The 57671-nt window shown below is 66.0% G+C and carries 37 protein-coding genes (1 of these 37 running past the window's edge); 12 read left to right on the top strand and 25 right to left on the bottom strand.

The genetic code is table 11. The features are described from left to right. Positions 1-166: the 3' portion of a hypothetical protein gene (locus ACODTW_RS22165; RefSeq protein ID WP_488948267.1), read on the top strand. 53 nt of this gene lie to the left of the window's left edge; only the last 166 of its 219 coding nucleotides appear in the window; its start codon lies beyond the left edge, outside the window; it ends in the stop codon at positions 164-166. Positions 167-481: 315 nt separating this feature from the next. Here the strand turns inward: ACODTW_RS22165 and ACODTW_RS22160 are convergent, their stop codons facing one another. Next, on the bottom strand, positions 482-1207 hold the full coding sequence (locus ACODTW_RS22160; RefSeq protein ID WP_488948266.1) for a tetratricopeptide repeat protein: 726 nt from the start codon (positions 1205-1207) through the stop codon (positions 482-484). After that, positions 1207-3516 carry a TonB-dependent receptor gene (locus ACODTW_RS22155; RefSeq protein ID WP_488948265.1) on the bottom strand — a complete coding sequence of 770 codons (2310 nt, stop codon included), beginning with the start codon at positions 3514-3516 and terminating at the stop codon, positions 1207-1209. The genes ACODTW_RS22160 and ACODTW_RS22155 overlap by 1 nt, the downstream gene beginning before the upstream one ends. A gap of 162 nt (positions 3517-3678) precedes the next feature. Between ACODTW_RS22155 and ACODTW_RS22150 the strand changes: the two genes are divergently transcribed. Continuing rightward, positions 3679-4149 (top strand): low molecular weight protein-tyrosine-phosphatase, encoded by a 471-nt coding sequence (locus ACODTW_RS22150; RefSeq protein WP_488948264.1) that lies wholly within the window; start codon positions 3679-3681, stop codon positions 4147-4149. A 5-nt stretch (positions 4150-4154) separates the two neighbouring features. Here ACODTW_RS22150 and ACODTW_RS22145 read toward each other — a convergent pair whose 3' ends face one another. Further along, on the bottom strand, positions 4155-5099 hold the full coding sequence (locus tag ACODTW_RS22145) for a LytTR family DNA-binding domain-containing protein (protein ID WP_488948263.1): 945 nt from the start codon (positions 5097-5099) through the stop codon (positions 4155-4157). A gap of 89 nt (positions 5100-5188) precedes the next feature. Here ACODTW_RS22145 and ACODTW_RS22140 point away from each other — a divergent pair, with 89 nt between their 5' ends. The 3 genes from ACODTW_RS22140 to mutS all read left to right on the top strand — a co-directional run bounded on the left by ACODTW_RS22140 (position 5189) and on the right by mutS (position 9781). Further along, positions 5189-6352: an acyltransferase family protein gene (locus ACODTW_RS22140; RefSeq protein WP_488948262.1), complete on the top strand. Its 1164-nt coding sequence runs from the start codon at positions 5189-5191 to the stop codon at positions 6350-6352. A 67-nt stretch (positions 6353-6419) separates the two neighbouring features. After that, complete coding sequence (locus ACODTW_RS22135) at positions 6420-6986, top strand: PAS domain-containing protein (RefSeq protein ID WP_488948261.1); 567 nt, start codon at positions 6420-6422, stop codon at positions 6984-6986. 137 nt (positions 6987-7123) lie between these two features. Beyond that, positions 7124-9781: a DNA mismatch repair protein MutS gene (mutS, locus tag ACODTW_RS22130; protein ID WP_488948286.1), complete on the top strand. Its 2658-nt coding sequence runs from the start codon at positions 7124-7126 to the stop codon at positions 9779-9781. A 25-nt stretch (positions 9782-9806) separates the two neighbouring features. Here mutS and ACODTW_RS22125 read toward each other — a convergent pair whose 3' ends face one another. Continuing rightward, entirely contained in the window at positions 9807-10130 is a 324-nt protein-coding gene (locus tag ACODTW_RS22125) for a hypothetical protein (RefSeq protein ID WP_488948260.1), read from the bottom strand. A gap of 178 nt (positions 10131-10308) precedes the next feature. On the opposite strand from ACODTW_RS22125, the gene ACODTW_RS22120 reads away from it, so the two are divergent. After that, complete coding sequence (locus ACODTW_RS22120; protein ID WP_488948259.1) at positions 10309-11250, top strand: 3-keto-disaccharide hydrolase; 942 nt, start codon at positions 10309-10311, stop codon at positions 11248-11250. A 92-nt stretch (positions 11251-11342) separates the two neighbouring features. Beyond that, entirely contained in the window at positions 11343-12359 is a 1017-nt protein-coding gene (locus tag ACODTW_RS22115; protein WP_488948258.1) for a hypothetical protein, read from the top strand. A 193-nt stretch (positions 12360-12552) separates the two neighbouring features. Here ACODTW_RS22115 and ACODTW_RS22110 read toward each other — a convergent pair whose 3' ends face one another. The 14 genes from ACODTW_RS22110 to ACODTW_RS22045 all read right to left on the bottom strand — a co-directional run bounded on the left by ACODTW_RS22110 (position 12553) and on the right by ACODTW_RS22045 (position 39116). Further along, a complete protein-coding gene (locus tag ACODTW_RS22110) occupies positions 12553-12999 on the bottom strand; it encodes a hypothetical protein (protein ID WP_488948257.1) in 447 nt (148 codons plus the stop codon). A 42-nt stretch (positions 13000-13041) separates the two neighbouring features. Next, positions 13042-14397: an HlyD family type I secretion periplasmic adaptor subunit gene (locus tag ACODTW_RS22105; RefSeq protein ID WP_488948256.1), complete on the bottom strand. Its 1356-nt coding sequence runs from the start codon at positions 14395-14397 to the stop codon at positions 13042-13044. Positions 14398-14436: 39 nt separating this feature from the next. After that, on the bottom strand, positions 14437-16209 hold the full coding sequence (locus tag ACODTW_RS22100; protein ID WP_488948255.1) for a type I secretion system permease/ATPase: 1773 nt from the start codon (positions 16207-16209) through the stop codon (positions 14437-14439). A 184-nt stretch (positions 16210-16393) separates the two neighbouring features. Beyond that, positions 16394-16957, bottom strand: coding sequence for a hypothetical protein (locus ACODTW_RS22095; RefSeq protein WP_488948254.1), 564 nt, complete (start codon positions 16955-16957; stop codon positions 16394-16396). A gap of 114 nt (positions 16958-17071) precedes the next feature. Further along, positions 17072-18289, bottom strand: coding sequence for a glycosyltransferase family 4 protein (locus tag ACODTW_RS22090; protein WP_488948253.1), 1218 nt, complete (start codon positions 18287-18289; stop codon positions 17072-17074). Positions 18290-18293: 4 nt separating this feature from the next. Beyond that, a complete protein-coding gene (locus ACODTW_RS22085; protein WP_488948252.1) occupies positions 18294-19985 on the bottom strand; it encodes a glycosyltransferase family 4 protein in 1692 nt (563 codons plus the stop codon). Between the two features lie 38 nt (positions 19986-20023). Further along, complete coding sequence (locus tag ACODTW_RS22080; protein WP_488948251.1) at positions 20024-20428, bottom strand: hypothetical protein; 405 nt, start codon at positions 20426-20428, stop codon at positions 20024-20026. 35 nt (positions 20429-20463) lie between these two features. Further along, positions 20464-22563: a glycosyltransferase family 9 protein gene (locus ACODTW_RS22075; protein WP_488948250.1), complete on the bottom strand. Its 2100-nt coding sequence runs from the start codon at positions 22561-22563 to the stop codon at positions 20464-20466. A gap of 130 nt (positions 22564-22693) precedes the next feature. Next, on the bottom strand, positions 22694-29509 hold the full coding sequence (locus ACODTW_RS22070; RefSeq protein WP_488948249.1) for a hypothetical protein: 6816 nt from the start codon (positions 29507-29509) through the stop codon (positions 22694-22696). Positions 29510-30071: 562 nt separating this feature from the next. Then, positions 30072-31025 carry a glycosyltransferase family 2 protein gene (locus ACODTW_RS22065; protein ID WP_488948248.1) on the bottom strand — a complete coding sequence of 318 codons (954 nt, stop codon included), beginning with the start codon at positions 31023-31025 and terminating at the stop codon, positions 30072-30074. Between the two features lie 12 nt (positions 31026-31037). Beyond that, positions 31038-32492 (bottom strand): flippase, encoded by a 1455-nt coding sequence (locus ACODTW_RS22060; protein WP_488948247.1) that lies wholly within the window; start codon positions 32490-32492, stop codon positions 31038-31040. Between the two features lie 33 nt (positions 32493-32525). Further along, the gene (locus ACODTW_RS22055) at positions 32526-33488 is read right to left on the bottom strand and encodes a class I SAM-dependent methyltransferase (RefSeq protein WP_488948246.1); all 963 of its coding nucleotides are present in this window, start codon (positions 33486-33488) and stop codon (positions 32526-32528) included. Between the two features lie 142 nt (positions 33489-33630). Next, positions 33631-36135, bottom strand: coding sequence for a YjbH domain-containing protein (locus tag ACODTW_RS22050; RefSeq protein ID WP_488948245.1), 2505 nt, complete (start codon positions 36133-36135; stop codon positions 33631-33633). A 17-nt stretch (positions 36136-36152) separates the two neighbouring features. Further along, positions 36153-39116, bottom strand: a complete 2964-nt coding sequence (locus tag ACODTW_RS22045) for an SLBB domain-containing protein (protein WP_488948244.1) — start codon at positions 39114-39116, stop codon at positions 36153-36155. 10 nt (positions 39117-39126) lie between these two features. Here ACODTW_RS22045 and ACODTW_RS22040 point away from each other — a divergent pair, with 10 nt between their 5' ends. Further along, complete coding sequence (locus tag ACODTW_RS22040; protein WP_488948243.1) at positions 39127-39831, top strand: YjbF family lipoprotein; 705 nt, start codon at positions 39127-39129, stop codon at positions 39829-39831. 189 nt (positions 39832-40020) lie between these two features. On the opposite strand, the gene ACODTW_RS22035 is transcribed toward ACODTW_RS22040, so the two are convergent. Next, positions 40021-40326 carry a hypothetical protein gene (locus ACODTW_RS22035; RefSeq protein ID WP_488948242.1) on the bottom strand — a complete coding sequence of 102 codons (306 nt, stop codon included), beginning with the start codon at positions 40324-40326 and terminating at the stop codon, positions 40021-40023. Positions 40327-40746: 420 nt separating this feature from the next. Between ACODTW_RS22035 and ACODTW_RS22030 the strand changes: the two genes are divergently transcribed. The 4 genes from ACODTW_RS22030 (at position 40747) to ACODTW_RS22015 (ending at position 45687) form a co-directional block, all read left to right on the top strand. Beyond that, positions 40747-41244 carry a hypothetical protein gene (locus ACODTW_RS22030; protein WP_488948241.1) on the top strand — a complete coding sequence of 166 codons (498 nt, stop codon included), beginning with the start codon at positions 40747-40749 and terminating at the stop codon, positions 41242-41244. A gap of 92 nt (positions 41245-41336) precedes the next feature. After that, the gene (locus ACODTW_RS22025; protein ID WP_488948240.1) at positions 41337-41528 is read left to right on the top strand and encodes a hypothetical protein; all 192 of its coding nucleotides are present in this window, start codon (positions 41337-41339) and stop codon (positions 41526-41528) included. Positions 41529-41776: 248 nt separating this feature from the next. Continuing rightward, on the top strand, positions 41777-45298 hold the full coding sequence (locus ACODTW_RS22020; RefSeq protein WP_488948239.1) for a PAS domain S-box protein: 3522 nt from the start codon (positions 41777-41779) through the stop codon (positions 45296-45298). Next, the gene (locus ACODTW_RS22015; RefSeq protein WP_488948238.1) at positions 45295-45687 is read left to right on the top strand and encodes a response regulator; all 393 of its coding nucleotides are present in this window, start codon (positions 45295-45297) and stop codon (positions 45685-45687) included. The genes ACODTW_RS22020 and ACODTW_RS22015 overlap by 4 nt, the downstream gene beginning before the upstream one ends. A 46-nt stretch (positions 45688-45733) precedes the next feature. Here the strand turns inward: ACODTW_RS22015 and ACODTW_RS22010 are convergent, their stop codons facing one another. The 6 genes from ACODTW_RS22010 to ACODTW_RS21985 form a co-directional block, all read right to left on the bottom strand. Next, positions 45734-47122, bottom strand: coding sequence for an FAD/NAD(P)-binding protein (locus tag ACODTW_RS22010; protein WP_488948237.1), 1389 nt, complete (start codon positions 47120-47122; stop codon positions 45734-45736). Positions 47123-47457: 335 nt separating this feature from the next. Further along, entirely contained in the window at positions 47458-47910 is a 453-nt protein-coding gene (locus ACODTW_RS22005; RefSeq protein ID WP_488948236.1) for an RrF2 family transcriptional regulator, read from the bottom strand. 149 nt (positions 47911-48059) lie between these two features. Further along, positions 48060-51020: an ATP-binding protein gene (locus ACODTW_RS22000; RefSeq protein ID WP_488948235.1), complete on the bottom strand. Its 2961-nt coding sequence runs from the start codon at positions 51018-51020 to the stop codon at positions 48060-48062. Positions 51021-51186: 166 nt separating this feature from the next. Continuing rightward, positions 51187-51765 (bottom strand): transcription elongation factor GreB, encoded by a 579-nt coding sequence (greB, locus tag ACODTW_RS21995; RefSeq protein ID WP_488948234.1) that lies wholly within the window; start codon positions 51763-51765, stop codon positions 51187-51189. A gap of 77 nt (positions 51766-51842) precedes the next feature. Further along, a complete protein-coding gene (locus ACODTW_RS21990) occupies positions 51843-53669 on the bottom strand; it encodes a tetratricopeptide repeat protein (RefSeq protein ID WP_488948233.1) in 1827 nt (608 codons plus the stop codon). Then, positions 53656-57671 (bottom strand): beta strand repeat-containing protein (locus ACODTW_RS21985; RefSeq protein ID WP_488948232.1); only part of this gene is annotated, 4016 nt, incomplete at its 5' end. The genes ACODTW_RS21990 and ACODTW_RS21985, both read right to left, overlap by 14 nt.

The following is a 57671-nucleotide window of genomic DNA, read 5'->3' as shown; positions in this document are numbered from 1 at the left end:
AGCCGAAGCAACGGAGCTTTTGCTGTTTAACGGCGATCAAATTGGCAATCTGTTTTCAGTTCTACGCAGCGGGGGTGTAATTAGCGCTGACATCCACACCATCAGGAAAGATGGAAAAATTACCCATGCTGGAATTGTAAAAGCAGTTTTACCTGATCCGAAATAATCTAAAAGTATTGAATTGCGTCGGAACTAATATCCTCCGATTGCACGCTCTGATAGCCAAGCAAGCAGAGAACACGATCAACCGCAGCCATGGAGGCTCGCCGCTCAATTAGGCGTGTCTGAGGATCAGCCCAGATATGAGGAAGGTGTCAGGCATGTTGTCCGATTAGTCCAGCATGGCAGCGTGCACCTTAAGACGATAGTGGCGTTTGCGTCGTAATCCCGCGAACCTGCCATGGCAGCGGCGGGTCCGGCAAGGGGTGCAGCAGTAAAATCGTTCCTTCCCTATTGTCAGGCGAATAGACGGCAAACTTGTTCACCCCCCCAGCCCAGCCGCAAACGCCTGCAGTTCCGCGAACGGCGACCGCGCCAGGAACGCCGCCATCTTGGCCCGGAAGGCCGGCGTGGACGCTGCCGCGGAACGGGTCAGCAGGGCCAGGGCCCCCTGCATCTCCCCTTCTTCGGCCAGGAACCGGGCCAGATTGAACTGCCCGCGGAAATCCCCACCCTCGGCCGATGCCTGGTACCAATGCCGGGCCTGTGCCCGGTCGGCGGACACGACCCAGCCATCTTCATAAAAGCTGCCGATGAAATTCATCGACTTCGCATGGCCCAGCGCCGCGGCCTTGCGCAGCCAGTCCAGGGCGGCCGCCCGGTCCATACCCACTCCCCGCCCCAGGATCAGGGAGGAGGCATAGTTATACATGCCCCAGTCCAGCCCGGCGCGCGCGGCCTGGGCGAACCATTGCGTGGCCAGCGCCTGATCGGGTGCCGTACCCCAGCCATTCTCATAACAGCGGCCGACCATGTTCATGGCCATCACATGGCCCTGATGGGCGGCCTGGGTAAACCAGGCCAGCCCCAGCGCCGGATCGGCCGCGACCCCGCGGCCATCCAGCAGCATCTGCCCATAGACGACCTGCGCCTCCGCCAGCCCGGCTTGGGCCGCGACCGCCACCAAGGATGCGGCCTGTTCGGGCGGGCCGGAGAGCGCCGCCGCCATCTCGGCGGCACTCATGGCATTCAGGCGTTGGGCGTCCATCAGAACTTCGCGTTCAGGGTCACCGTGCCCGACCGGCCCGGCGCGATGGCGGCGAAATGCGTCGGATAGGCCTGGTTGTAATAGACCTTGTCCGTCAGGTTCTGGACATTGACCTGCAGGCTCATGTCGGGCGTGAAGGCATAGGATGCCGTGGCATCGAACCGCCAGTAGGAGGGAACCCACTTGGGCGGGGTGGTGGTGCGGCTGGTGGTGGTGCTGCCCCAGACCTTGTCAACATAGAAGGCGCCGCCGCCGACCGTCAGTTCCGGCAGCACGTCATAGGTGGTCCACAGTGACACGGCATTTTCCGGCGTGTTCGGGTACTTGGCCCCGTCGGCCAGACCAAAGGCGGCGGCACTGCCGCCGGCCTTGATCAGCTTGCCATCCAGATAGGTATAGCCGCCGAACACCTGCCATTCCGGGGTGATCTTGCCGGCCAGGCCCAGCTCCACGCCCTGCACCCGCTTTTCACCGACCATGGCGGCCGTGCCGTCGGCCTGGGTGATGCGGCTGTTGGTGGTTTCGGTGCGGAAGATGGCGGCGGTAGCCATCAGCGCCTCACCGAACAGGTTCCACTTGGTCCCGACCTCGAACGTCTTGTTCTTTTCCGGCCGCAGGCTGGCATTCAGCACGCTGTTCAGGGCCGAAATGTCGCTGCCCTGCACCAAGGCATTGCCGACGGGGGTGGAGGAGGTGGCGTAGGAGGCATAGACGCTGCCATCGCGCGTCGGCTTATAGTTCAGGCCGACCTGATAATTGAACAGGTCATCCTGGCGCTTGAAGGTGCTGCGCACGCCCGCCGTGCTGGCCGTGCTGGTGAATTTGGCGTCATAAAGGTCCAGACGCAGGCCCAGATTCACTTGCAGATCGGTGGTCAGGTCGGTCGTGTCATTCAGATAAGCCGACTTGGTGATGTTGCGCGAATTGCTGGGATTGTTGTTGCGCGTCATCACGCCGGCCCACGGATCATAGGGATTGGGATTGTAGAGATCCGTGCAGTAATAGGCGGCAATGGCCGCGGCGGAGCAGGAGGTGGCACCCGTCGGCAGGGTCAGGGTATAGCCGTCATTCTCCCCCTTCTCGCGGCTGAATTCCAGGCCGGTGGAGAAATTGTGGGTCAGGCCGGCAAAGCTGAAGCTGCCATACAGGTCGGTCTGGTTGGCAATAGTGTCCACTTCCGTCGCGCGGCTGTTCTGCCGGCGATAGACCAAGCCGTAATAGATATTGCCCTGGCTGTCGTCAGGTTGCGTCAGGATATAATCCTGGCCCGTCTGGGCATAGCGGGTGACATTGCGCAGGCTGAGCCCGCCCTTGAAATCATGTTCCAGCTTCACCGTGCCGATATCGGCCGTGTCGCGGCGGAAATCGCGGTTGGCCAGACCGTAGAAGGTGGAACGGTCGACATCCACGGGCGACCCGTCACCCGTTTGCAGCACGCGGGCGCGGCCGTCGCTGCGGGCCCGGAACACCGGATTGTTATAGGGGATGCCCGGATCGGGCACGTCGTCGGTTTCCAGGTGGTAATAGCTGATGGTGGCGCGGGTATCGCTGTTCAGGCCAAAGGCGATGGAGGGCGCCACGCCCCAGCGCTTGTTTTCCACCAGATCACGGCCCGCCACATCGGCATCATGCCACACACCATTGATGCGGACGGCCGTGCCGTCATCGATCTGCTTGTTCACATCGGCCGTGACGCGCTTGTAGCTCGCCGTGCCGACGCCGACCGTCGCGGCGGAGAAATCCTCGGCCCTGGGCGCCTTGTTGGTCAGGTTCAGGCTGCCGCCGGCGCCGCCGCGCCCGACATAGGCGCCGCTGGGGCCCTTGGTGACCTCAATGGTCTCCAGATTGAACACTTCGCGCGACTGGGCGCCGATATCGCGCATGCCGTCGATGAAGGTGCTGCTCTGCGAATCATAGCCGCGCAGGAAGGGCCGGTCGCCCACGGGATTGCCGCCTTCACCGGCGCCGAAGGTGATGCCGGGCACGGTGCGCAGCGCATCGGTCAGCGTCGTCGCCACCATGCTCTGCAACAGTTCCTGCGGCACGATGGTGATGGAACGCGGCGTATCCAGCAGCGGGGCGGTGAATTTCGGGCTGTCCAGCAGATCGCGCTTGAACCCCTGTTCCCCCGCAGGCCCGGCCTGCTGCCCCTGCACCGCCAGGGTCGGCAACTGGACCGCGTCATCCTGTTTCTTGGCCGGGGCTGGGGTTTCCTGGGCAATAGCGGGCGCGCCATAGGCCAGGGCGGCCAGGGAAGTGCCGGCGAAAATGGCCTCGGCCAGGCTGGCGGAACGGGGGGTGGGGGTCATGGCGTGGAAAATCCGGTGCGATTAATAATGCGAGCGATTCCTATCTTCACTCGCATTCGCATGCAAGACCTTTACACCACCATGGACGCGGATGGGATATGTGGACGGCGGCACGGGCAAGAGGGATAAAAGCACCAGCACAACCCAGCCAAGGCCAGCCCCATGCGCTCCGTCCTGTTCGTCTGCACCGGCAATATCTGTCGTTCGCCCACGGCGGACGGGGTGATGCGACACAGGGTTGCAGCGGCCGGGCTGGAAGGCCGGGTGTTGGTCGACAGTGTCGGTACCCATGGCTACCATATCGGGGAACCGCCCGACCCGCGCACCATCCAGGCCGCCCGCGCCCGTGGCTATGACCTGTCACCCTTGCGCGCCCGCAAACTGGTGGTAGCGGATTTCGACCGGTTCGACCTGATCCTGGCCATGGATCGCGGGCATCTGGAGATCATGCGCCGGTTGGCCCCGGCCGACAGCAGTGCCGAACTGGCCCTGTTCACCCGCTTCGCCCCGCCCCCGCACACCGACCGCGATGTGCCCGACCCCTATTATGGCGGTGCCCAGGGCTTCGCAGAGGTGCTGGACATGGTGGAAGCCGGGGTGGCGGCGCTGATGGGGCGTGTAAGGGGCCGCTGACTCCCCTACCCCCGCAAACTGACCAGCGCGGCGGGGAAGCGGCGGGACAGGGGGGCCGTGGTGCCGTCGCTGAGCGTCAGCTCATGGTCGCCCGACCCTTCCGGGGCCACGGCCTTCACATGCAGGGCATTGACCAGCCAGGACCGGTGGGTGCGCAGGATGCCGTGGGGGGCCAGGTCACCGGCCAGTTGCGTCAGGGTGGCGCGCATCAGCGGGCGGCGGCCGTCGGTCAGCAGGAATTCCACATAGTTGGCGGCGGCGCGCACGGCGATGATCTCGGCCACGGGCACGCGATGCACAATGGCCCCGTCGCGGATGTCGAACCGGGCCGGGGTCGGCGTGATCCCGGCGACCGACGGTGGGGCTGGGGGCTCGGCTGGCAAGGGCGTTGTGGCAAGCGCGCCCGCTGTCCCGACTGCGGGGGATGGCAGCGGCGACGGGGCCGCAGCCGCCATCCCCCGCCCGTGCCCCAGGGCCAGGAAGATCATCAATGTGACAAAATAGGACACGGCATCCTTGCGGAACTCGTATGCCAGGACATCAACCGTGACCGGGAACGTATAATCCAGCCCCAGAAGCCCCGCTGCGATCTGGCGGGTGATCGACATGCCCACGACATGCAGGCAGGAATAGATCAGCAGCGCCACCCCATGCGTCAGGATCTGCCGAGCCCATGGGGCCTGGATGGGGGCGCGGGCCAGGGCGAGGGCCGGAATGAAGATGACCATCATCATGGCAATGCCCGATGTGCCCTCCGTCATGATCGGCCAGATCGGATCAACGGGTCGGCCATCGCGCGCCGCATCCTGCAGGATGGTCATGACATTGACGGAGTTGCCGACCAGAATCAGCAGGAAGGCGAGCAGAAACGGACCACGCCGGGACGAAATGCCGTTCGTCCCAGACCCTTTTCCGCCCGTCCCAGCCGCCCGTACCGACGTCACATCCATGAACCGCCCCGTCCCCTGCCTGTTGCCCGGTCCACCATCGCACGCCATCACCGGGACATGACACCATCCATCAGGGAGCCATCGTCCCCATGTCCGCATCGTCCCTATCCGCCCATCCGCCGCAGCGCCTGCCCTTTCTGGACTGGGTGCGGGTCGGCGCCTTTGCCCTGCTGATCCTTTACCATGTCGGCATGTTCTATGTGACCTGGGACTGGCATGTGAAGAGCCAGCATGTGGGGCACGCGATAGAGCCGCTGATGCTGCTCAGCAATCCCTGGCGACTGTCGCTGCTGTTCCTCATCTCCGGGGTCGCCACCCGCTTCATGGCCGACCGGATGGGGCCGGGAGAACTGGTCCGGTCGCGTCTGCCGCGCCTGGGCATCCCACTGCTGTTCGTCATGGCGGTCCTGGTCGTGCCCCAGCCTTATTACGAGGTGGTGGAGAAGATCAATTACGCCGACGGCTATTGGGCCTTCTGGACCCGCTACCTGTCCTTCGACCAGAGCTTCTGCCGCGGCACGGATTGCCTGACCCTGCCCACCTGGAACCATATGTGGTTCGTGGCCTATCTGCTGGTCTATACGGGCCTGCTGGCTGGCCTGCTGGCGCTGGGCGGCGACCGGGCGCTGATCCGGCTGGGCGAGGGGCGGTGGGTACAGGGCCCGGCGCTGCTGGTCCTGCCCATCCTGCTGTTGGCGGGGTTGCGCATCACCATGCTGACCAGCTTTCCCGTCACCCACAACCTGACCTGGGACTGGTACAATCACGCCGTCAGCCTGGGCATGTTCCTTTTTGGATATGCCATCGCCCGCAATGCGGCCCTGTTCGATCTTCTGTCGACGCGGCGCTTCACCACCCTGGCCCTGGGTCTGACCGCCTGGGCCTTCTATGCCTGGTATGGCTGGACCTACTGGCGGGACGGGGCGCCGATGCCCGACGACATGCTGCGCATGGCCAGCCGCACGGCCTATGCGGTGCAACAATGGACCATGATCCTGGCCGTGCTGGGCTTTGCCCGCCGCCATCTCAACCATTCCTCACCCTTGCTGCGTTATCTGTCGGTGGGGGTCTTCCCCTTCTACATCATCCACCAGACCCTGATCGTCATCATCGGCCATCATCTGAAGGCCCTGTCGCTGCCGGTGGCGATCGAGTCCACGCTGATCATCGGTCTGACGGTGGCGGGTTGCTTTGCCACCTACGAACTGGCCCGGCGGGTGCGGGTGCTGGGGCCGCTGCTGGGGGTGAAGTAGCGAATTCTTTACATCTGTCGGCGCATGATCCCGTCCACCGGCGACGACGCCGGCCACGGGTGGGGGAATGAGATTGGGCGGGGCTGCGGAATTCAGCGGCGAACCGACAGGGCTGGATATTCCGGCCCTGGATGGGCGGCTGCGCGACCTTGTCGAATACTGGCGGCGGCAACGCGGGCCCGACCGCGCCGCCCCCTGCCGGCATGACCTGAACCCCGCCGATGTGCAGCCGCTGCTGCCCTGGATCATGCTGCTGGACGTGGCCGACGGGGATTACCGCTATCGCCTGGTCGGCACGGGCCTGGACGGGCTGTTCGGCCGGCCGCTGACGGGCAGCACCCTGCGCCGGGCCTGGCCACAGCGGCTGGGTCAGCTCTGGCAGCACTGGATGGACCGGGCGGCCCGGGAAATCCAGCCCATCGTCACCTCTGCCACGTTGGATACCAAGCGGGGGAACCTGCGGCTGGATCAGGTATTCCTGCCCCTGTCCAACCATCCCGACCGCATCGACATGCTGCTGTGCGGGACCAGCGGCACCTGCCTGCGCCGGCCCAGCACACCGCTGCTGCGCCCGGCTGAAGAGTTGCACGAGGAAGAGCTGGTCGGCTTTGCCGGCGCCACGCTGACGGTCTGAAGCCGGAGGCGGCTAGGTGCTGGCAGCCGGAGGCGGCAGGATGGTAGGGTGGCGGCCCCTTCCGGCAGCCCGATGATTGTCCGCCCGTGACCAGCCCCAGCCGCACCGACAGCCCCGCCAGCGCCGCTATCTCCCCCATGATGGCGCAATATCTGGAGATCAAGCGCCAGCATCCAGGCTCCCTGCTGTTCTACCGGATGGGCGATTTCTACGAGCTGTTCTTTGACGACGCCGTTGCCGCCGCCGCCTCGCTGGATATCACCCTGACCAAGCGCGGCCAGCATCTGGGCGAAGAAATCCCCATGTGCGGCGTGCCCGTCCATTCCCATGAACAATATCTGTCGCGGCTGATTCGCAATGGTTTCCGCGTTGCCATCTGCGAACAGACCGAAGACCCGGCCGAAGCCAAGAAGCGCGGCAGCAAATCCGTGGTCCGGCGGGAGGTCGTGCGCGTGGTCACCCCCGGCACCATCACCGAGGATGGCTTGCTGGATGCCAAATCCAACAATTACCTGGCCGCCCTGGCCGAAGCCGGGGGCGAGGCGGGGCTGGCCTGGCTGGACCTGTCGACGGGCGAACTGACGCTGGCGCCGGCCGACCGCGCCGCCCTGCCCTCGCTGCTGGCCCGGCTGTCGCCGGGGGAATTGCTGCTGCCCGAGCGGCTGGCCGGCGCCGAAGAGCTATCGCCGCTGTGGGATGAATGGCGGGCGCGCCTGACGATACAGCCCAATGCCAGATTCGACAGCGAGAATGGGCGCAAGCGCCTGCTGGCGCTCTACAATGTCGGCACGCTGGACGCGTTCGGCGCCTTTGGCCGGGCGGAGGTGGCGGCCGCCGGGGCCCTGGTCGATTATGTCGAACTGACGCAGAAGGGCCGCCTGCCCCGCTTCGACATTCCCCGCCGCCAGGGGGCGGGTCAGGTGATGGAGATCGACCCGGCCACGCGGCGCAATCTGGAACTGACCCGCACCCTGACGGGGGAACGCCGGGGCAGCCTGCTGGCCGCCATCGACCGCACCGTCACCGGGGCCGGGGCGCGGCTGCTGGCCGGCCGCCTGTCGGCCCCGCTGACCGATCCGGCCCGCATCGACCGGCGGCTGGACATGGTGGCCTATCTGGCCGGGGAAGCGCCCTTGCGCATCGACCTGCGCGAGGAACTGCGCCGCACGCCGGACGTCGAACGCTCTCTGTCGCGCCTGACCCTGGACCGGGGCAGCCCACGCGATCTGGCCGCCGTGCGCGATGCGCTGGAACGCGCCATCACCCTGCGCGGCCGGCTGGCCTATGGCACGGGCGGTATCGATGTCCCCCTGCCGGCGGGCCTGGCCCGCATTGCCGAGGGGCTGACGGGCGGTCCGCGCGCCGATCACGAGGCGCTGGTGGCCCTGCTGTCGCAGGCGCTGGGGCCGGACCTGCCTTTGCTGGCCCGCGACGGCGGCTTTGTCGCCCCGGGTTACTCGGCAGCCTTGGACGAGCTGCGGGCGCTGCGCGATGACAGCCGCCGGCATATTGCCGGGCTGCAGGCGCAATATGTCGATGCCACGGGCATCGCTTCGCTGAAGATCCGGCACAACAACGTGCTGGGCTATTATATCGAGGTGACGGCCACCCACGCCGACAAGCTGCTGTCGGAAAAGCATCGGGCCGATTTCATCCATCGCCAGACCATGGCCGGCGCCGTGCGCTTCACCACGGTCGCCCTGTCCGACCTGGAGCGCAAGGTGGCGGAGGCTGGCGACCGGGCGCTGGCACTGGAGCTGGAGATTTTCGACCTGCTGGTCAAGGCCGTGGTGGGCCAGGCCGACTTCATCGCCAGCACGGCCCGCGCGCTGGCCACGCTGGATGTGACGGCTTCCCTGGCCGATCTGGCCGTCGATGGCGGCTGGTGCCGGCCGGAAATGGCCCGCGACCTGTCCTTTGACATCCGGGGCGGGCGCCATCCGGTGGTGGAGCAGGCCCTGGCCGAAAATGGCGGCGGGCAGTTCGTGGCCAATGATTGCGACCTGTCGCCGGGACAGCGCCTGTGGCTGCTGACCGGTCCCAACATGGCCGGTAAATCGACCTTCCTGCGCCAGAACGCCCTGATCGCGGTGCTGGCGCAGATGGGCAGCTTCGTGCCCGCCCGCACCGCCCGCATCGGCACGGTGGACAAGCTGTTCAGCCGCGTGGGTGCGGCCGACGATCTGGCCCGCGGCCGTTCCACCTTCATGGTGGAGATGGTGGAGACGGCCACCATCCTGAACCAGGCCACGCGCCAATCGCTGGTCATCCTGGACGAGATCGGGCGCGGCACCGCCACCTTTGACGGTCTGTCCATCGCCTGGGCCTGCGTCGAACATCTGCACGAGATGGCGCGCTGCCGCGGCCTGTTCGCCACGCATTATCACGAGCTGACGGCCCTGTCGGCCAAGCTGCCCGACCTGTCCTGCCACACGATGCGTATCAAGGAATGGAAGGGCGACGTCATCTTCCTGCATGAGGTGGCGGCGGGTTCCGCCGACCGCTCCTATGGCATCCATGTGGCGCGGCTGGCGGGATTGCCGCCCGCTGTCATTTCGCGGGCGGAACAAGTGTTGCAGATCCTGGAAAAGGGTGATCAGGCCAGTGCCGCCAGCCGCCTGGCCGACGACCTTCCCCTGTTCGCCGCCATGGCCGCCAAGCCGGCCCCGCGACAGACCGTTGCGGAACCGGAACCATCCGTCGTGGAGGATGAGCTGCGCGCCATCAACCCGGATGAGCTGACCCCGCGTCAGGCGCTCGACGCGCTGTACCGGCTGCGGGGGCTGTTGGGCTAGGGGTGGGTGAAGCTGCTCTCGCCGATCAACCCAAATATATCTTATCCTTGTTCCAGTACAGTTGGAACGAATCGCCACATTCTGGCTGCATCAAAGCCATTCTGGCTGACTCGATAGCATCCAGGGCTATGACGATCTCCTCCATACGGGCAGGTTCCTTGACGTCTATTTCTCCGTACAGAACACCATTTGCTACGTCATACAGACGTTTTACCTTGTACTCGACACCGAAACGCGTCCGTATCATCATTCTGATGTTACGGATCTCTATGACGCCATCATTCGCCCTCCTGACTGCCGCAGTGCGGGGAACAAGTTTCAACAGCATCATAATGGCTTCTGCATTCATTGGACCCTTCCAGACTTCAATGCAAAGCTGTGACATAACCAATGAATTCTTAGCTTATTTTTCGTTCATGGATATAGGCAAATAACATCTTTTCCGTGTTGACAGCCAGCTTCCATCGAACCTGTGTTTGCGTCATAGTGTGTGGCGCTGACAGCGCTATCAAAAATCAGGGAAAATCATGCGCCGCCTTGTCCGTGCCATCCTTGCCCTACTGATATTGGCAACCCTCCCTGCGACAGCCAACGCCGATGCCCCTGATCCGACGCTGGCGGCGATCCTGGCCGGCGACCCCGTCTATCGGCCGCAGACCCTGACCCTGACCGATATCCCCACCCCCACCGGCCCCGCCCTCTCCCTGTTGAACGACCATGACCTCACCGACTGGGACATCTGGCTGGGCTATGCCGATCCTGCCATCACCTATGTGAACAAGACGGAAACCCCCATCGGGACGCGGCCCGGTGGCGATCCGATGTTCAGCATGGTGACGGAGGATGGCGGGCCGGCCTTGCGCGTGGACGGCCGCACCTGGGGCTCCATCGTCCATCGCGGCATTTACGGGAACTATCACCTGCGCCTGGAATTCAAATGGAGCGGCAGGCGCCATGCCCCGCGCCTGGATCTGCCGGAAAATAACGGCCTGCTCTACCATTCCTTCGGCGCGCCCGGTTCCGTCTATGGCACCTGGATGCCGGCCGTGGAGTTCGAGATCATGCGCGGATCAACCGGCATGGTGGTACCCGTCGGCACCTTCGTGAAGCCGGTGACCCAGGCCGGCCGCGACCGTTCCCTGATCGATCCGCAGCGCCGCTTCATGCCGGGCGGACGCCGCGTGACGGTCGAGGCCCCGGCCTGGAACGTGGAAGCCGCCAGCGACGCCGAAAAGCCCGTCGGCCAATGGAATGTGCTGGACCTTTACGTGCTGGGCGAACGGGCCGTGCATGTGGTCAATGGCGTGCCGGTCATGGTGCTGGACCGGATCAGCGTACAGGACCCGAACGGTGACTGGCAGCCCCTGACCCAGGGCCATATCCAGTTCCAGTCGGAAGGGGCGGAAACCTTCTTCCGCCGCATCACCCTGGAGCCGATCGACCGGTTGCCGACCGTCACGCCCCGCTGATCGGGATAAGATGACCGGGCGGTTTTCGCTGTTGCGCGCCCAGCCCGGCAGCGGCACCTTCACGGCCTGACGGATTATCGGGAAGGCGCGTGATGGCGGCTGTCGCAACGACCTGGGCTGGCTTGAAGCAGCGGGGTGTCACCCCGGAACTTCTGATCATCGGCGTCCTGGTCTGGGGGTCGTTCATCTATCTGCACCGGGCCACACCCATGCTGACCATTCCGGCGGCGGACTGGCTGAATGGCACGGTGGCGCTGCCGATCGGCGGGCGGGTGATGGTGGCGGACATTGTCGGCTGGCTGGCCGGGATCGCGGGAATTCCCGCCGATTCCGCCAAGGTCACCATGATGTTCATGGGGATCGAGGCATTGGCCTTCCTGATCGCCAGCATCGCCATTCCGCTGACGGCCGTGACCCTGACGGGCAGCCGTGCTGCGGCCTGGCTGGCCTATGGGCTGTTCATCTGGCAGGCCTTCTACACCTTCATCATCAGCCCACGGCACCGGTTCTGGTTTTCCTACGACATCGTCTCCCTGGCCGTCATGTCGCTGGCGCTTTATTGCATTGTCAGCGATCGCTTCAAATCGCTGCTGGTCGTGACGCTGATCGGGGCCTGGAATCGGGAGACGGCGGCCCTGTCGGCACTGTTCTACGCGCTTTACCATTGGGGTGGCAGCAAGGGTGATGGGTTCTGGCGCCTGTCGGGCCTCACACCCGCCATCATCGGGCGGGCCGCCCTGCTGTTTGTGGGCGCGGTGGCGGTCAAGGCCCTGGTCTGGCACCTGCACGGTTTTCAGGGCGGGGCCGTTTCCTTCTACCATGAGCCGGGGGTGCTGCGTCTCTGGCGGAACCTGCGCATCTGGGAAGGCGGGGTCTATGCCTGCCTGGGGGCGTTCGGCTTCCTCTGGCTGCTGGCGCCGCGTGCCCTGGTGGCCTTGGGACGCCAGCCCTTCGCCTGGATGGGCTGGGCCTTCCTCCCCTATCTGGGCGGCATGCTGCTGGTCGGCAATATCGATGAAATCCGCATCTTCTCGGAATTCATCCCCTGGCTGGCCGTGATGCTGACGCTGGCCTGGCATGGTGGCCGGCCGGCGGTGGAACATCGATAAGGCCAAGGGCCATAATTCATGACCGATGGTATCATACCAGGGCCGGAAAGTTCTGACTTCTGGCCCTGGTATCGGCCGCGACGGCGGCCGCGCGGGCTCGTGCCCGCGAAGCCAAGGCCCGCGGATGCGGGCCGCCCGGCGTTTGAGGGGCCGGAAAGTGCCGACCACAGGTCGGAACTTTCCGGCATTGGCATCAGGCGCGCGGGTTGACGATCGGCCCGGCCGGCCCGTCGAAATCATCCGGCTCGTCCAGCAGCGAGCCATCGGCGATCCGGCCCAGGAATTCCTCCAGCCGTCGCCAGAGCAGCTGCATCTGCTCAGCCGATCGCCGGTCGAAGCGGCGCAGCATCAGCAGCGTGGCATCGTCCAGACGCGGATAGGCCATCAGCAGCCCTTCCGCCTCGCCGATGCCGGCGCGGGCATAGATGCGGAATTTCAGCGCATTGGTGACGAAGAAGGACAGCAGCGCCACGAAGCCCCCCTTGTCTTCCAGAAAGAAGGTCGGGCATTCGACATAGGCGGCGTCGGGCACCAGCTCCGTCCAGGTCGCATCGGGCACGATCAGGCAGTTCGGTGACAGGCCACAGGCGACAAGGCCCCGCGCAAGGTCGCGCGGGGCCGCCTGCAAACGCCAGATCATGCCGGACGGGCTTGCCGTCGTCGGTGTCAGGGGAACCAGGACTTACATCTCCTTGAAGGCGCGGAAGAAGCCATCCGCCAGCGGCATCATCAGATAGGCGATGATGGAATGCTCGCCCGCCTTCATCAACACTTCAGCCGGCATGCCGGGTACCAGCTTCTGCCCGTCCAGCTTCACCAGCTCCTTCTCATCGACCCGCACCCGGGCCACGTAGTAGCGTGCCCCGCGCTGATCGACCGCGGCATCGGCCGATACGCCCAGGACCGTCCCCACCAGGGTCGGGACATGCCGCTGCGACAGGGCGGAGAACCGGATTTCCGACTGCATACCGACCTGCACGACATCGATATCGATGGGCGATACCTGCGCCTCGATGATCAGTTCGTCCTTGTCGGGCACCAGTTCCAGCAGCGGGTCGCCGGCGCGCACGATGCCCCCCACGGTATGCACGCGGGAACCGACGATGAAGCCGTCCGACGGAGACTTCACCTCGCGCCGGGCCAGCTGGTCATTGGCGCTGGTCAGACGGTCCTGCAGGTCGAAGATGCGGGCCTTGGCTTCCTGCAGCCCCTTGGCCACATCCTCTTCAAAATTCTTGCGGATCTGCAGGATCTGCAGCCGGGCTTCGCCCACCGCCTGCTTGGACTTGGAAATCTCCGACATGTAGTTGCCGCGATTACCGTCCAGCTCCGCCCGCTCCCGCTGCAATTGCAGCAGACGGGTCTTGGAGGCATAGCCCTTCTCGAACAGCTGCTGAAGACCTTCCAGCTCATTGTCGATCAGGTCGATCTGCTGGGTATTGGCGTTGACCTGCGCCTCCAGCCCCTTCATCTGCTCGTCCAGCTGCTTGATGCGCTGTTCATAGATGGAAAGCTGGCCGGCCAGGGCGTCCCGCCGGGCCTTGAACACCTCCTCTTCGGACGCGCGGATGGCCGCAAAGCGGCCATTCTCGCTGGTGCCCTGCAATTCCACCGGGAAGCTGATGGTCTTGGCGCCGTCGCGTTCCGCGATGAACCGGGCCTCCATGGCCTTGGCCGTCAGGAACTGGCCGAAAAGCACATCGCGCTGGGCCTGCGACGTCACCTCGTCCAGGCGCAGCAGCACGTCGCCGGCCTTCACATGGTCACCGTCACGCACCAGGATTTCGGCGACGATGCCGCCTTCCAGGTTGGCGATGGTCTTGCGGTTGCTGTCGACCACGATGGTGCCGGGGGCGACGACGCCCTTGGCGATGGGGGCCAGCAAGGACCAGAGCAGGATGCCGCCGAAGGCGACGGCGATCAGCGCCAGGCCGGAACGGACCACGGGCATCTCATCCGTCGGGATGATGATGGCGCCGCCCTCGGCCGGAACCGCCGGAACGCCGCCTGCTTTTTTGCCGGTCAGAAGTTGGAGCATTTTGAAGACTTTCTGCTTGGTACAACCAGCAACCGGGGATCAGGCGCCCTTGCCGCCCGCCGTGGGGGCGATCTGGGCCGGTTGACCTGCCGCGGCAACCTGCTGCGGCTGGGCAACCGGACGGGTCAGGCGGGCCAGCACGTCCTGCTTGGGCCCGAACATCTCCACCAGACCGTCGCGCAGGACCAGGATCTTGTCGACATGGTTCATGATCGACGGGCGGTGGGAAATGAGGATGACCGTGGCCTTGCGCTCCTTCAGCTTGGCCAGCCCCTGGACCAACGCCGCCTCGCCTTCGCTGTCGAGATTGGAATTGGGTTCGTCCAGCACCAGGAAGCGCGGGTTGCCATAGACGGCGCGGGCCAGGCCCAGACGCTGGCGCTGACCACCCGACAGGGCGATGCCGCCCGGCCCGATGACCGTGTCATAGCCCTGCGGCAGGCGCAGGATCATTTCATGCACGCCGGCCAGCTGGGCGGCTTCCACGACCTTGACGGGATCGACATCGCCGAAGCGCGCGATATTGTCCTTGATGGACCCGTCGAAAATTTCCACATCCTGCGGCAGGTAGCCGATATGCGGCCCCAGATCCTCGTGATCCCAGGCGAACACATCGGCGCCGTCCAGACGCACGGACCCGCTGTGCGGCGCCCAGACACCGACCAGCAGCCGGGCCAGGGTCGACTTGCCGGCAGCACTGGGACCGACCAGGGCCAGCGCCTCGCCGGGTTCCAGGGCGAAACTGACCCCCTTCACCGTCGGGTTGGTGCCGCCGGGCGGCACGGCCACCACGCGTTCCACGGCCAGCCGCCCTTCCGGGGCCGGCAGCGACATGGTTTCCTGATGCCCCCCGAAGCTGCGCAGCAGCTCGTTCAGGCGGGCATAGGCGCCACGGGCGCTGACGAACTGGCGCCAGGAACCGATGGCCTGCTCCACCGGGGCCAGACCGCGGCCCATGATGATCGAGCTGGCGATCATCGAGCCGGGCGACAATTCACCCTCCAGCGCCAGATAGGCGCCAAGACCCAGGATGGCCGACTGCAAGGCGACGCGGACGAATTTGGTGGCGGCCTGGATGGCGCCGGCATTGTCCGACGCCAGCGCCTGCAGCATCAGGGCCCGGTCCTGGCTGGCGCGCCAGCGCTTGCGGATGCCGGGCAGCATGCCCATGGCGGCCAGGACTTCACTGTTCTTCAGGCTGGCCTCGGCAAAGGCACTGGCCCGCAGCGCATGACCATTGGCTTCCGACAGGGGCTTCTTCGTGGCCGCTTCCTGGGCAAAGGCCAGTGCGAACAGCACGGCAGCACCGCCCAGGGCCAGAACGCCCAGCAGCGGGTGCAGCACGAAGACGATGCCGATGAAGACCGGCGCCCAGGGCGCATCGAAGAAGGCGAACGGCCCCTGCGAGGTGATGAACTGGCGCAGATTGTCCAGGTCGCGCAGCGCCTGACTGCGGTTGGCGGCAGGGCTGCGCAGGTTCAGGGCGAAGATGCTGTCGAAGACACGACCGCCCAGCTTCTGTTCCAGCTTGCCGCTGACGCGGACCAGCACACGCGACCGGATCACCTCCAGCGCCGCGGACACGACCATCATCCCGCCGATGACCAGGCTGAGATACAGCAGCGTCGCCTCGCTGCGCGCCGTCAGCACCCGGTCATAGACCTGCAGCATGTAGATCGGCGACGCCAATGTCAGCAGATTGACGAAGAAACTGAACACCCCGACGAAGGCAAAGGCGCGCGCACTTTGCTGCAACGCCTGGCGCAGGGGCGACACGGCGCCGGCGGAGCGGTTGGGTACAGGAATTTTCATAGGGATCGCCTGCCTGACAAATCGAGGGCGCCTTCACCAGCGCGGGGCCACTAAAGCCCAACGCGGCCGCATTGTAACGCCGGGACATAGTGTGGATCAACATCAGTGAGTCGCTGAAGTCACAGGGGAGCATCGTGCAGGGTGCATCTTGATATGGTTGCAACCCCTCCCCATCGGAACCCGATCAACTCAACTGTACCCCTTCGGGAATAATAATGTGCGTGCGTTTGTGCAACCAATACAGCTCCTGCAGGTCCCATTGTGCCTCCACCGTCCGCTCCAGAAGGACCGACAGGAACTGATGCACCTTGTCGCGGGGGAAGGTGATTTCGGCCTTCAGCGCATCACCTTCATGGAACAGGAAGCCGATTCCGCCATCGCGGATGTTCATGTCCAGCTTGGTCACCAGCAGCCGATCCGTGGCCTTCGGCCGGGGCGGCGCATCGGCGTCCGGCCGGGCGGGGCCGGCGCCGTCGGCCGTATCGTCGGGCGAGCGCTGACGGTCCCAGGAACTGGCCGCCGCCATATGTTCGAACAGCAGCACGTCATTGCGGAAATCGACAGGGGTGCGCGTCAGGTCGCGATTGCTGCGCATCAGCAGCTCCACGATGCCGGCCAGCATCAGGCGCGTCAGCCGCCGTGTCAGAAACAGATCGATGGCCGCTTCCTCCGACCGCAAGGTCAGCAGCAGCCGATCCTCTTCCGGCACGAAGCGGATATCAATGGCCGTCGCGGTGATATGCTGCATGTGCCACCTGGAACCTGGACGGCCTTTCCACCGGATGAACCCAGTTGAACGACCCGAACCCCAGGGTACGGAGGCGGCGGTCGGTCTGGCAACCTCTATTCCGGCGGGGCCGGGTCACCGCCGCAGCCCTTCGATCAGCTGCATCTGCCGGGGCAGGCAATGGCGGCGCAGATCATAATGGTCGATGATGGTCTGGCGCGCCGCCTGGCGTATCCCCTGATAACGGTCGGGATGCGCCAGCCCCTCCGCCACCATGTCGGCAATGGCATCATAATCGAAGAAATCGACCAGCAGGCCGTTGCGCCCATGCTCGATCACCTCTTCCACGGGGGGCGTGCGGCTGCCCACCACCAGGGCGCCGCAGCTCATGGCCTCCAGCATCGACCAGCTCAGCACGAACGGGTAGGTCAGATAGACATGCACCGCGCTGAGTCGCAGCAGATTGACAAAGTTCGGATAGCTGACATTGCCCAGGAAGGTCACGCGCGACCGGTCGATGCGGTCGCCCTGTTCGGTCAGGTAGATATCCTTCCAGGACTTGCCTTCCGGCGCCGGCGCACCATAGGAAACGCCATCGCCCCCGACGATCAGGAAATGGGCGTCGGGGCGCAGCGCCTGCAGCCGCGGCAGGGCCCGCATGAAGCTGTGATAGCCGCGATAGGGTTCCAGGTTGCGGTTGACGAAGGTGACGATCTCCATCCCCGGCTTCAGCACCGTGTCGGTGCCGGCCAGACGCGCCTCCACCTGGCTGCCCGGCGTCAGGGCATCGGTGTCGATCCCGTCATGGATGACATCGATCAGGGACTGAAACTGCTGCGGATAGCTGGATTTCTGCCAGTGGGTGGGGCTGTAGGCCGCATCCATGCCGATCAGGTTGATCAGGCCGCAACCATTCTTGGCCCGGACCCGCGCCGTGGTGCGCCATTGCGATACGGCGAATTCCGGATCGAAGCCCACATCCGTGTCGGTGGGATTGTAGAAGAATTCCAGGAAATGCAGCTGCGGCGCCGCCGGCCAGATGTCGCGCAGGAACATCATCTCGCCCCAGCCGGGGTGGCCGACGATGACATCGGGGACGAATCCCTGCTTCTTCAGCCGTTCGGCCGCATCGGCGCAGGCCTCGCCGCGGATGATCTTGGTCTCGGTGTCGACCGCCCAGGGATGAATATTGGCCGTCGTGCCGCGTGTCGGCTTGTAGGTGATGCAATTCACACCGGTAACCGGCTGGCCGGTGATGCACAGGCCCACGACATAATGGCCGGCAGCCGCCATGGCCGCGGCCAGATGTTTGAACTGACCAGGGAAATTCTGGTGAACGAAAAGGACATTCATCTCGTCATGATCCTGTGGGCAGATGATCGCCGGAGAGCCGGATCAGACCATACTTTGCCAGGAAGGCCAGGGCCCGCATGTGGTGGCCCAGACGCGCCGGGTCAACCAGGGGCAACAGCCGGGACACCGTCATCGACCCGGCGGCGCCAACCTGCTCCAGGATCCACAGCAGTTCCGCGCGCGGGTTCAGGACCGGCTGTGCATAGGTGACCATGCCCGAAGCCAGGATCAGGTCCAGCGCCGCGGCATCCACCTTGTCGACGGAAGACAGGATCGTTTCGGGTCCGATCAGATGCGTCGGGTAATGGCTGAACGACCGGAAGGGATCGGGGCGCAACGGCCATGATCCGGGCCGGCCGCGGCCCGTCTCCCCCAACGCCGCGCGGCGGCCCGCCAGCTCGGCGAACAGATCCTGATAGGCGGCGATGACCACTTTCCAGTCATAGCGTTCGCGGCAATGGGCCCGGCCCGCCTCCCCCATCCGGCGGCGCAGGTCGGCATCGGCGATCAGGCTGCGGAATGCCTGGGTCGTGGCCTCGATATCGACGGCCACGAACTGGCAGGAACTGCCGCAATACTGGTCATAGGTATCCAGGCCGATGGCGTGGCGGTCGCTGAAATCCTGGCCCAGCCCCTCCGTCACCATCCAGGTGGGTATCCGCATCCCGTCGATGCCGTGCCGCACCGTTTCCTTGTAGCCGTTCCAGTCGGACACCACGCAGGGCAGGCCGGCGGCCATGGCCTCCAGCGGCGTCAGCCCGAAGGTTTCCTGGATATTGTCGGACAGGGAACAGAAGATGTCGGCCGCGTGCCAGATGCCGTCACGGACATCCGCCTGCCGCCCGTCCAGCGCGTGCCAGACGATATCAGGGCAATGTTCCGCCGTGGCGGCGACATAGGCGTTGCGGATGGCGTCATTGCCGTACCAGCCGGCTTCCACCAGATGCAGCCGCGCCCCGGCCGGCAGGGCGGGCAGCGCTGCCTGCAGCGCCTTGTACATGGCGATGGGATGCGCCTTGGCATGGAAACTGAGGCGGCCCACGAACAGCACCACCACATCCTGTGCGGCGATGCCCAGACGGCTGCGCCAGGACCGGCGCTGTTCCGGAACCGCAACGAACCGGTCACAGTCCACACCCAGGGGAATTATGGGCAGTTGCGGCAGCCGGATGGGCTGCTTGGCGGGCAGGCCCAGGCGCTCGGCCAGATAAAGGCCCTGATCCTCCAGCGTGCGGACCACCATGGTCCGTACCGCTTCGGATGTGCAGATCAGGGCATCGCCCTCATCCACCGGTGCCGTCAGCAGGTCGCCGATATTGTCCAAGGCGCCGGCCGACGCGGTGGTGTGGGTAATCCCGACCAGGGAATAGCCGCCTGTCTGGCCGCGACGGCGGCGGATCCAGGCCTGATCCCCCAGATTGGGACCAGGCAGGAACAGATTGCCGACGCGGGCCAGATCGCCGGGCCGCGCCCAGGGGTGCCAGACGACGGGCCCGGTCCAGCCATGGCCGGCGACCATGCGGGCAAAGCTTTCCCCATGCTCGCGATGGCTGGCATAGCAATGCAGACGGTCAACGTCCGCATGCCGGACCCAGCCTTTCAGGAATCCCTCGCCCGCCGCGTGCCGCCCCATCAGCTTGGGACTGCTGGTGTCGAACCCTTCCGGATGGAAGTAAATGGCGGCGTTGCGCGTCAAACCCCAGCTCCCCGGCTGCATCACGGGTCCTGCAAGCCTCAATAGGGCTTGTAGGACTTTTCCTCGACGATGGCGCTGCCCAGCAGCAGATTGATGTCCTTCTTGATGCGGGCGCGTTCGTCATTCTTCATATAGACGTGACGGGCCAGCTGGATGAATTCCTCACCGAAGGTCTTTTCCCGTTCGCAGCGGCGCTTGCCGTCCTCGATGTCCCAGAGCTGGGAGTTGATGTCGTGCAGCGCATCGACCAGCGCATCCAGCCCGGCCGGAAAACGGGCGCGGTCACCGACCACCTTCTCGATCTCGATCCGCTCGCGCTGCACGTTGCGCATCTTCTCCGGATCGCCGATACGCGCCTCCTTGATCACCAGGATGGTCCATTTGTCGAAGACCTCGCCCCAGGCGACGGGCAGTTGCGGAATATCCGTCCAGCTGTTGGACATGGGTAGGCTCCTTGAATGGGATCCGGTGTGGAAAATCACTGCAGGTCGACGCGCTTCAGCCCCTGAACCTTGATCGTGTCCGGCAGGATCAGCAGCAGCGACGCTTCCGATTTACCCGGCTCCAGCTGCTCCAGCCAGCACTGATATTTCAAGGGCGTTAGCAGGGTGCCGATCTCGCGGACCTCGGCCAGCGTGCCGACGGGTCCGCACAGGATGCCCGCGCGCGTCCGCTCCAGCGTCACCAGCGCCGAGTCCAACGCCACCCGGAACGGGGTTGGTGACGACAGGATCAGGCAGTTGAGATATTTCAGCTCAAGGCTGTCGATGCTGAGCGGCGTACAGGGGCGTCGCACACGGCTGCCGGGCCAGACCGCGGGATTGGTCTCGTTCAGCGGCTCTTCCCGCGGGACGCTGTAATTCCCCGCCTTGGCCGGCATGCGCTGATACCACTCCACGCTGGTGCCGGTGGACTTGTCCAGAATGTCCATGGCGATCAGCTGCTGGCGTTCGGGGCGCGGCTCGATCACATGCAGGATGCCCTCGCGGCCCAGCAGGCCGGCGATGCTGACCGGCAGGTGGCTCTGCCCGGGGCAGCACATCACCGCCTGGCCGCGCGGCTTGACCAGGGACCGGGCGATCTCCAGCATGCGGTTCTGCGCCCGCGACCAGAATTCCGGCGTGGTCTCGTGCGGCAGGGTGCGGCCTGCGGGCGTCATCACATAACGCTTAGGCGTGTGCGGGCCATTGACCATCCGCGTGCCCGGGTGTGCGGGCTTGGACGCCCGCGCCGCCATCAGCGCCTGCAGCTGTTCCCAGACCACCTTGGGATCAAGCTGCGCCCAGGCATCGGTATAGACACCCTTGATCTCCGCCCACTCCTCGTCGGTATTGGTCTTGAACCGCTTATAGGCGGGAAGGTTCTCACCGCCGGGGATCAGCATGCCCTTGTGATGGATATAGAACGGATAGGAATAGGGATCGATCGACGCAAACAGCCCGACCGTGGGAACGCTGGCGCAATCGGCGGCATGGATGGCGAAGCTGTCGACCGTGATGACGCCATCCATCTGGGCCACCAGCGCACCGAATTTCGTGGCTGAATTCAGCTCCTTCGACAGATTGACCAGGCGCGGATGGTTCAGGTTGATCTCGCGATCGACGATCACGGTCACATCTGGCGCCAGCTTCAGTAGGGTCTTCAGGAACTTGGCCTGATGTTCCTCGGCGAAGGTGCGCAACGGCACGCTGGCCTTGGGATTGAAGAAGATCTTCGTGCCCTTGATGCCGGACAGCAGCTTGGTCACCTCTGTCCAGACCGGCCAGGGGTGGTACAGCACATTGCGCTTCTCATGCGCGGGCACCGTGGCCGGGTCCAGCCCGTTCCACCACAGGTACCAGTCGCCGATGGGCATTTCGGTAATGCGCGGCAGGGAGATCAGGCCCGTAATGTCGAAATAGGCATCATAGCGGGCGAATTCCTGCAAGGTCGGGCCCAGCAGCAGCTGTTCGCCCACCCAGCTTTCATGCCCGGCAATGTCGAAATTGGTCAGGCCGGAATTGGCGCCCAGCAGCAGATCGATGGTGAAGCTGGGCAGATGCTGCTGGAGATATTTGGCGATGTACCGGAAGGCCGTCATGCCCAGGATACAGTCGCCCAGATTGGTACCGAAGGCATTGACCACGGCCAGCCGGAAATGCCGCTTGGCCGGGTTGCGCGCCTTCAGCGCGGCCAGCTGCCCTGACAGAACTTCGCCTTCCGGCGCATGCAGGTGCATCCCGCCTTCGGCCACATAACGGGAGGACAACCGGCCCAGGCGCATGGGCAGCCCCGACCAGTTCAGCAGCATGCCTTCGGCCACGGCATTGACCTTAGGCGCGTCATCGGGAAGGGGGGCCGCTCCGGATGACCCGGGGGCGCTTTGCTCCGCACCTTCGCCCGCATCCACCACCACCTCGACCGGATGCCGCTTGCGGTAATCCTCTTCCATCGCCTTGCGCAGGATGTCGCTTTCACCGCCGATATCGACAATCAGACGCTCAACCTGCACCTGATCCTTTGGAAGGCCCCCCAGATAGTGGCGGGAAAAGCGATTGGTGGTCAGCGTGAAATCTTCGGTGGGAAGAAAAGCGTGCATCTAAACGTTTCCCCGAATGGCGCCAGGGGCTTCTGCGCCATTTTCATGTCTACCCTTAAAAAAAATCCGCCGCCCCGGTGAGGGGGCGGCGGAGATACTTACCACTGATATCAGCTCTTGCGAGCGGACATTAGAGGACGAAGTTACCGGCGACCAGAGAGCTGATGTTGTCACCAGCCAGCAGGTTGATCGTGCCGATCAGGCGGACGTCCGCGGCCGACACGCTGCTGTTCGTGCCATCCAGGTCCTTGTCGACCAGGTAGACATTGATCGAGGTGTCGGAGTTGTCCGTCGCCACCAGGACGATGAACGGGTTGTCATCACCCACCACGATCTGGCCGTTGGTACCAGCCGTCGTCACGAAGTTGGTGTTGCTGATCGTGTCCGAACCGGTCATCAGGATGACGCCGCTGGTGCCGACGGACGTGTCGGCAACGGAACCACCCAGGGTACCGACGGTCAGGTTCACACCCGTGCCGGTGACGATGTCAGCGAAGTTCAGCACGTCGGACGAAGCGCCGGCGTCGAAGTTGCTAACCGTCACACCCGTCGTGCCCGAACCGGTGAAGCCGCTGCCGAACACCACCGTATCCGCACCACCCGTGGTGGTCAGGTCGATGACATCGCCCGAACCCAGGTTGGAGTGGAACAGCGTGGTGACGCCGGTGGCCGAACCGCTGGTCAGCGAGATGACGTCGGAACCGGTGCTGCTCAACACCAGGGTGTCGACGCCGGACGAACCGGAGATCGTCTCGACATTCGACACCGTGCCGGTCAGACCGGTGGCACCGAAGGTCAGCGTGTCGGTACCTGCACCACCGTCAACCGTCACCTTGCTGGCGGCGGTGCCGGTGATGGTCAGGCTGTCGTTGCCGCTATCCAGCGAGAAGCTGCCGGAAGCGTTGGCGGAGCTGCCCGAGAAGGTGACCGTATCAGCACCCGTCGTACCCGTCAGGGTGAACAGGCCGCTGCTGTCGCTGATCGAGACCGAAGCGGAGGTGCCGCTCAGCGTGACCGTCTCCGTGCCGGTGGTGCCGGCCAGGGTCAGGGCGCCGCTGTTATCGACGAAGGTGATGGTCGAGCCGGCACCGATCGTCAGGGTGTCAGCACCCGTCGTACCGGAAACCGTCAGACCGCCAGCCGTATCGACAACCGTCAGGCCAGTGCTGTTGCCGGTACCCAGGGTAACCGTCTCGGCGCCAGCGGCACCGGAGATGGTCAGGCTGGCGCCAGCAGCGACCGTGACCGTGGTCGAACCACCGGAAGCCAGCGACACGGTACCGCCGGTACCGGAAGCCGTCACCGTCTCCACACCCGTCAGCGAGAAGCTGGCGGCGGCGGAGGAAGCACCCAGAACGATGGTGTCGTTCGTGCCGGTGCCACCGTCGAAGGAGCCGGAGGCAGCAACCGCAACCGTCAGGGTGTCGTTACCCGAACCACCAACGATGCTCTGACCCGTACCCGTACCCGACAGGGTGATGCTGTCGTCACCGGTGTTGCCGGAGACGGTGATGCCGCCAGCCACATCGGTCACAGTCACAGCGGCAGCGTTGCCGGTCGACAGGTTGATGACTTCAGCGCCAGCCGCGCCGGAGACGGTCAGCGCGCCGCCGGAGGCCGCGGTGATCGCACCGGTTTCGCCGGAACCGAAGGTAACCGCACCGGTGACACCGGAGGCGATCGTAACGGTCTCAACACCCGCCAGCGTGAAGCTGATGGCCGTGCCCGTGGTCAGGGCGATCGTGTCACCCGAACCCGCACCACCGCTGAAGGTACCCGTCGCATTGGCGGTGATCGTCAGCGTGTCGTTGCCCGAACCACCATCAACCGTCTGCCCCGTGCCGGTGCCGGCCAGAGTAACACTGTCATTGCCGGTCGTACCGGAGACGGTCAGGCCGCCAGCCGTATCGACGAAGGACAGGGTACCGGCATTGCCGGTCGTCAGGTTGAACACTTCAGCACCGGCAGCGCCGGTAACCGTCAACACACCACCGGAAGCGACCGTGATCGCGCCCGTCTCGCCGGAACCGAAGGCCACAGCACCGGTCACACCGCTGCTCACGGTGAGGGTTTCAACGCCCGCCACCGAGACACCGGTCGAGGTGCCGGTGATGTTCAGGGTATCGCTACCCGAACCGCCGGTGATCGTCACAGCGCTACCGGACAGGTTGACCGTGTCCGCACCGGACGTCGCCGTCAGGACCAGGTTGCCGCTGTCGGTGACGTTGAAGGTCACGCCCGAACCGCTCAGGGTCACCGTACCAGTGGCGTTGTCACCCGTGTAGGTGTCGACGCCCGACAGGGTCAGCGAACCGGTGCCGGACTGCGTCACCACATCATAGGCAGACGCGCCGCCGAAGATGGAGTAGCTGCCCGTGACGCCAGAGTCGACGGTGGTGCGGATGGCAACCGCCGCCGTATCGATTCCGGTGGCACCGGACAGGGTGACGTACAGGTCGTTGCCCTGGATCAGGCCGTTACCGTCGACATCAATGACCAGCTGATTGCTGCCGGTGATGTAGACATACTGGCCAATATGGGCACCGGTCGTGCCGGTCAGCAGCGACAGAGCCTCGGAGTAGCTGCCGGCAGCACCCTTGTAGGTGGTGTCGATCGCACCCGACGTAATCCCACCCGTACCGGTACCGACCGTCTGGGTCAGGATGATCACGTCGCCGGAAGCGAAGTCAGCGATGACGTCCGCACCCGTGCTGTTGTTGTCGCCGCTGGCGAACCAGAACTGGTCATTGCCAGCGCCGCCCGTCAGCAGGTCGATGCCCGCACCACCGGAGAGGAAGTCGTTGCCAGCACCACCGTCGATCGTGTCGTTGCCAGCAGCGCCCGCGATCTGGTCGACGCCCGAACCACCCGACAGCAGATCGGCAGCCGAACCACCGGTGATGCTGTCATTGGCAGCGCCACCCGTGACGGTGACGGACTTGCTGCCGCTGTTGGTGAAGGTCAGGGTTTCGCCGGTGCCATTCAACGCCGAGGCGTTGATGGTCAGGCCGGAGCCGGTATAGCCGGTGTCGATGGTCAGGCCGACCGAGCCAGCGCTGCCCGTGCCGGTCGCGCCGTCAGTGACGACGATGGACTCGATGCCCGAGATGCCGGCACCGATCGTCGCCGTCACAGCCGTACCGCCGGAGGTGGTGCCGTTGGACAGGTAGATGGTGTCCGTACCCGAACCACCGACAACCGTGTCGCTGGTATTCAGACCCGAGCTGTCGAAGGTGAAGCTGTCATTGCCAGCGCCACCCGTCAGGGCGAGGTTGCCCGTCTGGCCCGTGGCCGTGAAAGCCACCGCCGAGGTGAAGCCAGCCGCGTTCACGGTAACGTTGGTGCCACCCGTGGCAACCTTCACCGCGGTGATGCCCGCCGCCTGAGCGCGGGTATCCAGCGTGACGGTGCCAGCGCCCGTACCGATGCTCAGCGTCTCGACGCTGGTCAGGTTCAGGAAGTCCAGGTCGCCAACGCCGTCAGCACCCTGCTCGATCGACAGCGTGTCATTGCCCGAGCCGCCCGCAACGGTGTCGTTGCCGTCGAATTCGGTCGTGAACATGAAGCTGTCATTGCCGTCGCCGCCGCTGACATAATCGAAGCCGGAACCGCCGCCGATCGTGTCGTCGCCGGCATCGCCGACCAGGCTGTCATTGCCGTTACCGCCATCGATGACGTCGTTGCCGGCGCCGCCCAGGACGGTGTCGTTGCCGGAACCACCCGTGATCGTGTCGTGACCCGCGCCACCCGTGGCCGTCAGCGTGTAGCTGCCGGTCAGGTTGGAAGCATCGACCGTCAGATTCTCGAAGTCGGCATTGCCGGTGCCCGAGGTGATCGTGCCGGCATCCAGCGAGGAAGCGTCGATGATCAGCGAGTTGTTGTAGTTGCTGCCGACGGTGATCTTGGCATCGCTGCCCGCCACACCCGTGCCCGAGGAGGCATCGCCAGCGTCAACCACGACGATCTTGTCGATGAAGCTGCCGGACGCCAGGGTGTTGGTGCCGGTGAAGCCGGACGTGGTCGTCAGGTTCAGGATGACGGTGTTGGACGAGCCCGTGCCCGTGCCCGCAGCGCCAGCAATGACCACCGTACCGCCCGTGCCATAACCGGACGTCGTCATGTTGACGGTCAGGTCAACCTTGGCGCCCGTGTTGTTGACGGTGTCGCCGGAACCCAGGGTCACCGTGGTGGCGCCCGTGTAGCCGGAAGCCAGCGTCAGCACGTTGCCCGAGGCGGACTGGCTCAGGTCGAACGAGGAGAACTGGATCGGGGAGGACAGGGTGGCGTCGCCCGAGAACACCAGGTTCTCGACGTTCGTCACATTGGCCAGATCGGCCGAGGTGACGCCCGTGCTGGTGATGACCAGCGTGTCGGTACCCGAACCGCCGTCGATCGTGTCGCCAGAGGTCAGGCTGGTGCCCAGGTTGAAGGTGTCGTTGCCGTCACCGCCAGCCAGGCTGTCATTGCCGCCCGTGGAAGCATCGATCGTGTCGTTGCCAGCGCCACCCAGCAGGGTGTCAGCGCCCGCACCACCCGTGATGCTGTCATTACCAGCGCCACCGGTCACGGCCAACTTCGCCGTGGAGATGATGTCGCCACCATCGACGATGAAGGCAGCGCCCGAGGCCAGAGCCGAGGCGTTGATCGTCAGGGTCTTGCCGGAAGCCACGTTGGCAGCATCCAGGTCCAGGAACACGCCAGCGGTGGCCGTGGAACCCGTGGCGATCGTGATCGTGTCCAGGTTCGTGACGGTAGAACCCAGAACGGCGCCCGAGCTGCCGGTGCCCGACGAACCATTGGCCGTCAGAACCAGGGTATCGGTCGTGCCGGTGCCCGTGGAGCCGGTGATGGTGATCGTGTTGCCGTTGGCGAAGGCGCCAGCGGAGGCGTTCACAACCAGATTGGTGGTGCCCGAAGCCGTCAGAACGATCGAGTCGGTCGCCGAAGCACCGCCCGACAGATTGACGGTCAGCGTACCGGTGTAGCCGGTGCCAACAGTCAGATCCAGCTTGCCCGAACCCGTCTCGGTCACCGTGGTGATGCCGGCGGCCAGAGCCTTGGCATCCAGGGTGATGCCCGAACCGGAGCCGGAGGCAACCTTCAGCACTTCAACGGACGTGACGTTCGTGAAGGCGGCGTCGGCCAGCGTGGCGTTGGAGTTGATCAGCAGCGTGTCCGTGCCCGAACCACCCGCGACCACGTCCTGGATGCCCGTGCCCGTGCCCGACGCGTTGAAGCCGCTGTTGCCAGCCGTGAAGTCGAACGTGTCGTTGCCGGCGCCGCCCGTCAGGGTGATCTTGTCGGCATTGATGTCCGTCACGGTGATGGCGGCCGTGGAGCCCGAAGCGTTGACGGCGCCCACGCCGCTGCTCGCACCCAGGTCCAGGTAAACGGTCTGAGCGCCCGTCACATTGACGGTGCTGATGCCGGAGGAGGCGCCAGCACCCAGCTTCAGGTAGGAAGCGCCCGAAGCGGTGGTGACGTTCAGCGTTTCGATACCGTTGGTATCGAAGGTGGCCAGACCCGTGGCGGCAGTACCAACGCCGTTCAGCGTCAGCGCCAGGCTGTCGCCCGTACCGGAAACAACGCCAGCGGCGAAGTTCACGGTCAGGTTGCCCGCACCCTTCTCCTCAACGGCGACCAGCTTGTTCAGGCCCGAGAAGGTGACCGAGGAGCCCGAATTGACGGACGAGGTCACGCCGACATTGGTCAGCGAGCTGTCGGTCAGCGACAGGTCGAACGTGGCAGTCGAGCCCGACGCGGCGGACGTGCTCACCAGCACCTTTTCGATACCGGTCAGGGTCGGGGTCACGGAACCCGTGCCCGACGAACCCGAAACGGTGATCGACAGCGTGTCGGTACCACCAGCGCCGTTCAGGTTGTCACCAGCCGTCAGGGTCGTGGAGGTGTTGTCCACGCCAGCGCCGGTGAAGTTGAACGAAGCGATGAAGCTGTCGTTGGCGGTGTTGCCACTGAAGCCCGTGCCGGCATCGGCGCCGGTGGTCAGCGTGAAGGTCTGCGAAGTGATCGGCGCGGCGCTGTCGGTGATACCGACGACGGCGCTGGTCTGGACCGTGTTCAGGCTGCTGTCGAACAGCGTGACCTTGTAGCCTTCCAGGCCTTCCGTCACGCCATCGGCCGTGGCCGTGACGGTGAAGGTGGCGCTGGTCGAGCCGGCCGGGATGGTGACAGTGCCGGTCACGGCGGTGAAGTCACCGGCCGAGGCGGCGTTCAGGGCGCCGCCCTTGGTGTCGCCCGTCACGTTGAACGTGTAGGTCGTGTCCGTCAGCAGCGGCACCGACAGGGTGACGGTGAAGGTCTGCGCCGTGCCTTCCGCCACGGTGGCGGAAGCGGCGGCGATGCCAACCGTCGGATTCGGGGTCGGGACCGTACGGCCCTCGGTGATGCCCCAGTTCAGGTAGTGGAACCAGCCAGCCTTGGAAATGTCGGCCAGACCGAAGCCACCCAGCGTGCCGCCGGCGTTCAGAACGGCCTTCAGGTCGGCGTTGGCGTTGATGTAGGCGACCGGGTCGAAGCCAGCAACCGCGATACGGCCTTCGTAACGGCCGCTGCGCAGGAAGTGCATCTCCAGATCAACGGCGCTGGTGATCCCGGCAGCCCCCAGATCCGGGTTCTGCGCCGCGTAGATTTCGGCGTTGAACAGGGTCGTGGGCAGGAACAGGCGGGCTTCGGCATAGCCGTAATTGTTGAAGTGCGCGGTCAGGTCCGCCTTCGTGGTCAGGCCAGCCTCAACCAGATCCGGGTTGTTGTCGCGATAAACCTGCCAGTCGAAATAGGGCGTGGCAGGCCGGTCCTCGAACTGCCCAAAGGCCTGCCAGTGCGCCAGACCGGACGTGTACGCGCCAGCCTGCACGGCAGCGGCGACATCCGTATTGTGCGCCAGGTAGTAGGTTTCGTTAAAAACGAGAGGAGAGGGAGCAGCCATCTAAGATCTCCGTGGGTAGGCTTGGTCGCGCTTAACCGATGTTAGGATCGTTTGAGGAAAATGGCATGCGGCGAGCCAAAGAGCCTATTTGCAGACGGGAATCCGCCCGCAAAGGGTTGGTAAAAACGTTGGCATCCGCCGAAAACGGGGCGGCACGCACAGGCAAAAAGCTGACTGAAGACATTTTGCTCGGCCACACCATGCCCCTGAAACGCTCCTCACAAGTTATGCGTCGTTAGGTTCTTTATGCGAGCTACCCGTACGATGCAAGCAGCAAATGCGAAGGGAATCCAATGGGGGGCGGAAAAAGTTCACTAACTCTTTAACATGGGTTCGCTGTGCAGATAAATTTGATTAAGACGTCTGGCTAACATATTGTTTTTTAATGATTTACGGAAAAGCCGCCACTTCCTGGCACAAATGCAACACTGTTAGGCAAAAGCTGCCCACTTGCCCGGTCCGAAACGGCACACCGGCAGAATCGGCCGGTTCCCGTCATAGCGCGCGATGACGCGCAGGTGATTCTGGCGACGCGGCGAAAAGACCGTCGACGCGGCGCCTTTCACAGCCGGAGGAACAGCCCCAGGGTCTGCCACGGCAGCGGCAGACGGAATCCATACCGCACTGCAATCGCCACCCGGACCGGCCAGGGGCGGTCGCGCAGGGTCACGAAGGCCTGCAATGTGGCCGCCTCCGCAGGGGACAGGGTCGGGGCGCTGCGGGCGGCAAGGACCGCCGCCTGGGCATGGAGCCGGGTCAGCCAGGCGCGATAGCGATCCCGGTTCGCCCGCGGGTCAAGGCGGCGCATGGATCGGGTGAAGGACGCCCAAAGGCTGGGTCGTTGCGCTCCGATAACGTTGGCGCTGTGCAGCCGGTAATCGATCAGCGCCTCGGGCATGACATGGATGTCGCCCAGGGCGGCGCAGACCAGCGCCAGCCACCAGTCGTGCATGTAGGCTTCGGCGGGGATCGGCAAGGCGCGCGTCAGGCAGGCCCGGTTGACCCCCATGGCGCAACCGGTCACGACATTGTGAAGCAACAGCCGCGGCAGGCGCAGGTCCCGCGCCATGTCCATGCCCTGGCGGTTGCGGAAACTTGGAAACAGCGGGGCGCCGTCACCATCGATGCCCGCCAGATCACAGACCGCCATGACGGGGCGGTCACGCGTCCCCTGCCCTGCCTCGGCCGCCATCAGCGCGGCCACCGTCCGCTCCACCTTTTCCCGATGCCAGATATCATCCTGATCGGCAAACAGGATGTAGTCGGCGTCGCTGGCCGCCATCAGACAACCGAAATTGCCCGATGCCGACCCGGTGGGGCTGTCGGTCGGCACAATCTCCATCCGGCCGGGATGGCGCTCCTGCCATTGCCGCAGCAGGGCCAGCGTACCGTCGCCGGACCCGTCATCACGGGCCAGGATGCGGAAACTCTCATTCGTCTGCGCCGCCAGGGAGGCCAGCTGGGCGGGCAGATAGCGTTCCCCGTTATAGGTCGCCAGCAACACATCAATCTTCACCACGCCCATCCCTCATATCCGGCGCAGGCGCCGCAGCACCATCTGCGCGCCGTCACGCAATCCGGCATCCAGCAGCAGCCCCGTCACCAGCATCACCGTCCCGGCGATCACGCCGATGATGACGGACGTTACGGTGTCGAGCGGGACGTAGCCTGCAACAAGTTGCGCCACCACCAGCAGAACCGCGGCCGGCAGCAGCGGCAGCAGGCGCCGCCAGTGCAGCCCCGCCAGATGGAACATCAGCAGCGCATCGGCCGTCACGCGCAGCACCCACGCCGTCGCGGCCCCCGCCAGCCCGAAACGGTCGATCAGGAACCACAGCACCAGGACGAAGGGCAACAGCTCCATCAGGTGCAGCTTCGCCGACAGGTCGGGCCGGCCGCGCCCCTGCAACAGCGACAGGGCCACGAAGGCCAGCCCATTGATCCAGGCACCGGACAGCAGAATCAGGGCGATCGGCGCCGCGATGGCCGCGAATTCCGCGGAAATCCACAGGGTCAGGAAGGGCTTCACGATAAACAGCGTGACGATGCAGGCCGCCCCGAACAGGAAGGCCAGGGAGGTGATGGCACGTTCGGCCAGATCGCGCGCCTCCTCCCCGCCATAGCGGGACAGGCGGGGAAACACCGCCCGCGACAGCGCCGCGGCGATGATCTGGACCCGGGTCATCAGATTCATGGGGATCGAGTAATGCGACACGGCGGCAGGCCCCAGCTTCGACCCGATCAGGAACTGGTCGAGCGAGGTGAGGATCGGCCCGACAATGTTGGTGACGCTGACCCACGCACCATACCGGAACAGCTCCCGGCCCCAGGTCCGGTCAAAGCCGCCAAAGCCCAGCTTCTCCGTCCGGCCCAGATGCCAGAACACCTGGACAGCGGTCAGAAACCGCACCGCGAAGGCCACGGGAATGACCGTGGCCAGGCTGTTGTCGACATAGACCGCGCACAGGGCCGGAATGACCTGGCCCGCGGCCGATCCCGTCATCTGCATCAGGTTGACGGCCAGGAACCGCTCCCGCGATTCCAGCACGCCATAGGCGACCCCCGTCAGCAGGGCCATGGGCAGCATGGCCGCCACCCAGGGCATGCCTGTGCGCAGCTCCTCCCACAGGGCGGGCGACAGATTGAAATGCGTCCGGAACATGTAGCCGCCGGCCGTGAAGATCAGCAGCCCGCCGACCACGCCCATGGCGAGGTTGAGATAGAGCGAGGTGGAGAAGACGCGCCGCCGCTCTTCCACCCCGGCATCGCGCAGACGCGCCAGGGCGTTGGCCGACGCGCGCGACAGGCCCATGTCCAGAAAGCCGAAATAGCCCAGCAGCAGCCAGACGATGGACAGCACGCCATAGCGTTCCTCGCCGATCGACCGGATGTACAGCGGGATGGTCAGCAGCGAGACAAGCACCGGCACGGCCATGCCGACGACAGTGAAGATGAAATTCTTCTTAAGACCGGATTCCGACAAGATTTCACCCCACCCGTCGCAAGGATAGCCGGATCACGCCGGCTTCCACGCGCGGATCGTCAGATTTTCAGAAAGGGCGGGATCGGCGGCGGCGGCCCGGTCGGCAGCGGCGACCTTGGCGGCCCATTGCGCATCCCAGCCGGGCGTCGGGCCCGGCGCATAGGGATCGAACCCAAGCTTCTGGCTCAGGCTTTGCCGGTAATAGAATTCCGCCACCGGCACAGCCTGTTCCAGCGTGATGTCGGCATAACCCAGCGAACCCAGCAGCTGCATCAGCCCCGGCGCATCGAACAGCGTCAGATGACGGGGCGGTTCCAGCCCGCGCCAGGCCCCCCCGAACTCCCTGAAGCCGCAGGACCCCAGATTGGGCTGGGTGATCCAGAGGCATCCGCCCGGCTTCAGCAGTTCCATGAACTCCCGCAGGGCGCCCACAGGGTCGTGCAGATGCTCCAGCACATGGGAGACGGTGATGTAATCGAAGCTCGCCGGGGACAGGCCCGTGCCCGGCAGGGCGCCCTGGCGGATATCCAGGCCGGCGGCCCGGCCCTGTGCCACCGCGGCGCTGTCGAAATCCAGCCCCACCGCCTTGTAGCCCAGCTGCTGGGCCACCTTGACGAAATAGCCGCTGCCGCAGCCAGCATCAAGCAGGGTCCGCTCCCGGCCACCGGTCGGCGGGACCTGCCTGATCAGGTAATCCACGCGGCGGCGGCGCTCCGCGAACAGGCCGGCCAGCAGCCAGCCCAGGGGCCAGGCCCCGCCCAGCCGCACGCCATAGCGCCGCGACAGCCAGGAATTGCGCAAGCCCACCGTCACCCGCGTGCGCAGATCCAGACGCCCCGTCGGCACCAGACCATCCATGCGCTCGTCATCATGCGTGTAGTAGCGCTCATAGGCCCGCACGATGGAGGCGGCATCCGGGCGCGGGTCAAGATAGGCGCAGCCGCAGGCGCCGCAGCGCCACAGGGTCCACCGCCCCGGCGCCACCAGGAACGCCATATCGTGAAGGCCCGTCAGAAGGCACTCGCGCGACGACGACGTGCAGACCGGACACGCGCCAAGGACTTCCAGGTCGGTCTCAGGCCAATTCTCGCTCAGTGCCATTACAATGTTCCAGATAGCAGACGGCAAAACACGCCGATCAATCCAATAGCAGATTCCAGTCACGCCGCAGCTTCGACCCGTCAGCCGTCTCCAGCTGGCCGATCAGCGCGCGGCGGTTGCTCAAGGTCTGGCCGCCATCGCGCGTCAGCGGCCGCCAGAGCCAGCCCAGGCTGCCCCGCGTCGATTTCACATAGAGATTATCCAGCGGAATGACAAAATAGATGCCCTTATCGAAGCGACCCTCCCCGAACTCCTTCGCAGAGACATCGGTGACGGTGGCAAAGGCACCAACGGTAATCCCGCTGTCGAAGGTCCGCGACAATTCGAGGGTGGCCCCCTTGTCGCCGGCCAGATAGCGACCGACCTTCAGCCGGGCGTCAACCCCCATCGGTTCGTAATGATAGTAGCCGGTCAGGTGACCGGTCACGACATCATAGTCCCGGAACTTGAACCATTGGTTATAGTCGCGCTGCTTGGCCCAGGCCACGTCCAGGCCGATGGCCCAGTCACTGCCGAACGGCTTGTACAGGACTTCGCTGCCCACACCGCCGAACATCTCCTCCAGATACCCGCCATAGACGCGGGCATAGGTGTCGGTGGCGATGCGGCGGGTATAGTCGGCCTGCAGGTGGGTCATCGCGGTTGTCCCCTCCTGCAGGTAGTTCTTGATGTCGGACCGGACATGCGGCAGCAGACTGTCGGACGGGATGCGCATCTTGTCGAAATTATTATCGACATCGATGCCGACGCCGCCGGACACGTTCAGGCCGGGCGCCAGAACGACGCTGCCATTCACGCGGACCCAGGCCTGATAGAGGATGAAGGATTCGGGCCGGCCCAGCGTCTGGCGGAAGGCCGGGCGGATGTTCCAGCCGAAGCCCGGGAAACGCGCCGGCTCCGGATGGCTCGCCTCGTCCATGCTCATGGTCGGCCGTTCAATGCGCGTGCGCAACCAGGCTTCCTCGATCGACCCGCCATGCGGTGACAGCGCCTGTTCCAGGTCCGAGCGATAGATCGTGGCCGACAGCATCTCCATGCCATTATCGACAAAGACGACCTCGATCTCCTGATAATCGCCCGGCAGCACGCCGGCCGCCGTCCGGGCCGCGCGGCCGATGGCCTTGGGCGTCTGCCGGTAACGGCCGTTGCCGACAAAAATCGTCACTTTCGGCGACCGGTAATCGGCGGCCTGCAGGAAGAAGCCCTGCTTCTTCAGCTGCTCGCCCAGTTCCTTGCGCACCGCCTCGGCCGGCGGCTGCCCCCGGTCCCTGGCCGGCGCCTTGGGCGCCTGGGAAACCGGCAGGGGCGCGCCCGCGCGCAGGCTCGCCGCGTCATAGGTGAAGACCATCCAGGGCAGGTTATATTCCACGCGGGTGACGCGGACCTTGCCGGTGAAATCGGGGGCCAGTTCCACGGCACGGTGGGCCAGATCATAGGCGACGGCATTGCCGTCGCGCAGGGGCGACCCGGCGACCGTGATCTGGATCTCCCCGCCGATGCGGCCGAAATGCTGCAGCGCCAGCCCGTCCAGGGCCGCCTGCCGACCCAGGCCCGTACGCACCGCCTCTTCCCCGCCCGCGGCGGGGACCGGTGCCGGGGTGGGCCCCACGGCCGTTGCCGGCACCGACGCCGACTGCATCAGCGGCGGTGGCGGCGCATCAATCTTGCCCGGTCCCTTGGCCGTGTGGAAATTCGATGTCATCACGAAACGAACCATGGCGCGGTTACCCCGCTCCAGTGCCGTTCCCACCTGCAGCCAGTCCCAGGGCTTGTAGTCCAGGCCGACATTGATCGGCAGGTCCTGTTTCAGCTGGTTTTCCAGGGGTTCGTGCTGATAGTCGTTGGGATCATATTCCAGCTTCAGGCGCAGCCCATCCAGCGGCGTCTGCCAGCTGACACCACCGAACAAGGCGACGTTCCGGCCCCGGAAGAAATCCGTGGACAGGGCACCGCCGCCGGCCGTGTAGCTGCCGCTGCGATTGTCGAACTTTTTGGAGATCAGGCTGAACGGATTGCGGAAATGCCCCGCCGATCCCATGTTGCCCCAGCCCATGCCCAGCGAGACGTCGAAATCGCCGAAGCTTTGATCGGCAACGATATATTCGGACCCGAAAAGACCGGTTCCGGCAATGTCACGCAGACCGACGGCGATATTGGGCCAGGTGGCATCGCCCTTGACCAGACGGACCTTCACGTCGATGCCGCGGTCCTTGTACGACTGCGTGCCCGAAAAATCGATCGGGCCGTAATAGCGGTTGGCGACGCTGGTGTAACGCAGCGTCGCTTCCAGCCAGGGCAGCCCCTGCACCGTGATGAAATAGCGCGAATAGGGCCAGACATAGGTGAAGCCGGCATAGGCCTGCCCGTCTTCCGCCGCCCGTGCGATGGGCGTCTGGAACAGTCCCGTGCCGCCGAAATCATTGACCGATTCCGGCGGGCGCCAGGGCAGGAATGGATTTTCCTGGCCATGCGCCACGGGAGCCGCCAACGCGGCCAGGGCCAGGGCGGCCGTTGCCGTCGTCCCGAAACGCTGCCTGCTCACAATCCGCGTCCATTCCATCAGTTACGGGAGATCACGGCCAGCGACGCCGCCGACAGGGCCAGATCGCTCAACAGTGACACGACCGTGCGGGTGGTGGTCAGGAAGTTGAACGGCTGCGGATCACGCGGCATGACGATCGTCGAGCCCGGCGGGATCGGCACGCTGCCATCGCTGAAGCGGCCCAGCCGCAGCGGCTCCGACTCCCCGTTGGGATAGATGACGAAGGCGTTGGATGCCTCGGCCGCCGGCGTCTCGCCGCCCGACATGCGGATATAGTCGCGCGCGGTCAGCCCGCTCTTGAACATGACGGAGCTGGGGTTCAGCACCTCGCCCGACACGGTCACATGCGACGGACGCTTGGGGATGATCAGTTCGTCGCCCGGCTCCAACACGAAATCCAGTTCCGGACGGGCCGACAGCACGGTGGGGTCGACCTCCACCACCACGCGGCCCACGGCCCGCGTGCTGCGCAGGCTGTTGATCAGCCCTTGCAGGAAGGGCAGCGCCTGACGCGCCTGCTCCGCTTCGCTGCCCGCGGCCTGGGCCAGAACGCTGGGGATCGACTGTTCCAGTTCCAGGGCGGCACGGCGATAGCCCGCCTCCTCCGCCAGCCGCACGCGATCGCGGGTGAACACGGCGCCATAGGGGTAGGCTTCCGGCGTCAGACCATCGACACGTTTCAGCAGTTCCGACAGACGCTCCCCGCGCCGGATATCGTAACGGCCCGGCCGCACCACCTCGCCGCTGACCCGAATCACGCCGACCTCGCGCTGGGACACGCGGCTGGCGACACGGATCACGTCACCGGGATTAAGCGTGCTCTGCGACAACTGGCGCAGCGACATGTCGGACACGCGCTTGCCGTCGCTGCCCGTCATCTCCACGGCGTCGCCATCGGCATCCAGGGTCACGCCGCCGACGGCGCGCAGCAGGCTTTCGGCCTTGGCGCCGGGCACGACGGGATAGACGCCGGGTGCGCGCACCTCGCCTTCAAGCGACACGGCATATTCCAACAGGAAGGGCAGCAGGTCGGGATGGCGGTGGAAGACGCGCGGACAGGCCCGCACGTCGATCACGGCCGTGTCCGCGGCACGGCGGGCGCCGGAGCGCAGGGCCACGGCATAGCGTTGCTGCAACCCTTCCGACGCCAGCGCCGCCAGTGTCTGCAGGCCGCCGCATTCGATTTCGGATTCGATCAGGCGCACGCCGCCGGGCGCCGACGCATCGGGATAGGTGCCGATCAGGCGCCGGGGCGCGGAACTGTCGGCCAGATCGCGGCCATAGAGATCCAGGTCCTCCAGACGCTCGCGCCGGCCATTCCAATCCTCGCTGCTGCCGCGGGGTGCCGGCTGTCCGGTCGCCGACGGATCGGCACCGGCGCCGCGCGCGGCGGCAGCCCTGGCGGTCCGGCTGCCGGCATTGGCAGTACCCTGGGTCAGGGCTGCCTCGCCCACCCCGCCCGTGGCCAGCCTTTCGGCCGACAGGCGGTTGTCGACGGCCAGCTTCAGGCTGGGCGGCTGTTCCCCGCGCAGCACCGCCTGCACGTCGGCCGAGCCCAGATAGCGGATATCATTCTGCGACAGGAAGATCACCCGGTCGCGTTCGCGCAGGTTGACATTCATGCTGCCGTCCAGCACGCGCTGCAGGTCGACGGGCACGAACTTGCGCTGCCGGGTCTGCGGATCCTCGGTATCGATCACCGCCAGCGGCAGATAGGGGTTGGCGGTCAGCACATAGGGTTCGTTCAGCAGATCGCGCAGGGTCTTGGCCTGACCCAGACCCCGGCCGCCCGGCCGCTGCGTGGCACCTTCCAGGGCCACGGCATCGCGCGGCAGCTCCACCCGGATCACATCGCTGGCCATCACCTTGGCACTGTCGCCCTGATTGCCCAGGGTCTGGTCACGGCCGGACTTGTCCAGACGCAGAATCTCGATGCGGTTGCCGCGGGCGCGCTGTGCCCCGCCGGCCAGCTTCAACACGGCGTCGACCGTCGTCTGGCCGGCGCGCAGTTCATAGATGCCGGGACGGATGACATCGCCTTCCACCGCCACCGTCTCGCCGATGGAGGGGACGTTGATCTGGTCGCCATCCGACAGGCGCAGATCGCCGACGCTGCCCCCGCCCAGGAACACGTCATAAAGATCGACCGTCTGGTCCGGCTTGCCGAAGCGCTTGATCTTCACATGGCGCAGGCTGCCCGACTTGCGCACGCCCTCGGCCTGGCCCAGGGCGTCGATCAGGCTGGAGAAGCTGGTCAGCGTATAGCGACCGGGCGACTTCACCTCGCCTGTGACCAGGACGCCGATGGACCGCACGGATCCGACCGACACGAAGATATCGGTCTGCAGGAAGGCCGCCTGCGCCTGCGCCGACAGGTCGGAGCGGAAATCATCGAAGCGGCGCCCGGCGGCCGGCACCGGTGCCATGTTCGGCAGCACGATGCGCCCCTCGCGGTCCACACGCACGGCGATGGTGCTGTTGACCTGGCCGCGCAGGGTCACCACCAGCTCGTCGCCGATGCCCAGGACATAATCGTCGGGTACGGCGCCGTTCAGCAGGCCGGGGGACAGAAGCCGCGTCTCGTTGCGCCAGTCATAGCCGATCTGCTCCAGCTTGCGGCCCGTGCGCAGCGCATATTGCTGTTCCAGCGACGAGGGCTGGCGCGCCGTCCGCGACGGCTGGCCCGACAGGTCGTCCGCCGGGTCGCGCACATCGAACCGATCATTGGTGCTGCCGCGCCCGTCCAGCCCCTGGGTCCCGTCGTTCCGGCCCGTCCGGGCCCGATCCAGCGTGCTGGGGGACATATAGGAGCCGTCGGCGTTACCGCGCTGCCCCTGCAGGCGCTGCAGGTCGACAACACCGTCCGGCAGTTCGATGGTCTGAGCCCAGGCGGGCATCGCGGCACTGACAAGCAGGGCTGCCCATGCTAGACCGGACCGCAGGCGCCGTCCGGCGACGGCTTCCCTGAACACACGACGCATCGAGTTCTCCATGACTCTTCCCAGTTGCGACCCCAGAGACGAACAGGCGCGCATGAGCCGCCGCCGCTGTCTGGGCCTTCTCGCTGCCAGCACGTTGCCAGCCGGCATCCTGCCTGGATGTGCCCTGGTTAACACCGAATCTCCTTATTGGGCAACTGTGGCGGCGGTCGGCGGCTTTGGTGGCGATGCACCGGTGACCCGCGCGCAAGCGGACGAACTGCCCTATGCGTCGATCCTGGCCTGGCTGGAAGGTGGCAACAAGGCCTTCATGGTGTTGGGTGAAATCGGCCAAAATGGGGCACATTATTATTATAGCCAGTCACGCCAGGTGCTGGTGACGCGCGGCCCGTTCCTGGTGCAGACCGTGGGCCTGCCCGGCGACCTGTCGCGGACCCGCTTCGTCGGCGACAGGGTGCCCGATCTGCGCGATCTGGTGGGCAAGGACTGGGTGCGCCATGTCGATATCCAGGCGGCGGGCCTGTTCGAGCTGCCGGTGAAGGGCCGGGTCACACTGATGGGAACGGAAACGGTGACGATTCTGGACCGGCCCGTGACCCTGACCCACCTGCGTGAGCAGGTGACAGCCGGCGGCCTGAAGCCCTGGGAGAATGATTACTGGATCGAGGCGGAAACCGGCTTCTGCTGGAAATCCCGTCAGCACATCCATGACCGGACCGAACCGGTGAATATCGAGATCACCAAGCCCGCCGGCTGAGGGACAGTGCGAATACCCCAAGGTCGGCGACCGCCGGCCCGGCGCCCATGCGCCGCAAGCCAAGGGCGCGGATGCGCCCGCCCGGCACCTGAGGGACAATGCAAATGAAAAGGGCCCCCGACGATGCCGGGGGCCCTTTTGAACGTCCAATAAGTCCACAGCCTCTTGGTGCGAACCCTAACGCGCGACTCAGCGAGAGCTGGTGGTCGTGCTGGTCGAGGTCGGCGTGGTCTGCGTGCCGGGGCCGGGACCCGGATTGACGACTTCTTCGTCACCACCGCCAGAAGCGGCCGCCACGATGCCGGCAACGGCAACGGCGCCAACAACAGCGACAGTGCCCAGGGAACCCAGGGCGACACCGGAAGCGCCAGCACCCGCAGCGCTGCCCGTGGCAGCCGGGGCGGCGGCCGGGGCGGAAGTGCTCTGCGCATTGGCCATACCCGGCACGACTGCCAGGGCGACCGCAAACGTCAGGGCCAGGAGTTCCTTTTTCATTTGGTAAATTCCCCAGAGGTTGGACTGTTGTGCCTTATACCACTTCTTTTTCGCGTTGCGAGAGGCTTCTTACGTTCAAGCCCGCCGAAAATCGCTGCGGCCCGGCCGACGGCAGCCCGGCCGCGGACCGACGGCGCCGGAGCCAGCGGCGATATTTCTCCACAACCCATTGATAACACGTAAAGAATTTGGGGGTGTGGAAACCTTGTCCGTCAGCATGGTCCACGGGCGGATGACGGGAGCAGCCGGGCGCGTTACCGCAAAATCGTCATAGTTGCCGCGCTGCAACTGCGGAGCGGCAACAGGGGTGCGATCCGCGGCCACCAATATTGATCAAGGATCATGAAGAGCCCAATGCAATTTCGGCGCTGAACAGACCGGCGATTCGGTTTATACCTTTCGGCGGAGGTACTTATCCAAATGCAGAAACCCGCCGACGACCGGACCATCCGCCTGCAACTGTCGCTTCTGCAGGAGGATCTGGGCCGGCTGCGCAGCCGCTGCGAGGCCCTGGCCCCGCCGCCCGACGTCACCACCGCCTTGAAACAATTCAAGGAATTGGGCCCCGCCTTCGAAGCCGTGGCCGCCTTCATCTCGGTGCTGGAGGCCAATACCACCCGGCTGGACCATGAACGGCGCATGCAGGTGGAAGAACAACTCTCCCATCTTACAACCGGCCTGTGGACCCTGCAGCTGGTGGCCGTCGAACCCCGGCTGAAGCGGATGGTCGACAATATCGGCCACATGCCCATCGGTACCCGGTTCGTGCTTCAGCGCTGGATGAAGCGCCTGATCGAACTGCGGGAGGAGACGGAGGTGGCCGCCCGGCTGGAGGATGGTCTGCTGGCGCGGGTGGAGGCCCTTTCCCGACGACTGGCGGAGGAGGCACCGGACCTGATGGACCTGGGCAGCCCCTGACCCCGAACTTCCTAGCCAATTCCCGGCGCAACCGTATAATCTGCGCCATCCGCCGGCATGCCCGGCACCGGCATCGGGAACCGACAAGCGCGATGAGCAGCATTCTTGAGATTTTGAAGCCCTATGGACGCCCCAGCCCGAAGGAGGAGGCCGTCCTGGACGCCATCCTGGAACGGGTGGGACGCGGATCGCTGTCGCCCGAAGATGCAATCGACGAGATCATCGAACGTCTGAACTGGCCGCTGGAACGCGCCGCCGCCGAAGTGGACGGCTATCTGGAATAATACCATCTGTCCTGAATCACGACAGATGGTACGGCGACGCCCGACGCCTGAGGGTCATGAATCCTGATCACCGGTCATGATTCATGACCGGTGATACGGCGGCGTCCCGCCCGTGGCGAAGTGCTTTGGGATAGGATGGCCGCTTGGGACTGGCCTGCGCGCTTTGATTGCGTCATCGTCGGGGCAATGGGGCGGGTGTCTGCACGGGCGGCCCCCCTTTTTTGCCTGCCAAGCGGAAACAGCCGGCGATGCGTCTGCGCGTATTGATTCCCCTGCTGCTGCTTGTGATGGCCGGCGCCCTGGTGGCGCTTGCCATGATCGACCTGTCGGAAGACTGGGAGGGCAAGCAGGCCGCCGAGCGCTATCTGGCTGCCGATCAGGCCAATGGCCGGCTGGTGGAGATCGGCAGTGCGATGGCCATGGAACGGGGCAGCACCTATGTGCTGCTGATGCTCCCGCGCAGCAACCGGCTGTTCAGCCTTGGTGACATCCGACGCCGGACCGACGACCGGCTGAACCAGCTGGAAACCCAGCTTCGGCAACCCGTCGCGGCACCCCAGGGCAGCGACACGCTGCTGTCGGCCATCGCTCCCGTCCGTCGCACCCTGACCCGGCTTCGGGCAGAGGTGGACGCGGCCTTGCTGCTGAGCCCGGAACAGCGACCGGCGGGCCTGGCCGAACGCTGGTTCGGCAGCATGACCGGCGTCATCGATCAGGTCCGTCTGATCAATCAGGCCCTCATCGACAGCGCCCCCATCAAGGATGCCGATATCGCGGCCCAGACGCCGCTGCGCAACGCCGCCTGGGCCGCCATGGAGCAGGCGGGCCGCGTCCGCGCCCTGCTGGCCGGTGCCCTGATCCGCGGTTCCGATCCCGGCAGCCAGGCCGGGCTTGCCGAAGCGGAGACCCGGTTCAACCTGGCCTGGGAGAATGTGCGCCAGCTGGCCGCGCAGAGCGACGGGGGCATGGCCCCGGTGCGTCTGGCCGTGGGGGCCGCCGACAGTCTGCTGGCCAACCGCGTCGAACCACAGCGCCGCCGCGCCATGGAACGCGTGCTGGCGGGCCAGCGCGACCCGATGCTGGCGGAGGAATGGTTCGCCATCGCCACCACGGGGGTGGAGGCGATGATGGCCGTCCAGGCCGCGTCGCTGCAGGTGACGGAACTGCGTGCCCGCGATCTGGCGCAGGCGGCCATGGCCGAAGTGACGCGGGGCGTCATGCTGTGCATGCTGGTCATGGTCATCGGCGCGGCCGCCCTGCTGATCGTGCATTGGCGCGTGCTGCGGCCGCTGGGACAGCTGACCTCCGTATTCGAGCAGATCGCGCGCGGGCAGACCGACATGGACATGCCGGACATTTCCCGCGGGGACGAGGTGGGGGACCTGGCGCGGGCAGCCTCGGCTTTCCGCGCCGTGCATCTGGCCGGACAGTCCCTGGCCGAAACCCTGCGCCGGCGCGAGCATCTGCTGGATCTGTTCATCCGCCACGCGCCCACCGCCATCGCCATGCTGGACAACCAGATGCGCTATGTCGCGGTCAGCCGGCGCTGGCTGAAGGATTACGGGCTGGGCGACCGCGATATCACCGGCCTGTCGCATTACGACGTCTTTCCGGAGATCGACGAGCGCTGGCGCGCCATTCACCGCCGCTGCCTGATGGGGGAACGCGCCGCCGCCGACGAAGACCGCTTTGTCCGGGCCGACGGGTCCGTCAACTGGGTCCGGTGGGAAATCCATCCCTGGCATGATGTCGACGGCTCCATCGGCGGCATCGTCATGTTCACCGAGGTGATCACGGCCCGCAAACAGGCAGAGAATGAGATGCGCCGCCTGACGGCGGAATTGCAGGCCATCGTCGACAGCGCCGACAATGCCATCGTCGCGACCGCTCCCGACGGCACCATCCGGGCCTTCAACCGCGGGGCCGAACGGATGCTGGGCTACCGGGCAGAGGAGCTGATCGGTCGGGAGACGCCCAAGCTGTTCCATGAGAAGGGGGAAGTGGCGGAGGCGCTGGCCAAGCTGGTCGCGGCGCGCGGCAAGCCCGTGCCGGACCCGTTCGAAGTCTTCGTCCACCGCGCACGCGACGGCAAGCCGGACCAGCGCGAATGGACCTATGTCACGCGCGACGGCCGCCATGTCCCCGTGCTGCTGTCGGTCACGGCCATCCGCGATGGCAATGGGGAGATCCAGGGCTTCCTGGGGATCGCCAATGACATTGCGCATCTGAAGGAGATGGACCGGCTGAAGTCGGAATTCATTTCCACGGTCAGCCACGAACTGCGCACGCCGCTGACCGCCATCCGCGCGTCGCTGGGCATGGTCAATTCCGACATGTTCGGCCCCCTGCCGGCCGAAGCGCGCCAATTGACCGATATCGCCCAGGAAAGCACCGAGCGCCTGATCCGGCTGATCAACGACCTGCTGGATATCGAAAAGATCGCGTCGGGCAAGATGCGGTTCGAGACGACGCCGCGCGCGCTGGCCGACCTGCTGGAACAGACGATACGCGACAATGCCGCGCTGGCAGAGCGCGCGGACGTGCGTCTGCTGGCGGGGCCGGGTCTGGCGGCGGACAGCCGCACCGATGCGACCGTCACCGTCGATGCCGACCGCATCGTCCAGGCCTTCACCAACCTGATCAGCAATGCCGTGAAATTCTCCCCGGCCGGCGCCTCTGTCACCCTGTCGGTGGAAGACCGCCCGAACGGCATGGTGCGCGTATCCGTGGCGGACCGGGGTATCGGCATCGATCCGGACTTCCACGACCGCATCTTCCAGCGCTTCGCCCAGGCCGACGGCTCCGACAGCCGGGCCCGGGGTGGCACGGGCCTGGGGCTGGCCATCACGCGTGAGATCGTGGAACGCCATGGCGGCCGCATCGGCTTCGATACCGAACCCGGCCAGGGCACCTGCTTCCATATCGATCTGCCGCGCGCGGCGGGAGCAGCCGCGGTGCCCGCCATGGCCGGCGCGATGGTGCCCGGCCCGTCGCAGATCCTGGTCTGCGAGGATGATCCCGATATCGGCCGGCTGCTGTCCATGCTGCTGCGCCGGGCCGGATTCGTGCCGACGCTGGCGCCGACGGCGGGCGATGCCCTGGACCTGCTGGCAAAGCGGCCGTTTCAGGCCATGACCCTGGACCTGAACCTGCCGGACCTGCCGGGCATGGCCCTGTTCCGGGCCATCCGCGCCAATCCGGAAACACGCGACCTGCCCGTCATCGTGGTCACGGCCACGGGCGACGCCGAACGCGACGCGGTGGAAGGCGAGGCCATCGGCATCATCGACTGGCTGTCCAAGCCCATCCATGAAGGCCGGCTGGTGACGGCCCTGCAACGGGCCGTGACGCCGCGCGACGGTCGTCGCCCCCGCCTGCTGCATGTCGAAGATGATGCCGACATCAGGGCCGTCGTCCGCCATCTGCTGTCCGAGCAGGCGGATGTCGTGACGGCGGCGACCGTCGCGGACGCGCTGCGCGAGGCCGGTGCGGGCCCGTTCGATGTCGGCATCATCGATATCGACATGCCGGACGGTTGCGGACTGGACGTGATCGCGCATCTGCGCGATCCGCAGGGCGGTCCCGTGCCCATCGTCGTCTTCACCGCCGCGGACGCCGGCGCCGTGCAGCACCGGCAGGTGGCGGCCACCCTGATCAAGTCGCGGGTCCGTAACGAGGAACTGGTTCAAACCATACGTGGCCTGATACAAAGACTGACCCCGGCCGGAGACGTCACCCGGCCGCCTGACGCTGTGGAGCCCCGATCATGATGCCTGCGCTGGACCGTATCCTCTATGTCGAGGATGAGGAGATGTTGCGCACGGTGACCAATCTGGCACTGACCCGCATCGGGCATTTCACCGTCGAACTGTGCGACAGCGGCACCAAGGCGGTGGAGACGGCCAGACGCTTTCGCCCCGACCTGATCATGCTGGACGTGATGATGCCGGTCATGGACGGGCCCGCCACCCTGCGCGCCCTGCAGGACGATCCGGAAACGGCCGCCATACCCGTCGTCTTCATCACAGCCAAGGTGCAGCCACGCGAAGTGGAGGCATTCCGTGCCCTGGGCGTCATCGACGTCATCGCCAAGCCGTTCGAGCCGATGACGCTGGCCAGCCAGGTCCGCGCCATCTGGGAACGCCACCACGCGGGTTGAGGTCGGGGAAAGGCTGGCCGGCGGTCAGACCTTCCTGCCGCCGGGATCAACCGGCTGACAGGATCGTCGCCGCCAGTCGCGCGGCCTGAACCCGGATGTCGGGCACGGCCGTGATCTCCCACAAGGTTCCCTTCATGATCGGCCCCATGGCGTAAAGGCCCGGCACCACGGCCCCGTCGCGCGACAGCACCCGCGCATCGCCATCGGTTTCCAGGCCCAGCCGCAAGGGATCGGTCCGCGCCAGCCCCTTATCCAGCAGCCCGCGCAGCAGCGGGTCGCGCGTGCCGGCAATATCGCCACCCGGCCCCACACAATTGATGGCATGCTGCACCGTCAGGGATTCAGCCACGTCCCACCCCCGTGGGCGCAGACGCAGCGACAGGCCGTCGGTGCCCGCTTCCGCCAGCCGCTCCAGGCGGCCGGCCACCACGCGCATCCGCCCTGACGCCATCATGGCCCGCAGCCGGTCATCGACCGGCGGGGCCAGCCGGTGGCGATGCACATCCCACCAGGGCCGCAGATGCCGCAGGAAACGGGCCCGCACCGCGACGGGCAACCCGTGCCAATAGGCACCGGTGCCGCCGCGCAGACTGTCGATCACCGCGTGCCATGACCCGCCCGCCGCCGCGGCCGTGCGCACCGCCTCCCGCACGGATTTCAGCGACTGGGACAGGCTGGGGCCGATGGCGGGCGGGACGGGCGCAGCCCCGACCCCCGGTCCGGCCGCCGCATGCCGCCGCGGCAGCAATCCCCGCCGCGACAGGGCCAGGATCGGTCCCCGGTGGCCCTGGTCGGACAGCGACAGCGCCACATCGACCATGGTCAGGCTGGTGCCCAGCAGCAGGACGCTGTCCATCTCTGCGATATGGCGCAGGGCGTTCGGCGCCCACGGATCGGTCTGGAAGCGGAATGATCCAAGCAGATCCTTGTCGACGCCCGGTGGCAGATCGGGCGGGAAATTGCCGACGGCGATGACGGCACCATCGACATCATAGCCCCGGCCCACGCCCGTGGTGAGGCGGAAACGTCCATCGTCCGACCGGACCAGCGCCACGGCATCGTCAGCGACCAGCACCAGACGCCCCACCGCGTCCGATCCCGTGGCCGCCTGGGCCAGCATGTCCTGCAGGTACTGCCCATAGGTGGCCCGCGCCACAAAGCCGGCCGGGTCGGCCATCTCGTTCCGGGAACGTAACCAGTCAATGAAATGACCCGGCTGGTCGGGAAATGCGCTCATATTGCCGGCGCGCACATTCAGCAGATGCGCACCATGGCGGGTGCTGTAGGCAACGCCCTTGCCGAAGCCCCGGGCGCGTTCCACCAGCAGCACGCGGGGTGCCGCATCCCCCGCCGCCAGCAGATGCAGGGCGACCAGCGCCCCGCTGAACCCCGCACCAAGAACGGCAATGGTCTGACGGCGGGGGCGGCTTTTCATGCGGGCTTCTCCGGGGCTCGAACTCCTACTTTGACAGTAGGGAATATCGGCGCGCTTTCGTCAAGCCGCTTGCCCTTGACCGTTTGATGACCAGGGCCCGCAGCGGCTCGTACCAGGTTGCGGAGAGTAGAACTGGTACCAAGGGGCATGGAACATGCCCGCGTAAGCCAAGCCGCCGGATGGCGGCGCCCGGCGACTGAGGCGCGGCATCATGCCAATCCGCCGAAGGCTTGACCTCTGGCGGATTGGAGGCCAGCGACCGCTGGCCCGCGGGCCCATGCCCGCGTAAGCCAAGCCGCCGGATGGCGGCGCCCGGCGACTGAGGGAGCATGCAATCAGATGACGAAATCCAGCGGATGGCTGAGCGAGCGGCGCCGGCGGGAGGCTTCGGCCAGGGTACAGCGGTCCAGCACCGTCGCCATGGCGTCGCGGGCCTTCAGCATGGCCCAGCGGATGACGCAGGTGGCTGCGTCCTCGCAATCGTCGCAGGGTTCGAAACGCAGCCGGCTGGCGCAGCGGATGGGGGCCAGCGTGCCGTCAATGACGCGGATGATGTCACCGACCGACAGGTTTTCCGGCGCCCGGCCCAGGCGATAGCCACCATGGCGTCCGCGTTGGCTTTGCAGCAGGCCGGCCTTGCGCAGGTCCAGCAGGATGGCTTCCAGGAATTTCGCCGGAATATTCTCCGCCGACGCGATCTCCGCGATCTGGACCGTGGTCGCTTCCTCGTAATGGTCCGCCAGATGGATACAGGCGCGAAGGGCGTATTTAGCCCGCTGTGTCAGCATCGCGATTTGATTCCCGGCACGCAACAATGGGCCTTTTCATGGCCCTTCCCGGGGCGGATGGCAAGGGCTGCTTTTTGCGGGCCGCCCCTGCCCGGCCCGGTGCCGGCCGTTGCAGCCCATCAATCGGCCACGTTCACCTTCATCCGGGATCAGGTGTCGGCCTGCGCAGTATCCGGTGTCGGATCCACCCGCAGCAGCGCCGCCAGCCGCTCGCTGATGGCGTGGTCGGCCCGTTCACCGGCCGCCGCCAGCACGGCCAGCACCCGCGTGATGCCTTCACGCGGGGTACCGGCATCGATGGCCTGTTCCACCTCACGCGCGGCCGCGGACATTTCCATCAGGCCAAAATTGCCCGACAGGGAGATCATGGAATGGGCATGGGTGCGGATCGTGTCCAGCGGGGTGGTGGGGTCCAGCGCGGCGGCCAGCCGGCTGCGCAGGGTGGAGGCCAGCTCGATCATCATCGTGTGCAAGGCGCCCGCCCCCATCAACGCCTCCAGCTGGGCCTGCATTTCCGTGGAGATGACGTCGGGTGCCATGACCGGCGGCGGCGCACCGGCCACCGGCGGGGCATCGGCAACCGGCCCGCGCTCGTGCCGCGCCGACCCGATGCGCTGCGACCAGCGGGCCAGATTGGCCACCAGATGCTCGGCCTCGATCGGCTTGGCGATATGGTCGTTCATGCCGGCCTTGCGGCAGCGCTCCACCTCCGACGCCAGGGCGTTGGCGGTCAGGGCCACGATGGGGATGCGACCGGCCACCGATGGCAGGGCCCGGATGGCACGGGTGGCCTCCAGCCCGTCCATGCCCGGCATCTGCACATCCATCAGCACCAGGTCGTAATGCTGGCGCTGCACGGCGGCCAGGGCAGCGGCACCATCGACGGCGATGTCGACGCGGTGCCCGGCCCGTTCCAGGATGGCGCGGACCAGCAGCTGATTGACGGGCAGATCCTCGGCCACCAGTACATTCAGGGGGCGGCTGCCCTCCGCCCCCTCGCCGGCGCCCGGCGTGGGCAGGGCGGGGGCATTGCTGGGCGGTTCGGTGGGGCGCAGCGGGATTTCCACCCAGAAAAGGCTGCCCCGGCCCACCTCGCTCTCCAGCCCGATGCTGCCCGCCATCAGCCCGACCAGACGGCGGCAGATGGCCAGACCCAGCCCCGTGCCGCCATAGCGCCGCGCCGTGGAGGCATCGGCCTGATGGAAGGGCTCAAACAGGCGCACCTGCCGCTCCGGGGCGATGCCGATGCCGGTATCCTCCACGCTGATGCGCAACCGGTCGCCCGCCGCACCGGGCCTGACGGCCGCCGTCAGGGACACGCTGCCCGCCTGGGTGAATTTGGTGGCATTGTTCAACAGGTTCAGCACGATCTGGCGCATGCGCGTGGGGTCCAGCAGCAGCCAGGGCGGCAGATCCGACGCCAGATCCACCTTCAGGGTCAGCCCCTTCTCCTGTGCCATGGGCCGCACCAGCTCCACGCAGGTTTGCAGCATCCCCACCGTGTCGGTGGGCATCTCCTCCAGCTCCAGATGACCCGCATCGATCTTGGAGAAATCCAGCACGTCATTGATGACGGCCAGCAGCGTGCGCCCGGCTTCGGCCTGCAGGCGGATATAGCGGCGGCGCTCGGTCTCCGGCAGGTCAGCCGTCAGCAGCAGGTCGGCAAAGCCGATCACGGCGTTCAGCGGTGTGCGCAATTCATGGCTGACGGTGGCCAGGAAGTCGGTCTTGGCGCGGGCCGCCGCCTCCGCCTCCCGCCGGGCGGCCAGCAGCGCCTCCTCCTGCGCCGTCCGGTCGGTCACATCGCTCAGCGCCCCGAACAGGGCCACCGGCCGGCCGTCCGACCCGGTTTCGACAACACCGCGTGTCACCACATGGCGTATTTCCCCGGTCGGGCGGATGATGCGCAGGGCCATTTCATAGGAACTGCCCGTCTGCATGGCGGCCTGTACCAGTTCGCGCAGGCGGTCGCGATCCTCCGGATGATGGGCGGCCAGCGTGGCCTCCAGCGTCGGCACGAACCGGTCCTTGCGCAGCCCATGGATGCGATAGACCTCGTCCGACCAGGTCAGGCGGCGGGAACGGATCTCAAATCGCCAATGGCCGACCATGGCCACTTGCTCGGCCAGGCGCAGCAGGCGGTTGGCCTCGGCAATATCGCGTGCCTGGGCCAGGCGCTTGCCCGACTCGCGCGACAGCATCCAGAACAGCACGATCAAGGCCGCGCTGGCGATTACGGCCGCGATCAGCGACCGGCCGGCCAGGCTCCACCAGGAATCCAGGATTTCATCGACGCTGCGCGCGACAATGGCGATCAGCGGATAGGAACGGATATGCCGGAAGGCCATGATCCGCCGCACGCCGTCTATGGCGGACAGGTTGTCCGTCACCCCGTCGGACACCTGCAGCGCCTGCCTGATCAGGGTTGTATCGGCCAGCGACTGCCCCAGGCCCACGGGCCGGTCCGGGCTGTCTTCACGCGATGACCGGGCGCGGATGATCCCGTCGGTGCCGACGATGGAAACGGCCCCATCCTGCCCCAGGTCCAGCCGGCGATAATAGCCCGACAGATAGAAGGGATCGACCGACAGCACGATGACGCCGTTGAAGGACCCGTCGGGCGCGTTCAGCCGCACGGACACGGGCAGGGCCCATTTGCCCGACAGCCGCCCGATGATGGGCATGCCGACATAGGCCTGACCGCTGTCCTGACGGACATGCACGGCAATATGCGGCCGGTCCAGATAATTGGTGATGCGCGCTTCCGGCCCCAGCCCCAGGGTGGAGGCGATCAGATAGCCGTCAGCGCCGACAATGGACATCTGCACCGTGAAACCCGCGGGCAGCGCGTGGCCGCCAACAAACTGGCTGGCATTGAACGCCGCAGGGTCGGCCTCGTATTGCTGCTTGGCTTCCCGCAGCAGATTGTCCACCGTGGACAATATCCAGAAGGACTGTTCCTCGAAGGCCAGCGCCAGATTGGCCACGTCACGCTTTGCCTGCGCCAGCGCGCGGTCGCGCTCCAACAGCAGCAATCCCCCCACCCCGGACCAGAGCAGGGCCAGGGCCAGGGTCAACGCGAGGACCAACTTCCTGGAAGCGAGCAACATCAACTCCCCTTTACCGGGGCAGAGTACTTCGAACAGCCCAATTGATTAACAAATGATCAAGGATAGCAGATGCGCGCAGAAGGTTAGGTCGGCCACGGCCATTACCCGCGCGCCATCGGTACGGCGCAAAATGCAGCTCCATCGCTGGCGGATATTTGCCACAGGGCTATCCGACGTCGGATGCGGTCGGGTATCGGATGGCGACGATCTCCAGCTCCTCCAGCCCGGCCGGTGTGCGGACAGGGACCACATCCCCTTCCCGCGCCTTCAGCAGCGCGCGGGCGATGGGGGAAACCCAGCTGATAAGGCCGGGCCCCATATCCGTTTCGTCGACGCCGACGATGGTCACGGTGTTTTCCGTGCCATCCTCACGCGCATAGGTGACGGTGGCGCCGAAGAACACCTGGTCACGGTGCTTCTGCTGAACGGGATCGACAACATTGGCGATTTCCAGACGCTTGGACAGGAACCGCATGCGCCGGTCGATCTCGCGCAGGCGCTTCTTGCCATAGATGTAATCGCCATTTTCCGACCGGTCGCCATTGCCGGCCGCCCAATGCACGATCTCCACCACCTTGGGCCGTTCGACCCGCAGCAGGTTCTGCAGCTCGGCCCGCATGCGCTCGAATCCCTGCGGGGTGATGTGGTTCTTGGCCCCGGCCGGCAAAGGGCGCGGATCATCGGCGCCGTCATCATCGTCGGCCGCCGCGTCCCGCGCATTCTCATTCACCCAGGCCTTGCTCATCCCACCCATCCCTGCTGAAAACCGGGTCCTGGTTTAGCGCGGATGGGCGGGTTTGGGAAAGGGGGCGCGGGGCGGCCTCACTCGGCGGCCTTGCGCCCGGCCTTGCCCGTCGCCTTGCGGGGACCGGCGGCCTCTGCCTCCACCGGGGCTGCCGCACCGTCGTCCCCCGCCACCAGGGCCGCATGTTCCTCGCGCAGGGCGTTGATGACACTGTTCCAGTCGCCCAGCGAGGTCTGGCGATGGATGCGGTGCTTGGGGTACCAGGGCGATCCGGTGGTGCCGATTTCCCAGCGCCAGTCGACGGCATGGGCCAGCAGCAGAGAGACCGGCGCGCCCATGGATCCGGCCAGATGGCCCACGCCCGTATCCACGGCCACGACATGGTCCAGATTGGCGATGACGGCGGCCGTGTCGATGAAATCGTTCAGGACCGGTGCCATGTCATGGATGCGATCCTTGAAGGCCAGCACATCGCCGGCGCGCGGACCGACCTGCAGCGAAATCCACTGCGCGTCGGGAATGGCGTCCAGAACCTGATGCAGCAGGGCCAGCGGCAAGGACCGGCGCGCATCTTCGGAATGCTGGGGCCGGCCGGCCCAGACGATGCCGATGCGGCGCCTGCCCTCCTGCCGGGGCGGCAGCAGGGTAGCGCCGCGCGCCACCTCCGCGTCCGACAGTTTCAGCCAGCCGGGCAGCAGCGGCAGGTCGGGCACGCGCAGCGACAGGAAATGCGCCAGGCTCAGCAGCGGGATATGATAGTCGAAATTCTCCTCCACCCCGTATTTGTGGGGATTGTCGGGGCGGGAGATGACGCGGAATCCGGGGCCGTCCAGGGCGGCGGCCAGCACCCGGACCAGCGGCGCGCTGACCTCCAGCACGATCTCCGCCGGGTTGTGGCGCTGGCCCAGGATGCGGGCCAGGGGCGCGAACTGGATGATGTCGCCGAAACCCTGTTCGCCCCAGACATAGATGCGCTTGCCCGTCAGGTCGTCACCACGCCATTGCGGGGCCGACAGCATGCGGCGCGGTTCGGGGAACTGGTCCCAGACCCAGCGCCATTCGTAATCGGCCCAGCCCTGGGCGTAATCGCCCTTGGCCAGGCAGGCCAGCGAATGGTTCCAGCGGGCCAGGGCATTGCCGGGTGCCAGCTTCAGCGCCACGGCCAGCGAGGCCGCGGTGGCATCGATGAAGCCCGCCGTGCGCAGCGCCTTATCCAGGGTCTGCAGCACCTCCTCCAGCCGTTCCAGGCGGCCTTCGGGCAGCCCCTCCGGCAGCATGGCCAGCGCCGCGCGCAGTTCGGGCAGCCGGTCACCCACTTCGCCCACAAGCTGCTGACCCAGATCGCGGGCTTCCGGCAGGATGCGGCCGAACAGAATGACACCGATGACCAGGGGGACAACCGCCTCACGCGCGCGGTTCATCCAGGCCAGACCCGTGCCCATGTTCACCCAGGCCGAATAATTCAGCGGCGACATGTGCAGGATGCGGCGATAGAGCGGCAGCGCATCTTCATGCTTGCCCTGGGTCTGCAGCATCACGGCCAGATTGACCATGGCGGCCACGGCGCGGGGCACGTCGCCCATGCGCTCGAACACGGTGCCCAGCGAACAGTAATAGAGCGGTTCCCCCGGTTCCAGGCGCTGGGCATGTTCGAACAGGCCGGCGGCCCGCATATTGTCGCCCTGGAAGGCGGCGATGACGCCCAGCTGATGCAGCGCCGGGGCCGTCAGTTCCGGCCGTTCGGTCAGTTGCAGAAAGACCTGTCGGGCCTGATCCAGCTGGCCCGTGGACTGCAAATGCAGTCCCGTCGCGAAGGCCGGAACACGGCGACCGATTTCCAGCAGGACGGCCCCGCTGCGTTCGACGACGGGGATGGACATGTCGCCATTGTTACTGACGTTCATCTTGCTCATTGCCTTTGATGGGGGCCGACGTCATCTGGACCTGGGCGTAGACCTCGCCGTCCCCACCGGTCGTGGCCACGGCAAAGGTCTGACCGGAGCCCGCGACCTGACCGCCACTCTGGCTGGCGGCGCCGTCGGTTGCAACCGTTGCACCGCCACCCGATGCGCCGCTGTCGCCGGTGCTCGTCGTACCGCTGCCGGAACTGGAGGAGGTGGTGGTGGAGGAACTGCCGCTGCCTGTGCCGGTAGAGGTGGAGGTCGACGTCGAAGTGGTGGCCGTGCCGCCCGCCGCCGCGGTCACGGGGGCCGTCGTCGTGGCCACCGGGGCCGGAGCCGTCACGGTGGCCACGATGGGCGTGGGCGCCACGGTGATGGTCGGCACGACGGCGGAAACGACGATGCGCGACACGGTGCTGGTGGTCAGGGTGGCGGCGGGTGTCACCACCAGCTGACCGGTCTGGTACTGGATGGAATAGTTGGACAGACCCGTCCCCGTCGCTGCCGCGGCGGTGATGGTATAGGTGCCGGCCGCGGCCGCTGCCGGGCTGCCGGGGCTGGTCAGGGCCACCTGGGCCACCGTATCGCCGTTCAGCAGGCCGCTGGCGGTGAAGCCGGTCAGGGCCAGGTCGGTGCCCGACACCTTGGTGGCGTTGGCGGCCGCAATGGTCAGGCTGGCCGGCGTGACATTCAGCGACCCGTTCACATAGGAGATGGCGTAATTGCCGATCCCCGTGCCGGTGGCGGCCGACGCCGTCACGGCATAGCTGCCGACACCGGCCGTGGCGGCGCTGCCGGTGCTGGACAGGGCCACATTGCTGACGCTGTCGCCATTGACCAGACCGGATGCGGTGAAGCCCGTCAGGCTGGCGATACCGCCATAGACCTTGCTGGACGTCCCGGCCACGATGGTCAGCGCCTTGGGCGTGACCGTCAGGGTACCGGCAGCATAGGTGATGGCATAGTTCGACAGGCCCGTGCCCGTGGCCGACCCCGCCGTCACGGCATAGGTGCCGACGCCGGCCGTGGCCGTGCTGCCGGTGCTGGACAGGGCCACATTGCTGATCCGGTCACCATTGACCAGACCCGACGCGCTGTAGCCTGTCAGGCTGGCGGTGCCGCCATAGACCTTGCTGGCATTGCCCGCCACGACGGTCAGCGCGGCCTTGTTCACGGTCAGGGTGCCGTCGACATAACTGATAGTGTAGTTGTCCAGACCCGACCCGGACACGCCGTTGCCCGTGATGGCATAGGTACCGGCCGCGGCCGTCACGGCGGCGCCCGCGCTGGACGGATCGACGCCCGTGACGCTGTCGCCATTGACCAGACCGGAAACGCTGTAGCCGTTCAGGCTGGCGCCCTGGCCATAGGTCTTGGCGACATTGCCGATGCTGATGGTCAGCGAGGCCGGGGTGACGTTCAGGCTGCCATTGGCATAGACGATGTTGTAATTGCCCAGGCCGGTGCCGGTGGCATCACTGACGCTGATACTGTACCGGCCGACCGGGGTCGTGGCGTCGATGGCAGATCCCGACAGGGTCGCGCCGGTGACGCTGTCGCCATTGACCAGGCCCGAGGTGCGGAACCCGGCCAGCCCGCTGCTGCCGCCGCTGCCATAGGTGCGGTTGACGTCATTGGCGGTGATGGTCAGCGTGGCCTGATCGACGGTCAGCGTGCCTTCCTGGTAGGTGACGCTGTAATTGCCCAAGGCCGACCCGGTGGCGCCGGAGGCGGTGACCCGGTAGCTGCCGACGCCGGCCGTGGCATCGGAACCGGCGCTGACCAGGGTGACGCCATCCACCCGGTCGCCGTTCAGCAGGCCATTGGCGGTAAAGCCGGTGGGGTTGGCGCTGGTGCCATAGATCTTGGAGCTGTTGCCGGCGATGATGGTCAGCGCCGCCGGCGTCACGGCCAGCTGCCCTTCCACATAGGTGATGGAGTAATTGTTGACGCCCACGCCCGTGGCGCTGGCGGCCGTGATGGCATAGGTGCCGACGCCGGCCCTGGCGTCCTGACCCGTGCTGGTCAGGCTGACGGCACTGATGCTGTCGCCATTGATCAGCCCCGACGCGCTGAAGCCGGTCAGCGCGCCGCTGCCGCCATAGACCTTGCTGGCGCTGGCGGCGGTGACGGTCAGCGGGGCCGGGGTGACGGTCAGGGTGCCGTTGACATAGGCAATGGCGTAATTCTCGATGCCGGACCCGACGGCGCCGCTGGCGGCGATGCCATAGGTGCCCACGCCGGCGCTGACGTCCAGACCCGTGCTGGTCAGCGTCACCGTGCTGAGACTGTCCCCGTCCAGCAGGCCCGACACGCTGAAGCCCGACAGGGTGGTGCTGGCGCCATACAGCTTGCTGGCATTGCCGGCCGTGACGGTCAGCACGGCCTTGCCCACGGTCAGCGAACCATCGGCATAGGTGATGCTGTAATTGTCCAGGCCGCTGCCCGTCGCCCCCGTGGCCCGGACGGCATAGGTGCCGATGGCAGCGTTGGCCGCCGCGCCGATGCTGTCCATGGTGACGGCGCCGATGCTGTCGCCATTGACCAGGCCCGACACGCTGAAGCTGGTCAGGCCCGCCTGTTCGCCATAGGCCTTGACATGATTGCCGGCCGTCACGGTCAGCGCCGCCTTGTCGACGGTCAGGGTGCCCGCGGCATAGGTGATGGTATAGTTGGACAGGCCCGTGCCCGTCGCCCCGGACACCGCAACGGTGTAGGTGCCGACGACGGCCGTCGCCACCGCGCCCTCGCTGCTCATGGTGATGGCGGTGACCCTGTCGCCATTGACCAGACCCGACGCGACATAATCGGTCAGCGGCGCCACACTGCCATAGATCTTGGTGGCATTGCCGGCCGTCACGGTCAGCGGGGCCGGATCGACCGTCAGGGTGCCATTGGCGTAGGTGATCGAATAGTTCGACAGGCCCGTGCCGGTCGCCCCGGACGCGCTGATCGTATAGAGGCCGACGGCGGCGGCCGCACCGCCACCCGCAGAGAGCAGGGTCAGGCCGCTGATCTTGTCGCCATTGACCAGACCCAGGCTGTCATAGCCCGTCAGGCTGGCATTGCCGCCATAGGTCTTGGTGGTGTCGCTGGCCGTGATGGTCAGGGCGGCCGGGTTCACCGTCAGCGTGCTGCTGGTATAGGTGATGGAATAGTTCGACAGGCCGGTCCCCGTGGCCTCGGCGGCACTGATCGTGTAGCTGCCGACGCTGGCGGCGGTGCCGCTGCCCGTGGAGGACAGGGTCACACCGCTGATCACGTCGCTATTGACCAGGCCGTCGCTGGTATAGCCGGTCAGGTTCAGGCTGTCGCCATAGGTCTTGGTGGCCACGCTGGCCGCGATGGTCAGCGCCTTGGGCGAGACCGTCAGGGTACCCGTGGCATAGGTGATGGAATAGTTCGACAGGCCGGTCCCTGTGGCAGCACTGCCGCTGATCGTGTAGCTGCCGACCGACGCCGCCGTACCGGCACCGCTGCTGCTCAGGCTGACGGCGCTGATGCTGTCGCTGTTCAGCAGCCCGCTGCTGGTATAGCCCGTCAGGCTGGCGCTGGTGCCATAGGTCTTGGATGCGCCGCTGGCCGTAATGGTCAGGGCGGCCGGGTTCACCGTCAGGGTGCCCTCGGTATAGGTGATGGAATAGTTGGACAGGCCGGTCCCCGTCGCTCCGGCGGCACTGATCGTGTAGCTGCCGACGCTGGCGGTGGTGCCGCTGCCGGTGGAGGTCAGGGTCAACCCGCTGATCACATCGCCATTGACCAGACCCGCACTGGTATAGCCCGTCAGGCTGACGGCATTGCCATAGGTCTTGGTCGCCCCGCTGGCCGTGATGGTCAGGGCGGCCGGGTTCACCGTCAGGGTGCCCTCGGCATAGGTGATCGAATAGTTCGACAGCCCCGTGCCCGAAGCACCCGACGCGCTGATCGTGTAGCTGCCGGCATTGGCGGCCGTGCCCGTGCCGCTGCTGGCCAGCGTCACGCCGCTGATCACGTCGCCATTGACCA

It is taken from the genome of Niveispirillum sp. FG148 (genome assembly GCF_057809655.1).
The sequence above is the reverse complement of the archived record's forward strand: the minus strand, read 5'-3'. Positions and strand labels throughout refer to the sequence as shown.

Bases quoted from the DNA above. Each gene is read 5' to 3' on its own strand.
- ACODTW_RS22160 (WP_488948266.1), bottom strand. From the start codon at position 1,207: ATGGACGCCCAACGCCTGAATGCCATGAGTGCCGCCGAGATGGCGGCG.
- ACODTW_RS22155 (WP_488948265.1), bottom strand. From the start codon at position 3,516: ATGACCCCCACCCCCCGTTCCGCCAGCCTGGCCGAGGCCATTTTCGCC.
- ACODTW_RS22150 (WP_488948264.1), top strand. From the start codon at position 3,679: ATGCGCTCCGTCCTGTTCGTCTGCACCGGCAATATCTGTCGTTCGCCC.
- ACODTW_RS22145 (WP_488948263.1), bottom strand. From the start codon at position 5,099: ATGGATGTGACGTCGGTACGGGCGGCTGGGACGGGCGGAAAAGGGTCT.
- ACODTW_RS22140 (WP_488948262.1), top strand. From the start codon at position 5,189: ATGTCCGCATCGTCCCTATCCGCCCATCCGCCGCAGCGCCTGCCCTTT.
- ACODTW_RS22135 (WP_488948261.1), top strand. From the start codon at position 6,420: ATGAGATTGGGCGGGGCTGCGGAATTCAGCGGCGAACCGACAGGGCTG.
- mutS (WP_488948286.1), top strand. From the start codon at position 7,124: ATGATGGCGCAATATCTGGAGATCAAGCGCCAGCATCCAGGCTCCCTG.
- ACODTW_RS22125 (WP_488948260.1), bottom strand. From the start codon at position 10,130: ATGAATGCAGAAGCCATTATGATGCTGTTGAAACTTGTTCCCCGCACT.
- ACODTW_RS22120 (WP_488948259.1), top strand. From the start codon at position 10,309: ATGCGCCGCCTTGTCCGTGCCATCCTTGCCCTACTGATATTGGCAACC.
- ACODTW_RS22115 (WP_488948258.1), top strand. From the start codon at position 11,343: ATGGCGGCTGTCGCAACGACCTGGGCTGGCTTGAAGCAGCGGGGTGTC.
- ACODTW_RS22110 (WP_488948257.1), bottom strand. From the start codon at position 12,999: ATGATCTGGCGTTTGCAGGCGGCCCCGCGCGACCTTGCGCGGGGCCTT.
- ACODTW_RS22105 (WP_488948256.1), bottom strand. From the start codon at position 14,397: ATGCTCCAACTTCTGACCGGCAAAAAAGCAGGCGGCGTTCCGGCGGTT.
- ACODTW_RS22100 (WP_488948255.1), bottom strand. From the start codon at position 16,209: ATGAAAATTCCTGTACCCAACCGCTCCGCCGGCGCCGTGTCGCCCCTG.
- ACODTW_RS22095 (WP_488948254.1), bottom strand. From the start codon at position 16,957: ATGCAGCATATCACCGCGACGGCCATTGATATCCGCTTCGTGCCGGAA.
- ACODTW_RS22090 (WP_488948253.1), bottom strand. From the start codon at position 18,289: ATGAATGTCCTTTTCGTTCACCAGAATTTCCCTGGTCAGTTCAAACAT.
- ACODTW_RS22080 (WP_488948251.1), bottom strand. From the start codon at position 20,428: ATGTCCAACAGCTGGACGGATATTCCGCAACTGCCCGTCGCCTGGGGC.
- ACODTW_RS22075 (WP_488948250.1), bottom strand. From the start codon at position 22,563: ATGCACGCTTTTCTTCCCACCGAAGATTTCACGCTGACCACCAATCGC.
- ACODTW_RS22070 (WP_488948249.1), bottom strand. From the start codon at position 29,509: ATGGCTGCTCCCTCTCCTCTCGTTTTTAACGAAACCTACTACCTGGCG.
- ACODTW_RS22055 (WP_488948246.1), bottom strand. From the start codon at position 33,488: ATGGCGTTCCTGGTGGCGCCGGGGCGGTGGACCCTGTGGCGCTGCGGC.
- ACODTW_RS22045 (WP_488948244.1), bottom strand. From the start codon at position 39,116: ATGCGTCGTGTGTTCAGGGAAGCCGTCGCCGGACGGCGCCTGCGGTCC.
- ACODTW_RS22040 (WP_488948243.1), top strand. From the start codon at position 39,127: ATGACTCTTCCCAGTTGCGACCCCAGAGACGAACAGGCGCGCATGAGC.
- ACODTW_RS22035 (WP_488948242.1), bottom strand. From the start codon at position 40,326: ATGAAAAAGGAACTCCTGGCCCTGACGTTTGCGGTCGCCCTGGCAGTC.
- ACODTW_RS22030 (WP_488948241.1), top strand. From the start codon at position 40,747: ATGCAGAAACCCGCCGACGACCGGACCATCCGCCTGCAACTGTCGCTT.
- ACODTW_RS22025 (WP_488948240.1), top strand. From the start codon at position 41,337: ATGAGCAGCATTCTTGAGATTTTGAAGCCCTATGGACGCCCCAGCCCG.
- ACODTW_RS22020 (WP_488948239.1), top strand. From the start codon at position 41,777: ATGCGTCTGCGCGTATTGATTCCCCTGCTGCTGCTTGTGATGGCCGGC.
- ACODTW_RS22015 (WP_488948238.1), top strand. From the start codon at position 45,295: ATGATGCCTGCGCTGGACCGTATCCTCTATGTCGAGGATGAGGAGATG.
- ACODTW_RS22010 (WP_488948237.1), bottom strand. From the start codon at position 47,122: ATGAAAAGCCGCCCCCGCCGTCAGACCATTGCCGTTCTTGGTGCGGGG.
- ACODTW_RS22005 (WP_488948236.1), bottom strand. From the start codon at position 47,910: ATGCTGACACAGCGGGCTAAATACGCCCTTCGCGCCTGTATCCATCTG.
- ACODTW_RS22000 (WP_488948235.1), bottom strand. From the start codon at position 51,020: ATGTTGCTCGCTTCCAGGAAGTTGGTCCTCGCGTTGACCCTGGCCCTG.
- greB (WP_488948234.1), bottom strand. From the start codon at position 51,765: ATGAGCAAGGCCTGGGTGAATGAGAATGCGCGGGACGCGGCGGCCGAC.
- ACODTW_RS21990 (WP_488948233.1), bottom strand. From the start codon at position 53,669: ATGAACGTCAGTAACAATGGCGACATGTCCATCCCCGTCGTCGAACGC.